The organism is Janibacter sp. YB324, assembly GCF_014217915.1.
Classification (GTDB): domain Bacteria; phylum Actinomycetota; class Actinomycetes; order Actinomycetales; family Dermatophilaceae; genus Janibacter; species Janibacter indicus.
This window is the reverse complement of record NZ_CP060120.1, coordinates 2,488,117-2,543,371: the sequence shown is the minus strand read 5'-3', so window position 1 is coordinate 2,543,371 and position 55,255 is coordinate 2,488,117. Positions and strand designations below refer to the sequence as shown.

General features: G+C 71.6%; 57 protein-coding genes (2 of these 57 running past the window's edge). 34 read left to right on the top strand and 23 right to left on the bottom strand.

The genetic code is table 11. The features are described 5' to 3' along the window. Positions 1-130: the 5' portion of an L-glyceraldehyde 3-phosphate reductase gene (mgrA, locus tag H7A72_RS12405; protein ID WP_185220726.1), read on the bottom strand. 914 nt of this gene lie to the left of the window's left edge; 130 of the gene's 1,044 nt are visible here — the first part of the coding sequence; its start codon is at positions 128-130; its stop codon lies off the left edge, out of view. Positions 131-177: 47 nt separating this feature from the next. Here mgrA and alr point away from each other — a divergent pair, with 47 nt between their 5' ends. The 6 genes from alr to tsaD are packed head-to-tail and all read left to right on the top strand — an operon-like array spanning position 178 to position 5,386. Continuing rightward, positions 178-1,386: an alanine racemase gene (gene alr / locus H7A72_RS12400; protein WP_185220725.1), complete on the top strand. Its 1,209-nt coding sequence runs from the start codon at positions 178-180 to the stop codon at positions 1,384-1,386. Beyond that, positions 1,386-2,552, top strand: a complete 1,167-nt coding sequence (locus H7A72_RS12395) for an alpha/beta fold hydrolase (RefSeq protein ID WP_185220724.1) — start codon at positions 1,386-1,388, stop codon at positions 2,550-2,552. Before alr ends, H7A72_RS12395 begins: the two co-directional genes overlap by 1 nt. Then, on the top strand, positions 2,549-3,067 hold the full coding sequence (gene tsaE, locus H7A72_RS12390; RefSeq protein WP_185220723.1) for a tRNA (adenosine(37)-N6)-threonylcarbamoyltransferase complex ATPase subunit type 1 TsaE: 519 nt from the start codon (positions 2,549-2,551) through the stop codon (positions 3,065-3,067). Before H7A72_RS12395 ends, tsaE begins: the two co-directional genes overlap by 4 nt. Next, positions 3,064-3,834, top strand: coding sequence for a tRNA (adenosine(37)-N6)-threonylcarbamoyltransferase complex dimerization subunit type 1 TsaB (tsaB, locus tag H7A72_RS12385; protein WP_072625323.1), 771 nt, complete (start codon positions 3,064-3,066; stop codon positions 3,832-3,834). Before tsaE ends, tsaB begins: the two co-directional genes overlap by 4 nt. Before the next feature lie 5 nt (positions 3,835-3,839). Continuing rightward, the gene (gene rimI, locus H7A72_RS12380) at positions 3,840-4,310 is read left to right on the top strand and encodes a ribosomal protein S18-alanine N-acetyltransferase (protein WP_223277637.1); all 471 of its coding nucleotides are present in this window, start codon (positions 3,840-3,842) and stop codon (positions 4,308-4,310) included. Then, complete coding sequence (gene tsaD, locus H7A72_RS12375) at positions 4,307-5,386, top strand: tRNA (adenosine(37)-N6)-threonylcarbamoyltransferase complex transferase subunit TsaD (protein ID WP_072625322.1); 1,080 nt, start codon at positions 4,307-4,309, stop codon at positions 5,384-5,386. Before rimI ends, tsaD begins: the two co-directional genes overlap by 4 nt. Before the next feature lie 208 nt (positions 5,387-5,594). Here tsaD and H7A72_RS12370 read toward each other — a convergent pair whose 3' ends face one another. The 3 genes from H7A72_RS12370 to H7A72_RS12360 form a co-directional block, all read right to left on the bottom strand. After that, on the bottom strand, positions 5,595-6,581 hold the full coding sequence (locus H7A72_RS12370) for a CPBP family intramembrane glutamic endopeptidase (RefSeq protein ID WP_185220722.1): 987 nt from the start codon (positions 6,579-6,581) through the stop codon (positions 5,595-5,597). A 127-nt stretch (positions 6,582-6,708) separates the two neighbouring features. Then, positions 6,709-7,992 carry a glycoside hydrolase family 3 N-terminal domain-containing protein gene (locus H7A72_RS12365; protein WP_223277636.1) on the bottom strand — a complete coding sequence of 428 codons (1,284 nt, stop codon included), beginning with the start codon at positions 7,990-7,992 and terminating at the stop codon, positions 6,709-6,711. A gap of 60 nt (positions 7,993-8,052) precedes the next feature. Further along, the gene (locus H7A72_RS12360) at positions 8,053-9,300 is read right to left on the bottom strand and encodes a class I SAM-dependent methyltransferase (protein WP_223277635.1); all 1,248 of its coding nucleotides are present in this window, start codon (positions 9,298-9,300) and stop codon (positions 8,053-8,055) included. A 203-nt stretch (positions 9,301-9,503) separates the two neighbouring features. Between H7A72_RS12360 and groES the strand changes: the two genes are divergently transcribed. Beyond that, a complete protein-coding gene (groES, locus tag H7A72_RS12355; RefSeq protein WP_072625319.1) occupies positions 9,504-9,800 on the top strand; it encodes a co-chaperone GroES in 297 nt (98 codons plus the stop codon). A 98-nt stretch (positions 9,801-9,898) separates the two neighbouring features. Further along, on the top strand, positions 9,899-11,500 hold the full coding sequence (groL, locus tag H7A72_RS12350) for a chaperonin GroEL (protein WP_185220720.1): 1,602 nt from the start codon (positions 9,899-9,901) through the stop codon (positions 11,498-11,500). 162 nt (positions 11,501-11,662) lie between these two features. Here the strand turns inward: groL and H7A72_RS12345 are convergent, their stop codons facing one another. Continuing rightward, positions 11,663-12,205, bottom strand: coding sequence for a PadR family transcriptional regulator (locus H7A72_RS12345; protein ID WP_185222392.1), 543 nt, complete (start codon positions 12,203-12,205; stop codon positions 11,663-11,665). A gap of 77 nt (positions 12,206-12,282) precedes the next feature. Between H7A72_RS12345 and H7A72_RS12340 the strand changes: the two genes are divergently transcribed. The 5 genes from H7A72_RS12340 to H7A72_RS12320 all read left to right on the top strand — a co-directional run bounded on the left by H7A72_RS12340 (position 12,283) and on the right by H7A72_RS12320 (position 19,271). Beyond that, on the top strand, positions 12,283-14,682 hold the full coding sequence (locus H7A72_RS12340; RefSeq protein WP_185220719.1) for a xanthine dehydrogenase family protein molybdopterin-binding subunit: 2,400 nt from the start codon (positions 12,283-12,285) through the stop codon (positions 14,680-14,682). Between the two features lie 64 nt (positions 14,683-14,746). Then, on the top strand, positions 14,747-15,526 hold the full coding sequence (locus H7A72_RS12335; protein WP_084450209.1) for an enoyl-CoA hydratase/isomerase family protein: 780 nt from the start codon (positions 14,747-14,749) through the stop codon (positions 15,524-15,526). Position 15,527: 1 nt separating this feature from the next. Next, a complete protein-coding gene (locus H7A72_RS12330) occupies positions 15,528-16,418 on the top strand; it encodes a xanthine dehydrogenase family protein subunit M (protein ID WP_185220718.1) in 891 nt (296 codons plus the stop codon). Then, entirely contained in the window at positions 16,418-17,671 is a 1,254-nt protein-coding gene (locus H7A72_RS12325) for a 2Fe-2S iron-sulfur cluster-binding protein (RefSeq protein WP_185220717.1), read from the top strand. The genes H7A72_RS12330 and H7A72_RS12325 overlap by 1 nt, the downstream gene beginning before the upstream one ends. 1 nt (position 17,672) lies before the next feature. Continuing rightward, positions 17,673-19,271, top strand: coding sequence for a class I adenylate-forming enzyme family protein (locus H7A72_RS12320; RefSeq protein WP_185220716.1), 1,599 nt, complete (start codon positions 17,673-17,675; stop codon positions 19,269-19,271). Between the two features lie 191 nt (positions 19,272-19,462). On the opposite strand, the gene serA is transcribed toward H7A72_RS12320, so the two are convergent. After that, a complete protein-coding gene (gene serA / locus H7A72_RS12315; protein ID WP_185220715.1) occupies positions 19,463-20,665 on the bottom strand; it encodes a phosphoglycerate dehydrogenase in 1,203 nt (400 codons plus the stop codon). Between the two features lie 109 nt (positions 20,666-20,774). On the opposite strand from serA, the gene H7A72_RS12310 reads away from it, so the two are divergent. After that, the gene (locus H7A72_RS12310; RefSeq protein ID WP_084450404.1) at positions 20,775-21,470 is read left to right on the top strand and encodes an aspartate/glutamate racemase family protein; all 696 of its coding nucleotides are present in this window, start codon (positions 20,775-20,777) and stop codon (positions 21,468-21,470) included. A 42-nt stretch (positions 21,471-21,512) separates the two neighbouring features. Here the strand turns inward: H7A72_RS12310 and H7A72_RS12305 are convergent, their stop codons facing one another. Together H7A72_RS12305 and H7A72_RS12300 are read right to left on the bottom strand one after the other, a co-directional pair. Next, positions 21,513-21,758 carry an RNA-binding S4 domain-containing protein gene (locus tag H7A72_RS12305; RefSeq protein ID WP_084450214.1) on the bottom strand — a complete coding sequence of 82 codons (246 nt, stop codon included), beginning with the start codon at positions 21,756-21,758 and terminating at the stop codon, positions 21,513-21,515. Between the two features lie 57 nt (positions 21,759-21,815). After that, positions 21,816-22,118: a WhiB family transcriptional regulator gene (locus H7A72_RS12300; protein WP_084450215.1), complete on the bottom strand. Its 303-nt coding sequence runs from the start codon at positions 22,116-22,118 to the stop codon at positions 21,816-21,818. A gap of 182 nt (positions 22,119-22,300) precedes the next feature. On the opposite strand from H7A72_RS12300, the gene guaB reads away from it, so the two are divergent. Beyond that, on the top strand, positions 22,301-23,842 hold the full coding sequence (gene guaB, locus H7A72_RS12295; protein ID WP_185220714.1) for an IMP dehydrogenase: 1,542 nt from the start codon (positions 22,301-22,303) through the stop codon (positions 23,840-23,842). A gap of 2 nt (positions 23,843-23,844) precedes the next feature. Then, a complete protein-coding gene (locus H7A72_RS12290) occupies positions 23,845-24,804 on the top strand; it encodes a hypothetical protein (protein WP_185220713.1) in 960 nt (319 codons plus the stop codon). Here H7A72_RS12290 and H7A72_RS12285 read toward each other — a convergent pair. After that, on the bottom strand, positions 24,791-25,822 hold the full coding sequence (locus H7A72_RS12285) for a P1 family peptidase (protein WP_185220712.1): 1,032 nt from the start codon (positions 25,820-25,822) through the stop codon (positions 24,791-24,793). The two genes, H7A72_RS12290 and H7A72_RS12285, sit on opposite strands and share 14 nt — an antisense overlap. 47 nt (positions 25,823-25,869) lie before the next feature. Here H7A72_RS12285 and H7A72_RS12280 point away from each other — a divergent pair, with 47 nt between their 5' ends. Next, positions 25,870-26,889, top strand: a complete 1,020-nt coding sequence (locus tag H7A72_RS12280) for a dipeptidase (RefSeq protein WP_185220711.1) — start codon at positions 25,870-25,872, stop codon at positions 26,887-26,889. 1 nt (position 26,890) lies between these two features. Here the strand turns inward: H7A72_RS12280 and H7A72_RS12275 are convergent, their stop codons facing one another. From H7A72_RS12275 to H7A72_RS12265, 3 genes are all read right to left on the bottom strand, one after another. Continuing rightward, positions 26,891-27,172 (bottom strand): antitoxin, encoded by a 282-nt coding sequence (locus H7A72_RS12275; RefSeq protein ID WP_072625306.1) that lies wholly within the window; start codon positions 27,170-27,172, stop codon positions 26,891-26,893. Between the two features lie 119 nt (positions 27,173-27,291). Next, positions 27,292-27,993 (bottom strand): hypothetical protein, encoded by a 702-nt coding sequence (locus H7A72_RS12270; RefSeq protein ID WP_185220710.1) that lies wholly within the window; start codon positions 27,991-27,993, stop codon positions 27,292-27,294. A gap of 173 nt (positions 27,994-28,166) precedes the next feature. Then, a complete protein-coding gene (locus H7A72_RS12265; protein WP_185220709.1) occupies positions 28,167-29,831 on the bottom strand; it encodes a DHA2 family efflux MFS transporter permease subunit in 1,665 nt (554 codons plus the stop codon). Between the two features lie 137 nt (positions 29,832-29,968). Between H7A72_RS12265 and H7A72_RS12260 the strand changes: the two genes are divergently transcribed. The 6 genes from H7A72_RS12260 (at position 29,969) to guaA (ending at position 37,597) form a co-directional block, all read left to right on the top strand. Then, positions 29,969-31,090 (top strand): GuaB3 family IMP dehydrogenase-related protein, encoded by a 1,122-nt coding sequence (locus H7A72_RS12260; protein WP_072625303.1) that lies wholly within the window; start codon positions 29,969-29,971, stop codon positions 31,088-31,090. Between the two features lie 389 nt (positions 31,091-31,479). Continuing rightward, positions 31,480-33,072, top strand: coding sequence for a succinic semialdehyde dehydrogenase (locus H7A72_RS12255; protein ID WP_185220708.1), 1,593 nt, complete (start codon positions 31,480-31,482; stop codon positions 33,070-33,072). Between the two features lie 8 nt (positions 33,073-33,080). Further along, positions 33,081-34,850: an FAD-dependent oxidoreductase gene (locus H7A72_RS12250; RefSeq protein WP_185220707.1), complete on the top strand. Its 1,770-nt coding sequence runs from the start codon at positions 33,081-33,083 to the stop codon at positions 34,848-34,850. Between the two features lie 33 nt (positions 34,851-34,883). Next, entirely contained in the window at positions 34,884-35,636 is a 753-nt protein-coding gene (locus tag H7A72_RS12245) for an SURF1 family protein (protein ID WP_185220706.1), read from the top strand. Continuing rightward, positions 35,633-35,977, top strand: a complete 345-nt coding sequence (locus H7A72_RS12240; RefSeq protein ID WP_084450227.1) for a DUF3817 domain-containing protein — start codon at positions 35,633-35,635, stop codon at positions 35,975-35,977. Before H7A72_RS12245 ends, H7A72_RS12240 begins: the two co-directional genes overlap by 4 nt. Before the next feature lie 42 nt (positions 35,978-36,019). Further along, positions 36,020-37,597: a glutamine-hydrolyzing GMP synthase gene (gene guaA, locus H7A72_RS12235; protein WP_185220705.1), complete on the top strand. Its 1,578-nt coding sequence runs from the start codon at positions 36,020-36,022 to the stop codon at positions 37,595-37,597. Positions 37,598-37,618: 21 nt separating this feature from the next. Here the strand turns inward: guaA and H7A72_RS12230 are convergent, their stop codons facing one another. Then, positions 37,619-38,029 (bottom strand): hypothetical protein, encoded by a 411-nt coding sequence (locus tag H7A72_RS12230; RefSeq protein ID WP_143445451.1) that lies wholly within the window; start codon positions 38,027-38,029, stop codon positions 37,619-37,621. A 122-nt stretch (positions 38,030-38,151) separates the two neighbouring features. Between H7A72_RS12230 and H7A72_RS12225 the strand changes: the two genes are divergently transcribed. Continuing rightward, on the top strand, positions 38,152-39,201 hold the full coding sequence (locus tag H7A72_RS12225) for a WXG100 family type VII secretion target (RefSeq protein WP_223277918.1): 1,050 nt from the start codon (positions 38,152-38,154) through the stop codon (positions 39,199-39,201). A 55-nt stretch (positions 39,202-39,256) separates the two neighbouring features. Further along, complete coding sequence (locus H7A72_RS12220) at positions 39,257-40,111, top strand: hypothetical protein (protein ID WP_084450231.1); 855 nt, start codon at positions 39,257-39,259, stop codon at positions 40,109-40,111. 9 nt (positions 40,112-40,120) lie between these two features. Here H7A72_RS12220 and H7A72_RS12215 read toward each other — a convergent pair whose 3' ends face one another. Next, positions 40,121-40,624, bottom strand: a complete 504-nt coding sequence (locus H7A72_RS12215; RefSeq protein WP_185220704.1) for a hypothetical protein — start codon at positions 40,622-40,624, stop codon at positions 40,121-40,123. Positions 40,625-40,692: 68 nt separating this feature from the next. Between H7A72_RS12215 and H7A72_RS12210 the strand changes: the two genes are divergently transcribed. Genes H7A72_RS12210 through H7A72_RS12200 form a run of 3 tightly spaced genes read left to right on the top strand, consistent with a single transcriptional unit; the run spans position 40,693 to position 43,539 of the window. Beyond that, entirely contained in the window at positions 40,693-41,403 is a 711-nt protein-coding gene (locus H7A72_RS12210) for a 1-acyl-sn-glycerol-3-phosphate acyltransferase (RefSeq protein ID WP_223277634.1), read from the top strand. A gap of 4 nt (positions 41,404-41,407) precedes the next feature. Continuing rightward, on the top strand, positions 41,408-42,739 hold the full coding sequence (locus tag H7A72_RS12205; RefSeq protein ID WP_185220703.1) for a Mur ligase family protein: 1,332 nt from the start codon (positions 41,408-41,410) through the stop codon (positions 42,737-42,739). Then, the gene (locus tag H7A72_RS12200; protein WP_185220702.1) at positions 42,739-43,539 is read left to right on the top strand and encodes a type 1 glutamine amidotransferase; all 801 of its coding nucleotides are present in this window, start codon (positions 42,739-42,741) and stop codon (positions 43,537-43,539) included. The genes H7A72_RS12205 and H7A72_RS12200 overlap by 1 nt, the downstream gene beginning before the upstream one ends. Before the next feature lie 18 nt (positions 43,540-43,557). Here the strand turns inward: H7A72_RS12200 and H7A72_RS12195 are convergent, their stop codons facing one another. Both H7A72_RS12195 and H7A72_RS12190 read right to left on the bottom strand, forming a co-directional pair. Beyond that, on the bottom strand, positions 43,558-44,637 hold the full coding sequence (locus H7A72_RS12195) for a lysylphosphatidylglycerol synthase transmembrane domain-containing protein (protein WP_223277633.1): 1,080 nt from the start codon (positions 44,635-44,637) through the stop codon (positions 43,558-43,560). Beyond that, on the bottom strand, positions 44,634-45,479 hold the full coding sequence (locus H7A72_RS12190; RefSeq protein ID WP_084450235.1) for a PIG-L deacetylase family protein: 846 nt from the start codon (positions 45,477-45,479) through the stop codon (positions 44,634-44,636). The genes H7A72_RS12195 and H7A72_RS12190 overlap by 4 nt, the downstream gene beginning before the upstream one ends. 42 nt (positions 45,480-45,521) lie before the next feature. Here H7A72_RS12190 and H7A72_RS12185 point away from each other — a divergent pair, with 42 nt between their 5' ends. From H7A72_RS12185 to H7A72_RS12175, 3 genes are read left to right on the top strand one after another with little or no spacing between them, the layout of a single operon-like run. Next, the gene (locus H7A72_RS12185; RefSeq protein WP_185220701.1) at positions 45,522-46,646 is read left to right on the top strand and encodes a glycosyltransferase family 4 protein; all 1,125 of its coding nucleotides are present in this window, start codon (positions 45,522-45,524) and stop codon (positions 46,644-46,646) included. Further along, entirely contained in the window at positions 46,643-47,314 is a 672-nt protein-coding gene (locus H7A72_RS12180; protein ID WP_084450237.1) for an NUDIX hydrolase, read from the top strand. Before H7A72_RS12185 ends, H7A72_RS12180 begins: the two co-directional genes overlap by 4 nt. A gap of 33 nt (positions 47,315-47,347) precedes the next feature. After that, a complete protein-coding gene (locus tag H7A72_RS12175) occupies positions 47,348-47,686 on the top strand; it encodes a hypothetical protein (RefSeq protein ID WP_185220700.1) in 339 nt (112 codons plus the stop codon). A 59-nt stretch (positions 47,687-47,745) separates the two neighbouring features. On the opposite strand, the gene H7A72_RS12170 is transcribed toward H7A72_RS12175, so the two are convergent. From H7A72_RS12170 to H7A72_RS12160, 3 genes are all read right to left on the bottom strand, one after another. Further along, positions 47,746-48,624, bottom strand: coding sequence for a hypothetical protein (locus tag H7A72_RS12170; protein ID WP_185220699.1), 879 nt, complete (start codon positions 48,622-48,624; stop codon positions 47,746-47,748). Between the two features lie 162 nt (positions 48,625-48,786). Next, the gene (locus H7A72_RS12165) at positions 48,787-49,776 is read right to left on the bottom strand and encodes a quinone oxidoreductase (protein ID WP_084450240.1); all 990 of its coding nucleotides are present in this window, start codon (positions 49,774-49,776) and stop codon (positions 48,787-48,789) included. A 4-nt stretch (positions 49,777-49,780) separates the two neighbouring features. After that, positions 49,781-50,614 (bottom strand): uracil-DNA glycosylase, encoded by an 834-nt coding sequence (locus H7A72_RS12160; RefSeq protein ID WP_185220698.1) that lies wholly within the window; start codon positions 50,612-50,614, stop codon positions 49,781-49,783. A gap of 81 nt (positions 50,615-50,695) precedes the next feature. On the opposite strand from H7A72_RS12160, the gene H7A72_RS12155 reads away from it, so the two are divergent. Then, positions 50,696-51,022 (top strand): TfoX/Sxy family protein, encoded by a 327-nt coding sequence (locus H7A72_RS12155; protein WP_072625285.1) that lies wholly within the window; start codon positions 50,696-50,698, stop codon positions 51,020-51,022. Between the two features lie 204 nt (positions 51,023-51,226). Here the strand turns inward: H7A72_RS12155 and H7A72_RS12150 are convergent, their stop codons facing one another. From H7A72_RS12150 to H7A72_RS12140, 3 genes are all read right to left on the bottom strand, one after another. Further along, positions 51,227-51,451 carry a ribbon-helix-helix protein, CopG family gene (locus H7A72_RS12150; RefSeq protein WP_185220697.1) on the bottom strand — a complete coding sequence of 75 codons (225 nt, stop codon included), beginning with the start codon at positions 51,449-51,451 and terminating at the stop codon, positions 51,227-51,229. Continuing rightward, positions 51,438-52,505: a non-homologous end-joining DNA ligase gene (ligD, locus tag H7A72_RS12145; protein WP_185220696.1), complete on the bottom strand. Its 1,068-nt coding sequence runs from the start codon at positions 52,503-52,505 to the stop codon at positions 51,438-51,440. Before ligD ends, H7A72_RS12150 begins: the two co-directional genes overlap by 14 nt. A gap of 74 nt (positions 52,506-52,579) precedes the next feature. Then, complete coding sequence (locus H7A72_RS12140; protein WP_185220695.1) at positions 52,580-53,170, bottom strand: GNAT family N-acetyltransferase; 591 nt, start codon at positions 53,168-53,170, stop codon at positions 52,580-52,582. Positions 53,171-53,391: 221 nt separating this feature from the next. Between H7A72_RS12140 and H7A72_RS12135 the strand changes: the two genes are divergently transcribed. After that, positions 53,392-53,688, top strand: coding sequence for a hypothetical protein (locus tag H7A72_RS12135; RefSeq protein WP_255494239.1), 297 nt, complete (start codon positions 53,392-53,394; stop codon positions 53,686-53,688). 70 nt (positions 53,689-53,758) lie between these two features. Further along, positions 53,759-54,169 carry a rhodanese-like domain-containing protein gene (locus H7A72_RS12130; RefSeq protein WP_185220694.1) on the top strand — a complete coding sequence of 137 codons (411 nt, stop codon included), beginning with the start codon at positions 53,759-53,761 and terminating at the stop codon, positions 54,167-54,169. Positions 54,170-54,178: 9 nt separating this feature from the next. Here the strand turns inward: H7A72_RS12130 and H7A72_RS12125 are convergent, their stop codons facing one another. Next, positions 54,179-55,255, bottom strand: partial view of an MFS transporter gene (locus tag H7A72_RS12125; RefSeq protein WP_185222389.1) — the 3' portion only. It continues 195 nt past the right edge of the window; only the last 1,077 of its 1,272 coding nucleotides appear in the window; its start codon lies off the right edge, out of view; the stop codon is at positions 54,179-54,181.

Here is a 55,255-nt window from a genome sequence, read left to right as displayed (position 1 = left end):
CGTCGCCGAAGTTGTGCCACAGGCCGAGCGAGATCGGGGGCAGGAGCAGGCCCGAACGGCCGCACCGGCGGTAGTCCGTGGCGTCGTATCGGGTGCGGTCGGCTTGGTAGTCGTCGGCGCGGTAGGTCATGCCTGCCAGTCTGCCCCCCTTCGCCGATCTAGACTCGGTCGGTACCCATGGACATCTCGACCCCGCACCCCGCCCTGCCGTCCGTCGCGACTCCCTCGGTCCTGCCGAGCGATGCGCCGACCGACGGCCTGTCCGCGTGGGCGGACATCGACCTCGACGCGATCCGCGGCAACGTCGCCCGCCTCGGCGAGCTCGCCGGTGACGCCGACGTCATGGCGGTCATCAAGGGCGATGCCTACGGCCACGGCCTCGTCCCGGTCGCCGGCGCAGCCCTGGCCGGCGGCGCGACCTATCTGGGCATCGCCCAGCTCGGCGAGGCGTTGGCTGCCCGTGCCGCTGGCATCACCGCGCCGATCCTCACCTGGCTCTTCCCGCCCGGGGCCGACCTCGCCGCTGCCGTGCGCGCCGACCTCACCCTCTCGGCCGGTGCCCCGTGGGCGCTCGCCGAGATCGCCGCGGCGGCCCGGGCCACCGGGCAGACCGCCCGCGTCCACCTCAAGGTCGACACCGGCCTGGGGCGCGGGGGCGCGTGGCGCGACGACCTCGCCGGCATGCTCGTCGACGCGGCCCGGCTCGAGGCCGAGGGCGTGCTCGACGTCGAGGGCATCTTCAGCCACTTCGCCTACGCCGACGCGCCCGACCACCCGACGGTGCGCGCCCAGCAGGAGACCTTCGGCGCGATCCTCGAGGACGCCGAGCGTGCCGGTCTGCGCCCGCGCATCCGCCACCTCGCCAACTCCGCGGCGACCCTGACCAACCCCTCGGCGCGATTCGACATGGTCCGCCCCGGGGTCTCGATCTACGGGCTGTCGCCGGTGCCCGACATCGGTGGGCCCCCCCACTTCGGCCTGCGCGAGGCCATGCGCGTCGTCGCCCGCCTCATCAACGTCAAGGACTGCCCGGCCGGCCAGGGTGTCTCCTACGGCCACCAGTACACGACGAAGGGGGACACCCGCCTCGGCCTCGTGCCGCTCGGCTATGCCGACGGCATCCCCCGGCACGCCTCGGCTGTCGGCCCGATGCAGGTCCACGGCCGCCGCTACACCGTCGCGGGACGGGTGTGCATGGACCAGATGGTGCTCGACCTGGGCGCCGACAGCCCCGCCGTGGCCGGCGACGAGGTCGTCCTCATCGGCCGCGAGGCCGACGGCGAGCCGACCGCCCAGGACTGGGCGGCCGCGATCGACACGATCAACTACGAGATCGTCACCCGGCTCGGGCCCCGCGTCCCGCGCCGCTACCTCGGAGGCCAGTGATGGACGAGCACGAGCACGGCGGCATCGGCAAGGCTGCGGCGACCGGCATCGGCCTCGCGGCCGCAGCCGTCGGCGGTGTGGCGATCGCCGGTGCGGGCTACGCGGGCCGGTCCGCGGTCAAGCGCTCCCGCGCCTATGCGGTGACCCACCACGACGAGGTGCACGTCTTCCCCTTCGTCACGGACAAGGTGCAGGCCGTCCCGGCCAACGACGGGGTCGTGCTGCACGTCGAGGTCGACGAGCCGGAGGGCTGGACCCCGCAGACCGGGCCGACCGTCGTGCTCGTCCACGGCTTCGTGCTCAACCTCAGCTCGTGGGTCTTCCAGCGGCGCGCGCTCGTCGACGCCGGCTACCGCGTCGTCAGCTACGACCAGCGCAACCACGGCGCCTCCCAGGCCGGCGACCTCGAGCGCTGCACCATCGACCAGGTGGGCCAGGACCTGCGGGCCGTCGTCGACGCGACGACCCCCGACGGCGAGATCGTCCTCGTCGGCCACTCGATGGGCGGCATGACGATCATGAGCTTCGCCGGTCGCTATCCCGAGCTCACCCGCGACCGGGTCCGCGGAGTCGCCCTCATCGCGACGAGCGCCGGCGGCGACAGCCTCGTCCACGTTGGCCTGGGCAAGGTGCTCGACGGCGTGATCACCCGCTTCGGTCCGGGGTTCCTCGGTGGGCTCGGCCGTCGCGACGGCGTGTGGGGCGGCATGCGCGCCGCCGGTCGCGCCGTCGAGAACCGGGCGATCCAGCGCTACTCCTTCGGCACCCCGATGCCCAAGGACATGCTGCGCAAGCTCGCGACGATGATCTTCGGCACCCGGCTCGACGCGATCGGCGCCTTCCTGCCCGAGCTCGACGAGCTCGACGTGCGCGACAGCCTGCCCGGTCTCGTCGACACCCCCGTGCTCATCGTCGCGGGGTCCAAGGACGTGCTCACGCCGCCGGCGCACAGCCAGGCGCTCGCCGACGCCCTGCCGGCGGCCGAGCACGTCGTCGTACCCGGCGTGGGCCACCTGCTCCAGCTCGAGCGGCCGGGGCCGGTCACCGACGGCATCCTCGGTCTGCTCGAGCGCAGCCGCGGCGAGGACGCCGAGCGCGACGCCGAGCGGGCCAAGGCGGCCGTCAGCGAAGGGACCGCGGAACCCGCGACGGAGAGCACCGCATGAGTCTGCTGCTGCCCGACGCGGACACGACCGTCGCCGCCGGTCGCCGACTGGCCGACCTGCTGGGGGCCGGCGACCTCGTCGTGCTCACCGGGGGCCTGGGCGCCGGCAAGACGACCCTGACCCGTGGCCTCGGCGAGGGGCTCGGGGTGCGGGGCGCGGTGACCTCCCCGACCTTCGTCATCGCGCGCGTCCACCCCTCGCTCGTGGGGGGGGGCCCTGAGCTCGTCCACGTCGACGCCTACCGCCTCGGTGGCTCCGCCGAGCTCGACGACCTGGACCTCGACTCCGAGCTCGACGAGGCCGTGACCGTCGTCGAGTGGGGTGCCGGCCTCGCCGAGGGACTGGCCGACGAGCGGCTCGAGATCACCCTCGTCGCCGACCCGGCGACCGAGGCACGGACGCTCACCGCCACCGGTGTCGGCGCACGCTGGGCAGGCGTCGACGTCGAGTCCCACCTGCAGGAGGCCGTGGGCGCGACGACCCGCACGTCCGCCGACGAAGGGGGAGTGCCGTGAGGCTGCTCGCGCTGGACACGGCCACCTCGGCGATCTCGGTCGCCGTCCACGACGGCGAGCGGGTGCTCGCCAGCCGCTCCGTCGTCGACGCGCGCCGGCACACCGAGCTGCTCGCGCCGCTGGTCGTCGAGACGCTCGCGAGGGCAGCGACCGCCGTCGACGAGCTGACCCACGTCGCCGTCGGGACGGGCCCCGGGCCCTTCACCGGGCTGCGGGTCGGTCTCGTCACCGCGCAGACCCTCGCCCACGCGCGGGGCATCACCGTGCACGGGGTGTGCTCGCTCGACGCGCTCGCCGCCGCGGCTGCCGCCGGCGGGCATGAGGGCGAGCTGCTCGTGGCGAGCGACGCCCGGCGCAAGGAGGTCTACTGGGCCCGCTACCGCTGCGCTGCGGGTGGGATCACGCCGCTCGACGAGCCTGCCGTGACCCGGCCCGCCGACCTGCCGGACGACGTGCGCGTGCTGCCCACGGTCGGCCGGGGTCCGCTGCTCTACCCCGACCTGCTGGCGCACCCGCTCGACCTGGCGGGTGAGGGGGCCGACGCCGCCCTGCTCGACGTCGACGCCGGGGTGCTCGCCGCCCTCGCCGCCCGGCGCATCGCCGCGGGCGAGGAGATGCCCGTCGAACCGCTCTACCTGCGCCGCCCCGACGCGGTCGCGCCCGCGTCGACGGCGCCGAAGTCCGCGCTGAAGCCCTCACCCCGTCAGCAGCAGCGCGACCTGAGGCAGGGCGAGCGGGCCGGCCGCGGTGCCGAGGCGAGCCAGTGACCGCGGTGACGGCTCCCCCCTTCGTCATGAGGGAGGTGCGCTGGCAGGACCTGGAGCGACTGGCGGACCTGGAGCAGGAGCTCTTCGGCACCGAGGCGTGGAGCCTCGCGTCGTGGTGGGGCGAGCTCGCCGGTCGGCCGCGGCGCGAGTACCTCGTCGCGGAGGACGGCGACGGGATCGCCGGCTACGCCGGGCTGGACCACGCGGGCGACACGAGCGACGTCATGACCATCGCGACCCTGCCGCGGGTGCGCGGGCGCGGGCTCGGGCGCCGTCTGCTCGAGGAGCTCGTGGCGCGCTCGCGGGCCGCGGGCGCCGAGCGACTGCTGCTCGAGGTGCGAGCGGACAACACCGCGGCGCGCGGGCTCTACGACTCGGCCGGCTTCCGGCTGCTGCAGACCCGGCGCGGCTACTACCCGGGTGGGGTCGACGCGCTCGTCCTCGCCCTCGACCTGACGCAGGAGGCGCAGGCATGACGGACGCACCCTTGGTCCTCGGCATCGAGACCTCGTGCGACGAGACCGGTGTCGGCATCGTCCACGGCACCGAGCTGCTCTTCGACGCCATCGCGTCGAGCGTCGACGAGCACGCCCGCTTCGGCGGCGTCGTGCCCGAGGTGGCCTCCCGAGCGCACCTCGAGGCGATGGTCCCGACGATCGAGCGGGCCTGCCGCGAGGCCGGGGTCGCCCTGACCGACCTCGACGGCATCGCCGTGACCTCCGGTCCGGGGCTCGCCGGGCCGCTGATGGTCGGCGTCGCATCGGCCAAGGCGCTGGCGGTGGCGCTGGGCCTGCCGATCTACGGGGTCAACCACCTGGCGAGCCACGTCGCCGTCGACATCGTCGAGCACGGTCCGCTGCCCGAGCCGACGATGGCGATGCTCGTGAGCGGCGGGCACTCCTCGCTGCTGCTCGTCCCCGACGTCACGCACGACATCCGCAGTCTCGGCTCGACGATCGACGACGCTGCGGGGGAGGCCTTCGACAAGGTGGCCCGCGTGCTCGGCCTGCCCTTCCCCGGGGGGCCGCACATCGACCGGGCGGCGAGCGACGGGCAGATCACCATCGACTTCCCGCGTGGGCTCTCCACCCGCAAGGACATGGAGCGTCACCGCTTCGACTTCTCCTTCTCCGGCCTCAAGACGGCGGTGACCCGGTGGGTCCAGGCCGAGCAGGCCGCCGGGCGCGACGTGCCGGTGGCCGACGTCGCTGCGTCCTTCCAGGAAGCCGTCGTCGACATCCTCACCCGCAAGGCGGTCCTCGCCTGCACCGAGCACGACGTCGCTGCGCTCCAGGTCGGTGGCGGGGTGGCCGCCAACTCGCGCTTGCGGGCGATGGCCCAGCAGCGGTGCGACAACGCGGGCATCCAGCTGCGCGTCCCGCGGCCGGGGCTGTGCACCGACAACGGCGCGATGGTCGCCAGCCTCGGCGCCCAGATGATGCTCAAGGGCCGGCCGGCCAGCGACCTGTCGCTGCCGGCCGACAGCTCGCTGCCGGTGACCGACGTGCGCACCGGCCTGCCCGTGCACGTCGACCACGACCACGCGCACTGAGGCTGCGGCCGGCTCGGCCGAGCCGGCCGAGGTCGTCGCTGCTCCGTGCTGTGGGCGGGGCTGGGCGGGGCAGTGGGGCGGCGTAGTCCGGTCCGGTCGGCCGGGGTGTGCTGGATCGGGAGCCGTGACCCGTCGTACGCAGCAGTGGCGTAGGCACCGCCCGGACCGCCGGACCCTCGGCCCCCGGGCCCACGGGCCGGGCGCGAGCTCAGCCGAGCGCCGGCTCGCGCCAGCCCTGCGGGGCGATGCCGTGCCGCCGAGCGAGATGCAGCAGGACCGCGGCGACGAGCGTCGTGGCGGCCACGCTTGCCCCGGCGGCGAGCGGGGTGCTCGTCACGCCGGTGTCGACATAGCTCTGCTCGAGGCCGCCGGCCAGCAGGCCCAGGGTGACGACGAGCAGGTTGTTGACCATGTGGAGGGCGATGATCGCCTCGAGACCGCCGGTGCGCCAGGTGAGCCAGCACCCGACCGCGGCCATCCACCCGAGGTCGATGAGGATCCACACGTCCAGCGATCCGTGCGCCAGGGCGAAGAGTGCCGCCGACAGCAGGGTCGTCACGCCGAGCGCGACGACGGGGGAGCGCACCCAGGCACCCAGGCCCTGAACGAGCCCACCACGCATGAAGATCTCCTCGGCGGCGGCCTGCAGCGGCGTCGTCAGCAGCGACACGACGAGCAGTCCGACCCAGTGCTCCGGACGCCCGAGCACCTCTGCACCGTCGGCGAGCCAGGCGATGGCGAGGTAGGCCGCCCAGATCGGCGCCAGCACGGCACCGCAGCGGGCCAGCCAGGCCCACCGCATGCGTCCGGCCACGGACAGCACCCGCCCCGCGCCCGGACCGAAGCCGACCCGCAGGCCCAGCAGGGTGGCGGGGATGAGCACGGCGATGAGGAGGTTGCCCAGCAGCGACGCCGCGGGGTCGAGCACATCGAGCATCTGCTCCTCGCTCGCGACCAGACCCGTGGCGATGAAGACGCCGGTGATCACGCCCATCCCGACGAGGGCCGCGATCGAGGCGACGAGGAGCGCGAGGAGGGGCCGCCACCAACGGTGGCTGGGCCCGCGCATCTGGTGGACGTAGCTGCGCGCCTGGGTGGGTTGCGGGTCCGCCGGTTCGCTCGGGGCCGGCAGCAGGGTCGTCGGGGGGGCGAAGGGGGTCTCGGGCGTCTGCGGGCCCGTCGTCGAGGTGCTCATGCGGCAAGACTCGCGCCGGCACCGCGTCGCGGGCATCGGCCCGTGGTCTCGGCTGCCGTCAGCCTTTGGTCGCGGCGGGGGTTGCCCTCACCCGAGCCAGAGGTCTACGCGCCGGTCGCCGGTTGGCTCAGCCGCAGCGCAGCAGACCCATGTCCTCCTTGAGGGTGAGTACGCGGGTGACCGAGGCCGTCACCTGCTTGCCGAAGGCGGCATCCCCCTTCGCCTTGGCCTCGATGGCGGACACCATCGTGGGGACCTGGGCCGGCTCTGCGGTCAGGACGATGTCGCCGCCGGCGGAGATGAAGCGCGTCGCGCGCTCGCCGACCGGCGTGGCCGCGACCGCCTTGGCCGCGCCGACGTCGTCCGTGATGACGACCCCGTCGAAGCCCAGGTCGTCCCGGAGCATGCCGTCGACGATCTTGCGGGAGAAGAGGGCCGGGGTCTCGCCGTCGATCTTGGAGTAGTGCGCGGAGCCGACCATGACGATCTTGGTCCCGGCCTCGATGCTGTCGGCGAAGGGGGTCAGGTGCGCGTCGTCGCGGGTCATCGTCGAGTCGGTGATGCCGGTGTCACGCAGGTCGGTGTTGCCGGTGATCCGCCCCAGCCCGGGGAAGTGCTTGACCGTCGGCTCGACGCCCGCGTCCTGCATGCCCTGACCGAAGGCGACCGCGCCCTTGCTCGCGGCCTGCGGGGTCGAGCCGTACTGGCGGCCCCATTTGCCGATGGGTTCGTTGGCCGTACCGATCTCGCTGGGGACGGTGTCGGCGGTCGGGGCGAGGTTGACGTTGACCCCCGCCTGCTTGAGCTCGGCGCCCCAGCCCTTGGCCGAGGCCCGCAGGTCGGGGTCCTGCGCCTGCTCGAGGCCGGAGGGCATCGAGGTGAAGCCGGACCCGGTGAGCTGCTGGACCTCGCCGCCCTCCTGGTCGGCGGCGACGAGCATGCCCACCTTGGTCCCGTCGACGGTGGGGGAGACCTCCTGCAGGTGCTTGCTGGCGGCCGCGACGGTCGCGCTCTCCTGCCAGCCACCGAGGTAGAGCATCGAGCCCAGGCCCTGCGCCCCGATCGGCCCGTCGAGCGTGGTGGCCGGCCCCGGCTGCATGGCCGCCATGAGCAGCTGTCCGGCCTGCTGGGTCGGCGTCATGGCGTCACGCACCTGCTCGACGCAGGCGCTGGCCTCGGGGCCGGAGGCGGTCGTCGTGGTGGACCGCGACGAGGACGAAGGGGAGGACGTCGCCGCCGAGGAGGACGTCGCGGAGGTCGTGTCCTCGGCCGAGGTCGAGGACGGAGTCGAGGACGACGTCGAGGAGGAGCTCGTGCTGCCCGCTCCCGGGTCGTCGGAGGCGCACCCGACGAGGGCGAGGACGGCGAGGCCTGCAGCGGCGCGGGTCAGGTGACTGGCTCGGGTCGGCATGGGGGGCAGGCTACCTGCGCCGCATGGGCGTCGACGGCGCTCGCGCCGGTGATGCCGCGCTCAGGAGGCCTCGACGACGAGCACGGCATGCTCGCCGCCGACGCGGGTGAGCACGACGGTGGCACTGTCGCCGTCGCCGGCCCCGCGGCCGATCTTCAGCTGCTTGCGCAGCTGGTCCTCGTCGAGCCGGATCCCGCGCTTCTTGACCGTGAGGCCGGTGACCCCGCGCTCGCGGAGCCACCCGCGCAGACCCTTGACGGAGAAGGGCATCGCCTCGAGCACCTCGTAGCGTCGGGCGTGGCCGAGGTCGACCGCGTCGTCGCTGGTGACGTAGCCGAGCCCGGCCTCGAGCTCCATGCCGGAGACGGCGCCGGTGACGGTGCCGATGAGGCCTGCCCGGGTGACCGCGCGGTCGGCCTCGTAGAGCCAGCGGCCGGTGTCGGCGAGCGAGAGGGCGGCGGCCGGGTCGTCCTCGCAGCTGCGCTGGTCGACCTCGACCGGCGGCGCGCCCTTGCGCAGGACCCGGGCGCTGCGGCCGGCCTCCTTGACGAGCGGGCCCCACCAGACCGTGCACTCGAGGACGGTGCCCTGCCACGAGGTCCACTGGGCCTCGGTGCCGAGCGGCGGGATGTCGTGGGGGAGCGAAGGGGAGAGCTTGGCCCCGGTCGCGGGGACGTCACGGGCGACGGAGAGCACGAAGTCCCACGACGGGGAGATCTCGTCGAGCCGGAAGACGCGCCGGGTGCGGCCGGAGCGGTCGGTGACTCCGGGGGTGCGGCGGGCGGGGTCGAGCCAGACTCCGGTGCGCGAGTGCAGCGGGTCGAGCGGTGCCTCGAAGTCCTCGGCCACACCGGTGCGGGCCCGGCTGTCGGGCCACGGCCGCAGGTTGACGTCGGCGATGGCCGCCGTGAGCGGGTCGGCATCGACGCCGTGGACGGTGACACCGAGGGCGCTCATCGCCATCGCGTCCGAGCCGATGCCGCAGCCGAGGTCGTGGACGGTCGCCAGGCTGGCCGTCGCGTAGCGGCCGGCGTGCGTCGCCGCCACCTCGAGCCGGCTGGCCTGCTCGAGACCATCGGGGGTGAAGAGCATGCCGTCGGCGAACTCGCCGAACTTCTCCTGCGCGCGCGCCTGCAGGCGCTTCTGCGTCAGGAGGGCGGCGACGCGCTCGGCGGAGTGACCCCCCGCCCGCAGCCGAGAGGCCAGACCGACCGCGTCCGCCTCGCGGTACTCGGGCAGGCCGTGCAGGGACTCGTGCCCCTCGGGGGAGGCCAGCCAGCGCACGGTCGTCGGATCCACGTGCGCCATTGTCACGCATCCCGGGCCGCCCAGCGGCCCGGTCGCGACGGGGATTGGCACTCGGGTTGACCGAGTGCCAATCGGGTGCCTAGATTTGCTCTTGGCACTCACCTCCGGCGAGTGCCAGATGCCACGGTTGGACGACCCCCGCGACGGCGCCCGGCCAGGCTTCGCCCCACGTTCACACACACGTCCCCACAGAAGGAGTCACCGTGTCGGTTTCCATCAAGCCGCTCGAGGACCGGATCGTCGTCCAGGGCATCGAGGCGGAGCAGACCACCGCCTCCGGCCTCGTCATCCCGGACACCGCCAAGGAGAAGCCCCAGGAGGGCGAGGTCGTCGCCGTCGGCCCCGGCCGGTTCAACGAGGACGGTGACGAGCGCATCCCGATGGACATCTCCGTCGGCGACCGCGTCATCTACTCCAAGTACGGCGGCACCGAGGTCAAGCACGGCGGCCAGGAGTACCTCATCCTCTCCGCGCGCGACGTGCTCGCGATCGTCGGCTGACGATCCTTCCCAGTACTGAGCTGACGCCCCGGGTGCGGCCCCTCCCGGGCCCTCCGGGGCGTCACCTCTTCCCCCTTCGTTAGAACCAAAGGACAGACATGGCCAAGGAACTGGAGTTCAACGACTCCGCCCGTGACGCCCTCCAGCGCGGCGTCGACCAGCTCGCCAACGCCGTCAAGGTGACCCTCGGCCCCAAGGGCCGCAATGTCGTCATCGACAAGCAGTGGGGCGCCCCCACGATCACCAACGACGGCGTGACGATCGCCCGCGAGATCGAGCTCGAGGACCCCTACGAGAACCTCGGCGCCCAGCTCGCCAAGGAGGTCGCCACCAAGACCAACGACGTCGCCGGTGACGGCACGACGACCGCGACCGTCCTCGCCCAGGCCATGGTCAAGGAGGGCCTGCGCAATGTCGCCGCGGGAGCCGCCCCGTCCGGCCTCAAGCGCGGCATCGACAAGGCCGTCGAGGCCGTCTCGGCCCGCCTGCTCGAGACCGCCCGTGAGGTCGAGGGCAAGGACGAGATCGCCCAGGTCGCGTCGCTGTCCGCCCAGGACCAGGGCATCGGCGGGATCATCGCCGACGCCTTCGACAAGGTCGGCAAGGACGGCGTCATCACCGTCGAGGAGTCCTCGACCGCCGAGACCGCGCTCGACTTCACCGAGGGCATGCAGTTCGACAAGGGCTACATCAGCCCCTACTTCGTCACCGACCCGGAGCGTATGGAGGGTGTCCTCGAGGACGCCTACGTCCTGATCAACCAGGGCAAGATCTCCAACATCCAGGAGATCCTCCCGGTGCTGGAGAAGGTCGTGCAGTCCGGCAAGCCGCTGCTCGTCATCGCCGAGGACATCGACGGCGAGGCCCTCTCGACGCTCGTCGTCAACAAGCTCAAGGGCGTCTTCAACGTCGCGGCCGTCAAGGCTCCCGGCTTCGGCGACCGCCGCAAGGCGATGCTCCAGGACATGGCGATCCTCACCGGCGGTCAGGTCATCGCCGAGGAGGTCGGCCTCAAGCTCGACCAGGTCACCCTCGAGGACCTTGGGCAGGCCCGTCGCATCGTCGTCACCAAGGACACCACGACGATCATCGACGGCCAGGGTGCTGCCGACGACGTGACTGGTCGGGTCAACCAGATCAAGTCCGAGATCGAGCGCACCGACTCCGACTGGGACCGCGAGAAGCTTCAGGAGCGCCTCGCCAAGCTTGCCGGTGGCGTGTGCGTCATCCAGGTGGGTGCCCACACCGAGGTCGAGCTCAAGGAGAAGAAGCACCGCATCGAGGACGCGATCTCCGCGACCCGCGCGGCCATCGAGGAGGGCATCGTCGCCGGCGGTGGCTCCGCCCTGGCGCACGCGGTCGCCGCGCTCGACTCCGTGCAGCTCGAGGGTGACGAGCAGGTCGGTGCCAACATCGTGCGCACCGCCGGTGTCGAGCCGCTGCGCTGGATCGCCGAGAACGCGGGCCTCGAGGGTTACGTCGCCGTCGCCAAGGTGCAGGAGCTGACCCCGGGTCAGGGCCTCAACGCCGCGACCGGCGAGTACGGCGACCTCATCGGCCAGGGCGTCATCGACCCGGTCAAGGTCACCCGCTCCGCGCTCGTCAACGCCGCCTCGATCGCGTCGATGGTCCTCACCACCGACACGCTCGTCGTGGACAAGAAGGAGGACGAGGACGAGGGTCACGGCCACTCGCACTGACGTCCCGACCTGATCGAATGGGGTGGCGCACCGGTTGGTGCGCCACCCCATTCGTCATGCTCCGTGGTGTAGATGCGACCCAGGAGCCACCGACCGACCCTGATCGCTGTGAAAGACCGCCCCAGCGAGGCTGCCGCGGGCCGCAGCCGGTGGCGCTGAGGGTCAGTCCTCGGGATCGAGCCGCTCGGCCAAGTCCACCCAGAAGGCCAGCGCTGCCTCGGTCATCGCGATTCCCAGCTCGAGCGGGATCATCCGCGAGGCCACATCGGCACGGTCGGCGAACCGCTCCTGGATGGAGTGGTACTCGGCGAGTCGGGCCGTGTGTTGCTTGATTTGGTCGGCGGCCAACCGTCGCTCCGTGTCGGGTCCCATCAACTCGCTGAAGAAGAGTTTCAGCTCCGCGACGTCGCGGATCTGCATCGGATCGGTGATCGGTTGGTCGAGCCACGCCACCAGTGCCTCACGCCCCTCCTCGGTGATCGAGAAGGTCTGGCGACGGCGCCCGTTCGCCTCCTCCTCGACCGTGAGCAGCCCGGCGTCGGCGAGCTTGCGCGGCTCCGAGTAGAGCTGGGCGTGCGGGAACGGCCAGAAGTAGCCGATCGAGTGGCCGGAGGCCCGCTTCAAGTCGTACGAGGTGGAGGGTCCGCGGAGAGCAATCAGCCCGAGCACCAGGAAGGAGGTGACAGTGAGGCGGTCCCTTGACATGCCCACATGGTAAACATATGGTTCAGTCAAGACGGTCCGAAATGGACGGTGCATGTCACACGGTGAAAGGTGTGGGGATGACTTCAACGGCGATGTCCAGGCTCGAGGACGCCAACCTTGTCACCGGCAAGGGCTCCTTCCTCGACGACCTCGACCCCATTCCGGGCACCCTCGTCGCCGCCATCGTCCGGAGCCCGAACGCACACGCCAAGATCACCTCCGTCGACCTGCAACGCGCTCGGAACCATCCCGGCGTGGCCGCGGTGATCGGGCCAGAAGAAGTCCTTGCAGCCTTGAAGCCCTTCCCCCTTTCGCTGCGGGCACCGATGGACTACTACCCGACCGGGACCGACAAGGTCCGCTACGTCGGGGAGCCGGTTGCCGTGGTCGTCGCCACCGATCGATACACCGCCGAGGACGCCGGCGACCTGGTGGACATCAGTTACGAGCTCGAACCCGTCGTCGTGGATGCGATGAAGGCCATCACCCCGAACTCCCCGCTGCTGCACGAGCGCAGCAAGACCAACGTCGCGAGCGATCGCACCTTCAACTTCGGCGAGGTGGACGAGGCCTTCGCCGATGCCGCCCACGTGGTCGAGGGTGAGTACTACTTCCCGCGGTACTCCTCCACCCCGATGGAGTGCTACAACGTGGTGGCCAACTGGGTCGATGGTCCCCAACGCCCCGAGGTGACGGTCTGGTCGAACTTCCACGGGCCCTTCTCGATGGTCCCGGTGCTCTGTGGGGCAATGGGGCTGACCACCTCTCAGCTGCGCCTGCACGTCCCGGCCGACAACGGCGGGTCATTCGGCATCAAGGCGGGCATCTACCCCTACATCGCGTTGATGGCGCTGGCCTCTCGGCACGCGGGTCGACCGGTGCGCTGGTCGGAGGATCGCTCCGAGCACCTGCTCGCCAGCTCAGCCGGGTCGGACCGACACATGAAGGTCCGGACCGCCATCGACGCGGCCGGCATCATCCAGGCCATCGACATCGACTTCGTGGAGAACGTCGGCGCATACCTGCGCCCGCCCGAGCCCGCCACCCTCTACCGCTGCTTCGGCAACATGACCGGGGCGTACGGCATCGAGCACGTCCGACTCCGGTCCCGGGCAGTGGTCACGAACAAGTGCCCGACCGGGCTGAACCGTGGCTTCGGCGGCCAGCAGCTCTACTTCGCCCTGGAACGGATCATGGACAAGGCTGCCAAGGCGGTCGGGCTGGATCGGCTGGAGTTCCGCAAGCGAAACCTGATCGGAGCGGAGTCCTTCCCGTACGCCACCCCGACGGGTGGGATCTACGACTCGGGCAACTACCAGAAGGTGGTGGAACACCTCGAGGACAACTCCGACTACCAAGCCCTGTTGGCCCGCCAGGCCGAAGCCCGGGCGCGCGGCGAACTGGTCGGAACCGGGGTTGCGCTGATCGTCGAACCGTCCGGGACCAACATCGGCTACGTCGGGCTGGCCACCCCAGCGGAGAACCGTCCGCCCGGACGTGGCAAGTCGGGTTCGACGGAACACGTACACCTCAGCGTTGATCCGCAAGGCAACGTCGGCATCACCCTCGGCACCGTCCCGCAGGGCCAGGGGCATGCCACGGTCGCGCGCCAGGTGGTCGCCCGCGAACTCGGTCTACCCGAGGAGCAGGTGGTGCCGACCGTGGTGATGGACACCGCCACCACGGCGTGGACCATCACCTCCGGCAGCTACTCCTCACGATTCTCCCCGCTGCTCACCTCCGCACTGGTGGACGGGGCCCGTGAGATCGGTGAGCGGATCAAGAGGGCCGCTGCCCTGATGCTCGACACCACCGCGGACCTGCTCGAACTCCACCAAGGCACCGTCCGTGTCAAGGGCGACCCGGAGAAGTCAGTGTCGTTCAAGCACGCCGCCGGCCTGATCCACTGGGATCCGGGCCGCCTGCCGGGAGGCGAAGAGGCCACGCTCGAGGTGAACGTCGCCTTCACGCCCCCGCAGGCACAGGCGCCGTCGCGCACCGACCAGGTCAACTCGTCGCTGTGCTACGGCTTCGTCGCCGACCTGGTGAGTGTTCGGATCGACCCGGAGACGCTGGAGATCACCATCGACGACGTGGTCAGCGTTCACGACGCCGGCACCATCCTGAACGAGCAGTTGTTCACAGGTCAGGTGCACGGTGCGATGGTCCAGGCCCTCGGCGGTGCCATGTACGAAGAGATGAGCTACTCCGATTCGGGGCAGCCCGTCTCCACCTTCATGGACTACCTGGTGCCCACCTCGGCGGAGTCGATGTTTCCGTTCCGGATGGATCACATCGAGACCCCCTCCCCGCTCACCCGGCTGGGTGCCAAGGGAGCCGGTGAGGGCGCCAGCATGAGTTTCCCCGTGGCCCTCGCGAATGCTGTCGAGGACGCCATCAGCGAGCACGGGGTGGAGATCAACTCCCTGCCCGTCCACCCCAGCGTGCTGCACGACCTGCTGTACCCGAACGACTGACGACAACACCTGCAGCCCAACCCCCAGCACAAGATCCCCCAGCACACCCATCGAAAGGAATGCCATGCCCACCACCGGAGGCGACATCCGGCTCGAGCGCAGCCATGACGGCCGCGTGGCCAACCTCACCCTCGACCACGGTCGGCTCAACATCGTCACCATGGAGATGCGGGCCTTGATGGCCGAACGGTTCTCCGAGATCGATGCCGACGATGACGTTCGGGTCGTGGTCATCCGTGGTGAGGGTGAGAACTTCACCTCCGGTGGCGACATCGCCGGCTTCATGGAGGTGGCCCCCTTCGACCTGACCGATCTCGGCCACGACGTCACCGCAGCAAGCCGGTCCCCGAAGCCGGTTATCGCGGCGATCGACGGCTACTGCTTCGGCGTCGGCCTGGAGCTCGTGCTGTCCACAGACATTCGGCTGGCCACTCAGCGGTCCTCGTTCGCGCTGCCGGAGATGAAGCTCGGGATGATGCCCGGTTCGGGTGGGACCCAGCGGCTGTCCCGGCTGATCGGGCTGTCTCGCGCGAAGTACCACATCCTCACCGGCGAACGGATCACCGGCCAGCAGGCCCAGGACTGGGGTCTGGTGGCCAGTGCCTCCGCGGACAAGAAGGCAATGGAGGACGAGGTCGAGCGCGTCGTGTCCTCCCTGCTCGGCTTCTCCTCCGTGGCACTGCGGACCGCCAAGGAAGTCCTCGACCGTGGCATCGACGGCCCGCTGGCCACCGGTGTCGAGCTGGAGCGCAAGTCGTACGCGATGCTGCGCGCCACCGAGGACTTCGCCGAGGGTGTCGCTGCTTTCGGGGAAAACCGCAAGCCGCAGTTCCGGAACCGCTGACATGAAGGCCGCTCCCTTCGCGTACGTCCGTCCGACGACTCCGCAGGACGTCGTGGCGGAACTGGCTGCCGCGCAGGCCCATGGCGAGGCGAAGGTCATCGCCGGTGGCCAGTCGTTGGTGCCAGTGCTCGCGATGCGGCTGGGGCGGCCGACCACGCTCGTCGACATCACTCGAGTGGAGCGGTGGCAGCAGATCGAAACTGCTGACCACGTTCGGATCGGGGCCGCGGTGCGGCAGCGCACAGTCGAGCGACACCGCGACCTCGGAGTTCCGCTGCTGTCACGGGCCCTGCCCTGGATCGGCCACCGGGAGATCCGGAGCCGGGGGACCGTGTGCGGATCACTGGCACACGCGGATCCCGCCTCGGAGCTACCGGCGGTGGCACTCACCCTCGGCGCCCGGTTTGGTGTCAACGGGCCCAAGGGGACCAAGGAACTCACCGCCGCGGAGTTCTTCCGCGGAGCGATGACCACGGCCCTGGAACCGGGGGAGGTACTGGAGTACGTCGACTTCCCTCGCGCCCGGCCGGGGCAGGGTTTCGGCTTCGCCGAGACGGCCCGCAGGCACGGCGACTTCGCACTGGTCGGGATCACGGCCATGGTGGAGACGGACGGCGATCGCGTCCGACGGGCCCGGATCGGCGCCTTCGGGGTCGCGGATCGCCCGCAGCTGATCGACGTCACTGATGCAGTGGGCGAACTGCTGTCGGGCGAAGTGCAGCGGGCAGACGCCGGCCGGGTGAGCGACGCACTGGCGGAGGCGGCCGACGCGCTGGTCACCACCGGCGGAGACAAGCACGCCAGCGCTGCTTACCGTCGACGGTTGGTGCGCGTGCTCGGTGGCCGCGAGTTGATCTCCGCCACCCAGCGCAGCATGAGGAGGAACCACTGATGACCGAACTCCGCGAACGGGCACTCGCCCCGCTTCGGCGGCACCGCAGGCGCCGAGGACAGCAGGCGCCGGGGGTGCGTTGTGCCGCCGACGAGTTGATGAGGGTCGATTTCATCATCAACGGTCGACCCGCGACCGTATACGTCGCCCCGCGGGTGACACTGGCGGACGCGCTCCGTGACCATCTCGGCCTGACCGGGACTCACCTGGGCTGCGAGCACGGCGTCTGTGGCCTCTGCACGGTGCTGGTCGACGGCGACGCGGCCCGCGCCTGCTTGACGCTGGCCTGCCAGGTCGACGGCTCCGAGGTGCTGACCGTTGAGGGAATGGGCACTCCCTCCGACCTGCATCCCCTGCAAGAGTCCTTCGGCAGCCACCACGCACTGCAGTGCGGGTTCTGCACCCCGGGGCAGATCATGAGTGCCTACGACCTGCTGAAGACCGACGAGCAGCCGAGCGAGGAAGAACTGCCGGACCAACTGTCCGGCGTGTTGTGCCGGTGCACCGGATACCGCAACATTGTCGACGCCGTCGCCGACGTGGCCCGGAAGTACCCCGACGGGGTGCCAAGACCGCGCAACTGCGCCCAACCCGAACCCCGGCTGCCGCGGGCGACCCTCGGCGGAGCCGGTGAGCCGATGGAGCTCGAACAGGCAAATACCGGGGGACGGGCCGAGATCAGCGTTCCCTCGGGCGAGCCCACCGCCGTCGTCACGGTGGACACCGTGGCCGACGAGCCGATCGACCGGATCTGGTCGATCATCGAAAGTACCTCAACGCTCGCCGCCTGCCTGCCGGGGGCGGAGATCATCGAGGACTTCGGCGACGACCAGTACAAGGGGCGGATGCGGGTCAGCCTCGGCCCGGTACGACTCGCGTTCCTCGGGGACGTGCGGATCGTCGAGCGGGACGAGGGAACGCACCGGGTCAAGGTGATCGGCCAAGCCGCGGACGCGTCCTCCGGCGACGTCGCGGCCGTCGTCGACCTGGTCGCGGAACCGCAGGGGGACGGGCGGACCGCCCTGCGCGCCACGGCCGAACTCCACATGGCGGGCCGGATCGCGCAGTTTGGTCGCGGCCTGGTCAACGACGTCAGCCGGGACATGTTCCAGCAGTTCGCCAGCAACATCGAGGCCGCCGCACGCGGTGAGGCGCCCACCGAGGCCGCCCCGGCCAGCGCACTGTCGATGGTGATGGCCCTCATTCGCTCCCGTGTGGCAGCGCTCGTTCGACTGTTCTCCAGAAGGAATTGACATGGAACTCGGAAGAACCCTTACCTGGGCGGCTGAACGTCACCCCGAGCGGCTCGCGTTCGCAGGCCAGCGCCGACTGACCTACCGCGAGCTCGACGAGCGGACAAATCGGATCGCGAACCTGATGACCTCCCTCGGCGTACGTCGAGGCGACAGGGTCGGGTTGCTCCTGTCCAACAGCGAGGAGATGGCCTCCACCCACCTGGCGCTGCAGAAGATCGGCGTGATGTCCACCCCGTACAACATCCGACTCGGCGAGGTCGAGTTGGTGCACTGCCTGGACGACTCGACCCCGACAGTGGTCGTGGTGGACGACGTCGCCGGCTCGATGGCCGCCGAGGTGCTCAGCGCGTCGAAGGTTTCACCGATCGTGCTGTCAGTCGACACCGATGCGGTGGCCGGGGCTCAGGACTTCGAGCAAGCGGTGGCCGGGGCGGACCCCACTGACCCGGGCGTCGAGGTCGGGCCGGACGACTGGAGCGTGATGCTCTACACCAGTGGCACCACCGGGCGGCCCAAGGGGGTGCCGCGCACCCAGAGCAACGAGCATGCCGCTTCGGTGGGGCACGTCGTGCAGGCCCGTTACGCCCCGGGGGAGATCACCCTCGGCGCGATGCCGCTCTACCACACGATGGGCCTGCGCTCGTTGCTCTCGATGGTGGTGGTGGGCGGCACCTTCGTCGTCCAGCCGGTGTTCAACCCAGGCGAAGCAGTCGACCTGATCGAACAGGAGGGCGTGACGGCGCTCTACCTGGTGCCGACGGCCTTCTGGTCCGTTGTGAACAAGGGTGGCGACATGGAAAGGGTGGCCGGCAGCGTCCGCAAGCTGGCCTTCGCCGGGGCACCAATGACCTCCGCGCTCTGCGAGCAGTTGGTGCAGGCGATCCACCCCGAGGTGTTCGTCAACCACTACGGATCCAGCGAGGTCTACACCTTCTCCATCGCCGCCGACGCCGCCGCCAAGCCGGGCGCAGCCGGACGCCCGGGTGTGTTCGGACGCTGGCGGGTCGTGGACCCCACCTCGGATGAGGCTCATGACTCCCTGCCGGTGGGAACCGAGGGCGAAATCGTGGTCGATCTGCGCTGCCCCGAGGCCTTCGCCGGCTACTGGCAGCGTCCTGACGCCGACGCGAAGTCGATTCGCCACGGGTGGTACCACACCGGGGACGTCGGGCGGGTCGACGAGGACGGCGACCTGTGGGTCGAGGGCCGCGTCGACGACATGATCATCACCGGCGGCGAAAACGTCCACCCGGTCGAGGTGGAAGACGTCCTGTCCCACCACCCGGCGATCGGCGAGGTGGTCGTCGTTGGCCTTCCGGACGAACGCTGGGGGCAGTCCGTGACCTGCTTCGTCGTGCCGGTTGACGGAGTCGACCCGAGTGGGCTCAGCGCGCAGATCCTCGACTGGGCCAAGAACGACTCCGGTCTGTCGCCGTACAAGGTACCCAAGCGTGTCGAGATCGTGCCGGAGATTCCGAAGAGCCCGGTGGGGAAGATCCTCCGCCGAAAGCTGATCGACGCCGAGGCCGCCACGACGGCACGGCCCGTTCCTGATCAACCCACTGAACCACCCACCGAACCACCAACAACTGCCTGACTTCTGTCGGCAGTTCTCCCGGACAACGAGGTCCCCTTCGCTGTCGACTGGTGGCTCGTTGCCGGCGTCGTGGTGCTCATGACCGGGGGGACGGCGGCGGCTGCCTGGGTCGCTTCAGCCCGCATCGTGCGGGCCTCAGACGTGGCTGCGCTGCGCGACGGGGAGTGACCCCCTCCACCCGCGAAGGGGGATCAGGCCGTGACGATGACCCGGACCTCGACGGTCTCGGGCAGGTCGCGCAGACGCTGCTCGGTGTCGGCGGGCAGGCCGCTCGCGAGGTCGGTGACGGCGTAGCCGTACTCGCCCTTGGTGCTCAGCTGCTGGCTGTCGATGTTGACGTCGCCCTCGGACAGGATCGTGTTGACCCGGGCGAGGACGCCGGGGACGTTCTTGTGCAGGTGGAGGATGCGGGTGCTACCCACGGCGACGGGCGCAGCGACGGCCGGGACGTTGACCGACATCGAGGTCGCGCCGGTGTCGGCCCAGTCGCGCAGCTTGCCGGCGACGTAGCGGCCGATGTCGTACTGCGCCTCCTCGGTGGAGCCACCGACGTGCGGGGTGAGGATGACGTTGGGGATGCCCTGCAGGCAGTTCTCGAAGGGGTCGCCCGCCTTCTTGGGCTCGCTCGGGAAGACGTCGACGGCCGCGCCGGCGATGTGCCCCGAGACGAGGTTGTCGCGCAGGGCCTCGAGGTCGACGACGAAGCCGCGCGAGAGGTTGAGGAAGAGGCTGCGCGGGCGCATCTTGGCGAACTGCTCGGCGCCGAAGGTGCCGGCATTGCCCGCGCGGCCGTCGACGTGGAGCGTGATCGTCTCGCAGGTCTCGAGCAGCTCGTCGAGCGAGGTGCACTTCGCGGCATTGCCCAGGGGCAGCTTGTCCTCGAGGTCGTAGAAGGACACGTGCATGCCGAAGGCCTCGGCGACGACCGACAGCTGGGCGCCGATGTTGCCGTAGCCGACGATGCCGAGCGTGCGGCCGCGCACCTCGTGGGCGCCCTTGGCCGACTTGTCCCAGACACCGGCGTGGAGCGCGGCGTTCTTGTCCGTCAGGTGGCGGGCGAGGGCGATGATCTCGCCCAGGGCCAGCTCGACGACGCTGCGCGTGTTGGAGAAGGGGGCATTGAAGACGACGGTGCCGGCCTGGGCGGCCGCGTCGAGGTCGATCTGGTTGGTGCCGATGCAGAAGGCGCCGACGGCCTTGAGCTCGGGCCGGGCCTGGATGACCGCCTGGGTCACCTTGGTCTTGGAGCGGATGCCGAGCAGGTCGACGCCCTCGAGGGCGGAGATCAGCTCGGTCTCGTCGAGGGCCCCGGAGCGGGTCTCGACCTCGAAGCCGGCGGAGGTCAGGGCGTCACGGGCGACGTCGTGGATGTTCTCGAGCAGCAGCACCTTCACGCCTGCAGGGTATGCCCGGGCCGGATGTGGCCGGACAACCGCCCGCGATGCGAACCACAAGGCGGAACGAAGGCCCCACGCGCGCAAGCCTGCTGGCTAGGGTGTGCCCATGCGTCTCCTTGGTGTCCTCGGCGGAATGGGTTGGTCGGCGACGGCGGAGTACTACCGCCGTCTCAACGAAGGGGTCGACGCGCGCCTGGGCGGGTTGCACAGCGCCCGTGTCCTCGTGCACAGCCTCGACTTCCAGCCGGTCGACGACGCCGAAAATGCCGGTGACTGGGACGAGATGGCCCGGCTGCTCGTCGAGGGGGCCCGGAGCCTGCAGGCCGGGGGAGCGGAGGGCATCATCCTCGCCGCCAACACGATGCACGTCGTGGCCGACCAGGTCGCCGAGGCGGTCGACCTGCCCTTCCTGCACATCGCCGAGGCGACCGCTCGCCGGGTCGAGGCCTCGCGGCAGCGCAAGATCGGGCTGATCGCCACGCTGACGACGATGTCGGGGGACTTTTACACCGCTCCCTTCGTCGAGCGCGGCATCGAGGTGCTCCTGCCCGAGGAGGCCGAGCGGCCCGAGGTCGACCGGATCATCTACGAGGAGCTCGTCCACGGGGTCATCAAGGACACCTCACGGCGCGCCCTGCGCTCGGTGATGCAGGGGATGGCCGAGCGGGGCGCCGAGTGCGTCGTGCTCGCGGGCACCGAGCTCGGCCTGCTGCTCGAGGAGGACGACTGCCCCGTGCCGCTGCACGACACCACGGCGATCCACGTCGACCAGGCGCTCGACTGGATGCTCACCGAGGGCTGACCCATCGAGACGGTCGCTGCGCGACCTCCTCAGGGACCGTCGTCACCAGGGGACGTCGATCTCGGCCTCTCCGGTGACGACCTCGACCTGCTGGCCGGCGAAGTCCACGAGGCTGCCCGCCCGGACCTGCGCGCCGCGGCGCGTCTCGGGCTGGCCGTCGACGCTCACCTCGCCGGCGGCGATGACCTCGCGAGCCATCGCGCCGTCCTCCACGAGGCCGGCGAGCTTGAGCAGCTGGCCGAGGCGGATGGACTCGTCACGAATGTGGACCGGTGCGGGAGAGCTCACCCCACCAGCCTAGGACGCGAAGGGGGCGCCTGACGCCCCCCTTCGTCGAGTCGTCGCTCAGCCGGCGATGCCTGCGGCGGCGATGTCGCGCTCGGCGAGGGCGACCTGACGCTCGTCCTCGGTCATGCCGCCCCAGACGCCGAAGGGCTCACGGATGGCGAGGGCGTGCTCGCGGCAGGCGAGCATCACGGGGCAGCCGGTGCAGATCTCCTTGGCGGCCGCGTCGCGGAGGCGGCGGGCCGCGCCGCGCTCGCCGTCGGGGTGGTAGAAGGACTCGCTGCCCGTCTCGCGGCACGCGCCCTCGAACTGCCACTCCCACAGGTCCGCGACCGGACCGGGCGCCTTGTCTGCCTGTGCCATCTGTCTACCTCCGTGCTCAGGGTGCTGTGGAGGTCGAGCACCCCCGTGATTTCTCTGCCAACCTAAGAAGATCGGCGCAAACAGAGGTCGACGAAAAGGTATGGGTTTGCCCTGAAGTTGAGCCTGTTGGTCAGTGATTGGTCAGGTCCGGAGGCGTGCTCGGGGTGGCTTAGGATAGAAAGATGGATTTCGGTGACCCGACCGCCCGTGACCACACCGGGGGCGCGGCCCCCGACCCCTTCGCCAAGGTGGGCCTGACCTACGACGACGTCCTGCTGCTGCCGGGCTACAGCGAGCTGGCGCCCGGCGACCTCGACACCACGAGTCGGCTGACCCGCGAGATCAGCCTCAAGACGCCGCTCATCTCCGCGGCGATGGACACCGTCACCGAGTCGCGGATGGCGATCGCCATGGCTCGCCAGGGCGGCATCGGTGTCCTGCACCGCAACCTGTCCATCGCGGACCAGGCCTACCAGGTCGACCTCGTCAAGCGGACCCAGACGGGCATGATCACCAACCCCGTCGTCATCGGGCCCGACGCGACGCTCGACGACCTCGACCAGCGCTGCGGCGAGTACCGCGTCTCCGGGCTTCCCGTCGTCGACGAGTCCGACGTGCTCATCGGCATCATCACCAACCGCGACCTGCGCTTCACCCCGGTCGCCGAGTGGGCCACGACCCTCGTGCGCGACGTCATGACGCCGATGCCGCTCATCACCGCCCCGGTCGGCATCTCCCAGGAGGACGCCACCCTGCTGCTGCGCCAGCACAAGCGCGAGCGGCTGCCGATCGTCGACGAGCAGGGTCGGCTCGCCGGTCTGATCACCGTCAAGGACTTCGTCAAGAGCGAGCAGTTCCCCGATGCGAGCAAGGACGCGCAGGGCCGCCTGCTCGTCGGTGCCGCCATCGGCTACTTCGGCGACGCGTGGGAGCGGGCGACCACGCTCATCGACGCCGGTGTCGACGTGCTCGTCGCCGACACCGCGCACGGCCACGTCAAGCTGCTCCTCGAGATGGTCCAGCGGCTCAAGTCCGATCCCGCCACCCGGCACGTGCAGGTCATCGGCGGCAACGTCGCCACCCGCGAGGGGGCCCAGGCCTTCATCGACGCCGGCGTCGACGGGATCAAGGTCGGCGTCGGGCCGGGCTCGATCTGCACCACCCGCATCGTCACCGGCGTCGGCGCCCCGCAGATCACCGCGGTCCACGACGCCTCGCTCGCGGCCAAGCCCGCCGGCATCCCCGTCATCGCCGACGGTGGCCTCCAGTACTCCGGTGACATCGCCAAGGCGATCGTCGCCGGGGCCGACACCGTCATGGTCGGCTCGCTCCTCGCCGGCTGCGAGGAGAGCCCGGGCGAGCTGATCTTCGTCAACGGCAAGCAGTTCAAGGCCTACCGCGGCATGGGCAGCCTCGGTGCGATGAGCAGCCGCGGCAAGAAGTCCTTCAGCAAGGACCGCTACTTCCAGGCCGAGGTCACGAGCGACGACCAGCTCGTGCCCGAGGGCATCGAGGGCCGGGTCGCCTACCGCGGCACCCTCGCCCAGGTCGCCCACCAGATGGTCGGTGGCCTGCGGCAGTCGATGTTCTACGTCGGCGCGGGCACCGTCCCCGAGCTGCAGGCGAAGGGGAAGTTCGTCCGGATCACCTCCGCCTCCCTCAAGGAGAGCCACCCCCACGACATCCAGGGCATCGTCGAGGCGCCCAACTACAGCCTGGGCTGACCATGTCTGCGCGGGGGGAGCAGCACGTCGAGCCCAAGGCCCTGGGGCCGATGTGGTGGCTGATGATCGTCGTCGGCCTGCCCGTCGTGCTCCTGCTCATGGCGGTCCTGTCCTTCGCCATGACCATGCTCACCCGCATGCTCGTCGAGGGGCAGACCGAGCCCGACGCGCACGTGCCGACCTTCCTCGCGTGGTTCGTGCTCTTCGGCGGTGCGGCGCTCGTCTTCTACGTCCGCGACACGTGGCGACAGCTCAAGGACGAGCGCGTGCACGTCGACGTCTTCGGCAACGAGCTGCGGATCGACCGGTGGTCACCGCCGCACGAGCGGGAGCGATTCGCCGAGCGGGTCGCGGCCGACGAGGGGGCCCGCACCCGCCAGGCGGGGCGGCGTGACGCCAGCGCACCGGCCCGTCAGCGACCTGAGCCCACCGAAGACGAGCTGCGTGCCGCCGCGCTGCGTCGTCGTGAGGTCGGGCCGGGGATCCCGACGTCGACCCGTGGCAGCGGCCGGGGCCTCGACCTGCTGGGCACGATCGGCGGCATCTGCCTCATCGCCTGGTTGCCCGCCCTCGTCGTGCTCGGCGTCGTCCTGAGCAAGCTGCAGGACACGATCGCCCCCGAGTGGGCCATGCTCTCCCTGGTCCTGCTGCCGATCGGGTGGCTGCTCTCCTGGACTGCCGGGCTGCTGCGGCACCGCTGGTTGCGCACCCGCGAGACCCGCAGCGACCTCGCGGGGTTCCACATGGTCACGGCCTTCGTCGGGATCGTGATCCTGACGGTCACCGGCATCACCGGCCTCGTCATGCGCGACGAGGCGCTCGGTGTCGCCCTGATCAGCTTCCCCCTCGTCGCCCTGTGTGTTTGGGTCATCCGCCACGAGGCGCACCACCACATCTCCGACGGCTCGAGTGGCGACGGCCCCAGCGGCGACGTCGACCTGACCTTCGTCACCTCCGACTGAGCGTCGCCCGGTAACCCGGCAGCACGGCCCCACCGTCCTCGCTGCGGTCGACGGATCCGGCAGCCAGCACCGCCCGGGCGATGGCCCGGCTCACGCAGTCGGCTGCCGCGGTCTGCAGCTCCACCACGTCGAAGGGAGTCGACGTCACCCCGCCCGGTGTCGACAGCGCGAAGACCGTGTCGCCGTCGAAGGCCGTGTGCACGGGGGACAGGGCCCGGGCGAAGCCGTCGTGGGCGACGCCCGCGAGCTTCGAACAGCCGGCCTTGTCGAGCCGGGCATCTGTCGCGACGACCGCGAGCGTCGTGGCGGTCCCCGCGCGCAGAGCCTGCGCCTCGGCCTCCTGGCGCTCCCAGTGAGCTTGCACCGCAACGGGATCCGGCTCGGGCACGTCGACCTCGCCCGGCGCGAGCAGGCGCTCGGCGAGCAGCCGGCCGTCGGGGGAGAGGGGTGAGCCGACGGCGTTGACCGCGACGAGAGCGCCGACCGTCGCGCCCGACGACAGGACGAGGCTCGCCGACCCGATGCCGCCGCGCAGGCCCCCGGCACGGGCTCCGGTGCCGGCGCCGACACTCCCTTCGTCCACCGGGCCGTCGCTCGCCGCCAGGTAGGCCGCGCGCCCCTCGGCCGGTCCGGGATGGTGGCGCCAGGCGCCGGCGCGCCCGAGGTCGAAGAGGATCGCCGCGGGCACGATCGGCACGACCTCGCCGGGCCCGGGGCCGATCGGCCAGCCGCGGCCCTCGTCGGCGAGTGCGGCGACCACACCGTCCGCGGCGGACAGGCCGTAGGCGCTGCCCCCCGAGAGGACGACGGCGTCGACGGCGTCGACGAGGTTGCGAGGGTCGAGCAGGTCGGTCTCGCGGGTGCCCGGACCGCCACCGCGCACGTCGACCCCACCCGTGGTGCCGAGCGGCGGCACGACCACCGTCGTGCCGGTCAGCCAGCCGGGCTCGTCACGGGTGGCGTGGCCGACGCGCACGCCGGGCACGTCGGTGATGGCGTTGTGGACTCCGGGGCGCATGGCACCAGCATGCACCCGGTGGCCCGGGTGACTGGTTGACTGGGGTGATGACGACCAGCGCACCGATCCCGGTCCTCGACGGCCACAACGACCTGCCCTGGCACCACCGCGAGGTGGCCGGCTACGACCTCGACGCGTGCGACATCGCCCGACCGCAGCCGCACCTGCACACGGACCTGCCGCGGATGCGCGAAGGGGGTCTGGCCGCCCAGCTGTGGTCGGTGTGGGTGCCGTGCTCGATGGAGGGTGAGGACGCGGTCGTCGCGACGCACCAGCAGATCGACTTCGTCGAGGCGATGTGCCGCCGCTACGACGAGATGGTGCCGGCCCGCACGGTCGCCGAGGTCCGCGCCGCCTGGGCGGAGGGCAAGCACGCGGCGCTCGTCGGCATGGAGGGTGGGCACAGCATCAACGGCTCGCTCCAGCACCTCGCCAACTTCGCCGACCGCGGTGCGCGCTACATGACGCTCACGCACAACGACAACACGCCGTGGGCGGACTCGGCGACCGACGAGCGGGTGCACGGCGGGCTGACCGACGTCGGGCGCGAGATCGTCGCGGAGATGAACCGCCTGGGGGTCATGGTCGACCTGTCCCACGTGAGCGCCGAGACGATGCACGACGCGCTCGACGCGACCCGCCTGCCGGTGCTCTTCAGCCACTCGGGAGCCCGCGCGATCTGTGACCACCCGCGCAATGTCCCCGACGACGTGCTCGAGCGCATCCCGGGCAACGGCGGCATCGTCATGGCCAATGTCGTGCCGAAGTTCGTCAACCAGGCCCGCGCCGACGAGGTCCTCGGCCGCACCGACGTCGTGCCCGACCCGGTGGCGACCCTCGAGCACGTCGTCGCGCACTTCGAGCACCTGCGGGAGGTCGTCGGCGTCGAGCACGTGGGCATCGGGGCCGACTACGACGGCGTCGACGAGACGCCCGTCGGGCTCGAGGACGTCGCGAGCTATCCGCGCCTGCTCGCTGCGCTGGGGGAGCGGGGCTGGAGCCGCGGCGACCTCGAGGCACTCGCGCACGGCAACGTGCTGCGCGTCCTCGAGGCCACCGAGGTGTAGCTCAGAGTCGGCCGTCGGGGAAGGTGGGCTTCGAGCCCTGCGGCTTCGGCGGCGCCTGGTCGTGGACGGTCGAGCCGCGCACCGTGTCGGTGCCGGTGAGGTTCTTCTTCGCCATGGAGGAGAAGCCGGCGATCCGGGAGGTGTACTTCCCCTTCGTGCGGCTGTCGACGAAGCCGGTGGCCGTGTCGATGAACTTGGCGGCCTGCTCGGGGTTGTTGTGCGCCCACTGACGGGCGGCCTCGGCGGCGGTGATGATGACGGCGGCGTTCTTGAGCTTGCGCATTCGGGGGTTCCTTCCCTCGTGGGTGTCTCCATCGTGCCCAACGACCGGGGCCCAGTGTGGATTCCGGGGCCCCGGTCGTCGTGTGCTCGCCGGCCGTCCCCCGACGACCGCGACGACGGTCAGATGCCGCTCGGCAGGTAGGGGATGTTCCAGCCGCTCCACTCGCCGGCCATGGAGGCGCTGACCGTGCGGGTGAGCAGGCTCAGCCGCTGCCAGTCGCCGTTCTTCCACTGCGCGGAGTAGAGGGTCTGGCGGAAGGCGCCGCCGTTGGCGGGGCGGGCGGCCTCGGACGCGATGACCTTGACCGCGCCGGTGCTCGTCGTCGTCCGCTTGTAGCCCACCGAGGACCACACCGAGCCGTCGGTGACCCAGCGGTACCGGGAGCGCGGGTCCTTGAGCGTGGTCAGCCGTCCGTCGCGATAGGTGAGGACCTGCGAGTAGGCGGTGTGGGCGCCGAGGTCGGTCTTGGTGACGAGCTCGTAGCCGGCCTCGCCGTCGATCTTCGCGGCCCCGAAGAAGGCATCGCGGCCCATCCTGCGCTGGGTGTCGGTGACGACCTGGAGCCGCTCGCCGTCGGCGGTGTGCACGCGGGTGGTGATCTTGTCCCCGCCCTCGGCGGTGGCACCCCAGTGCGTCTGCGCGACGGAGTCGGAGCGCCCGTCGCCGTCGACGTCGGCCCGGCTGACGATGACGCAGCCGCTGCCCTTGCCCTCGCAGGCATTGGGGCCCGCGGACCCGCCCGAGCCGGCGGCCTGCGCCCATCCGGCGAAGCCGGTGGCGGCGAGCGCGAGCGTGATGGCGGTCGTGGTGGTGGTGCGCACGTGCTTCATTGCTGATCTCCCCTGATGATCTGCGGCCCCCTGTGGCCCGCGTCATCTCTCCAGACGTGCCTCGGGTGCGGCCGGTTGCGTGGTCTGCAAAAACTTCCGAGCACGACGAAGGGGGCCGCTCCCGTCACGGGAGCGACCCCCTTCGCCATGGGGTGGGCAGGGCCTCAGTGCACGAGGACCGGAGCGCTCTCGCCCGGCTCCTCGTCGAGCAGGTGGCTCTCCTCCCGCTTGCGCGGGAGGAAGGCCGCCACGACGAGGGTCGCGAGGCACATGAAGGCGGAGACCCAGTAGGTCGCGGCAAAGGCCTCGGCCATGTCGACGCGCACGGCCTGCATCAGCGCCGCGGCACCGGCCTGTGGGTCGGAGGCGTACTGGGCCATGATCTGCGCGACCTCGGGGAACTTCGCGAGCAGCTCCTGCATCGCGCCCGGGTCGGTGGCCTTGGCGCTCTCCTCGCCGAACTGCTGGGCCTGACCGATGAGCGGCCGGTCCTCGAAGCCGCGCGTCAGCACGACCGACGCGATGGCGACGCCGAAGGAGCTGGCGACCTGCTGGGTGATGTTGAGCAGGGTCGAACCACGGGCGACCTGGTGGGCCGTGAGGGCCTTGAGCGAGCTGGTCATGAGCGGCATCATCGTCGCGCCCATGCCCAGGCCCATGACGAAGAGCGCCGGGATGACGAAGCCCCAGTAGCTCGAGTCCGCCGACAGCTGGGTGAAGGCGAACATGCCGCCGGTGATCAGGGCGATGCCGACCGGGACGATCCGGCCGACGGGGTACTTGTCGACGAGCATGCCGGCGATGGGCATGGTGACGAGTGCGCCGAGACCCTGCGGGATCATCAGCACGCCGGCCATCGTCGTGCTCTCGCCGCGCACCTGCTGGAAGTAGGTCGGCATGAGGAGCAGGCCGCCGAAGAAGGCTGCCGCGAAGAGGAACATCGTCAGCGCGGCGACCGAGAACTGCCGGTTGGCGAGCAGGCGCAGGTCGAGCAGCGGGTGCTTGGGCCGCATCGACCACCAGGCGAAGGCGAGGATGAGGACGAGCCCGGCCAGCGCCGTGCCGTAGACCTTGGGCGAGTTGACCGTGCCCTCCTCGGGGATCGAGGAGACGCCGTAGAGGAAGAGGGCCAGGCCGGGCGACATGAGGAGCAGGCCGACGACGTCGAGCGACTCGGTGGGCTCGGTGTGGTCCTTGGGCAGGACGAGCGCGGCGTAGACGAGCGCGACGATGCCGAGCGGCAGGTTGATGAGGAAGATCCAGGTCCAGCTCGGACGGCCCAGCCAGTGGGCGTTGTCGATGAGCCAGCCGCCGAGGATCGGGCCGCCGATCGGGCCGAGGAGCATCGGGATGCCGAGGATCGCCATGAGCCGACCGATGCGGTCGGGGCCGGCCGCGCGGGTCATGATCGTCATGCCGAGCGGCATGAGCATGCCGCCACCCAGGCCCTGGACGACGCGGGCGCCGATGAGCATGCCGATCGACGGGGCCAAGGCGCACAGGACCGAGCCGGCGACGAAGAAGGCGATGGCCGCGAGGTACAGGCGCTTGGTGCCGAAGCGGTCGGCAGCCCAGCCCGTGAGCGGGATGACCGTGGCCAGAGCCAGCGTGTAAGCGGTGACGGTCCACGCGACGGTGGAGTAGTGCAGCGGCTCGGGGCCGGTCGCCAGGTCGGTCTGGAAGTGGGGCAGGGCGACGTTGACGACCGTGATGTCGAGGATCGACATGATCGAGCCGAGGACGACGACGCCGGCGATCTTGAGCACGGCGGCGTCGATCTTGTCCGGGTACTCCGGTGGCAGTGAGGGGTCGTGCGTGGTGACGGACACAGGAGTCTCCTGGGAGAGTGCGAAGGGGGGAGGCGGCGGCCTCGCCGCCACCCTGGCCACACGCGGATAGATGTATGCGTCGGCCAAGTAAGTATGCGCCCTCGTGGGTGAGGGGCCAAGCCAATTAGGGTGTGCGGGTGAACGAGATCGAGATCGGCCGAGGCAAGCGGGGCCGCAGGGCCTACTCCTTCGACGACATCGCGGTGCTGCCGAGTCGGCGTACGCGCGACCCCGAGGAGGTCTCCCTGGACTGGCAGATCGATGCCTACCACTTCGAGATGCCGGTCATCGCCGCGCCGATGGACTCGGTGATGTCGCCGACGACGGCGATCGCCTTCGGCGAGGCCGGGGGGCTGCCGGTGCTCGACCTCGAGGGGCTGTGGACGCGCTACAGCGACCCCGAGCCGCTCCTGGCGGAGATCGCCTCGCTCGACCCCGCCCTGGCGACCGCGCGCATGCAGGAGATCTACGCCGCCCCGATCCAGCCGGAGCTGATCACCGAGCGGCTGCGCCAGCTGCGCGCCGCGGGGGTCGCCGTCGCCGGTGCCCTCAGCCCGCAGAACACCCAGCAGCACTGGAAGACCGTCGTCGACGCCGGGGTCGACCTCTTCGTCATCCGCGGCACGACCGTCTCCGCAGAGCACGTGAGCAGCCGCAGCGAGCCGCTCAACCTCAAGCGGTTCATCTACGAGCTCGACGTGCCGGTGATCGTCGGTGGCGCCGCGAGCTACACCGCAGCCCTGCACCTGATGCGCACCGGTGCCGCGGGCGTCCTCGTCGGCTTCGGCGGGGGAGCGGCGCACACGACCCGGCAGGCGCTCGGCATCCACGCCCCGATGGCCAGTGCGGTCGCCGACGTCGCGGCGGCCCGCCGTGACTACCTCGACGAGTCCGGCGGTCGCTACGTCCACGTCATCGCCGACGGCGGGCTGGGCACGAGCGGCGACATCGTCAAGGCGATCGCCTGCGGTGCCGACGCGGTCATGCTCGGTGCCGCCCTCGCCCGAGCCACCGATGCACCCGGGCGCGGATTCCACTGGGGGGCCGAGGCGCACCACCCCGAGCTGCCTCGTGGCGCGCGGGTCGAGGTCGGCTCGGTCGCCCCGCTCCAGGAGGTCCTCTTCGGCCCCAGCCGGGTCGCCGACGGCACGACCAACCTCATCGGCGCCCTGCGCCGGGCCATGGCCACCACCGGCTACACCGAGGTCAAGGAGCTGCAGCGCATCGAGGTCGTCGTCGCGCCCCACCAGCCGAGCTGACCGGGGTGGTCTGACGCTCCCTGAGGAGCTTGCGCAGCGAGCGTCTCGAAGGGAGTCGCGTGCGGCCTCGGTTCACATGTCCTTGAGGTCGTGCGCCCTTCGAGGCACTGATGGTCGGGAGGCAGGGCCATCCGCGCCGGGCGGCGCCGCGGTGACGCCCCCTTCCGTGTGACGGTCCGCCCGCCCGTGTCACTCCATGCGGTCACACAGGTGCCGCCTGTGTGACACAGATGCGGCCGGGCTCGGCCGCGGCTCACCCGCAGCGCCAAGGCCGGGTTCCCCGTCTTCTCAGGGGCCGGAGCCTCTCCTCAGGGGCCAGAGTCGGCCGCGTCGCGCGCATCACGTCGCGCACTCTGGCAGGCCCCCGGCTGCACGGTTACCTTGGGGTAATGACCTCGGAGATCATCGCTGACCCTGACCTCGACCCCACCGCCACCTATGCGGTCGACCCGGGGCGTGCCCGACGTCTGGCCAGCCGGGTGGTCGCCTCTCCCACGGCAGCGACCTTCACCCGCACCTCCCCGCTGACCGGCGGGCCGATCGCGGCGCTGCCGCAGTCGAGCGCGCAGGACGTCGCCCGCGCGGTGAGCGCGGCCCGGGCGGCCCAGCCGCGGTGGGCGGCCACGTCCTTCGAGGAGCGTCGCCGGGTCCTGCTGCGCTTCCACGACCTCGTCCTGGCCAAGCAGGTCGAGCTGCTCGACCTCGTCCAGATCGAGTCCGGCAAGGTGCGCAAGCAGGCCTTCGAGGAGGTCCTCGACACGGCTCTTGCCGCGCGCTACTACGGCCGGACCGCCGAGGCCCACCTGCGCCCGCGCAAGGTCGCCGGCGCCTTCCCGGTGCTGACCCAGACCCGCGTGCAGCACCACCCCAAGGGTGTCGTCGGCATCGTCTCGCCGTGGAACTACCCGCTGAGCCTGGCGATCACCGACGCGCTGCCCGCCCTCATGGCCGGCAACGCGGTCGTGCTGCGCCCCGACCAGCAGGGCTCGGTGACCGCGCTCGCCGGGATCGAGCTGCTCGGCGACGCCGGGCTGCCCGAGGGTGTCCTGCAGGTCGTCCTCGGCTCGGGGGCCGAGGCAGGGCAGGCCGTCGTCGACACCACCGACTACGTCTGCTACACCGGCTCGACCCCGACCGGCCGCCGGGTCGCGGTGTCCGCGGCCGAGCGTCTCGTCTCCTTCAGCCTCGAGCTCGGTGGCAAGAATTCCGTCTACATCGCCGACGACGCCGATCTGGGTCGCGCGGTCGAGGGGGCGGTGCGCGCCTGCTTCTCCAGCGCGGGCCAGCTGTGCATCTCCACCGAGCGGGTCCTCGTCCACGAGGCGATCGCCGACGAGTTCATCCCGCGCTTCGTGGCCGCCGTCGACGCGATGACCCTCGGCACCGAGCTCGAGTACGGCTACGACATGGGCTCGCTGGTCAACCAGGCCCAGCTCGACACCGTCACCCGCCACGTCGAGGACGCCGTCGCCAAGGGGGCCACGGTCCTCACCGGCGGCAAGCACCGCCCCGACATCGGGCCCTATGTCTACGAGCCGACCGTCATCGAGGGGGTCAGCGCCGCGATGGAGTGCCGCGACGAGGAGACCTTCGGGCCGCTCGTGGCGATCTACCGGGTCGCCGACGACGACGACGCGGTCCGGCTGGCCAACGACACCAGCTACGGGCTCAACTCCTCTGTCTGGACCACGGACGTCGCCCGGGGGCGACGCATCGCCGCGCGCATCAAGACCGGCACGGTCAACATCAACGAGTGCTACGCCGCCGCCTGGGGGTCCATGGGGGCCCCGATGGGCGGCATGAAGGACTCGGGCATGGGCCGCCGCCACGGGGCCGAGGGCATCCTCAAGTACACCGAGGCGCAGACCGTCGCCGCCCAGTACCTCGTGCCGATCGCGCCCGCCTTCGGCCTGAGCGACAAGACCTACTCCAAGGCCCTCACCGCTGGACTGAAGCTGATGAAGATGGCAGGGATGAAGTGACCCCGGACGTGACCACCGACACCGACGTCCTGGTCATCGGCTCCGGCTTCGGAGGCTCGGTCGCCGCCCTTCGCCTGGCGGAGAAGGGCTACCGGGTCACCATCCTCGAGGCCGGGCGCCGCTTCGCCGACGAGGACTTCGCCGAGACCAGTTGGGACCTGAAGAACTTCCTGTGGGCGCCCAAGGCCGGCTGTTACGGCATCCAGCGCATCCACATGCTCAAGGACGTGATGATCCTCGCCGGAGCGGGTGTGGGTGGCGGGTCGCTCAACTACGCCAACACCCTCTACGTCCCGCCGGAGGTCTTCTTCCGCGACCGGCAGTGGGGGCACATCACCGACTGGCAGGCCGAACTCCTGCCGCACTACGACATGGCGAGCACGATGCTCGGCGTCGTCACCAACCCCTGCGAGGGGGTCGTCGAGGACGCCATGCGCGACGCGGCCGCCCAGATGGGCGTGGCCGAGACCTTCCGCAAGACGCCGGTCGGCGTGCTCTTCGGTGACGACGACTCGCGCGAGCAGCAGGGCAAGGACGTCGCCGACCCCTACTTCGGTGGGGCCGGCCCCGCGCGCACGACGTGCACCGAGTGCGGCAACTGCATGGTCGGCTGCCGCGTCGGCGCCAAGAACACCCTGATGAAGAACTACCTGGCGCTCGCCGAGGGGCTCGGTGTGCAGATCGTCCCGATGCGGACCGTCACCCGCGTCGGCGTGGTCCCCGGCACCGAGGGCCCCGACGAGGTCTACCGGGTGCGCCATGAGGCGACCGATGCGTTGGGGGACAAGAGCGCCCGCGTCACGACGGCCAGCAAGGTCGTCGTCGCGGCCGGCACCTGGGGCACGCAGACCCTCCTCCACGAGATGAAGGCCGACGGCGAGCTGCCGGCGATCAGCGACTTCCTCGGGCAGCTGACCCGGACCAACTCCGAGGCGCTCGTCGGGGCGCTCGCCGACAGCCCGCCGGAGGGAGAGCACGACCTGACGAAGGGCGTGGCCATCACCTCCTCCTTCCACCCCGACGCAGACACGCACATCGAAAACGTGCGCTACGGCCACGGCTCCGACGCGATGGGTCTGCTCACGACTCTGCTCGCGCCCCCGCGCACCGGTCACGCCCCGCGCTGGGCCAAGCTGCTAGCCGAGCTGCCGCGCCAGCTGCCGGCGCTCAAGGCATGGTTCCCGCCGGGCACGCACTTCGCCGACAGCACGGTCATCGGCCTGGTCATGCAGTCGCTCGACAACTCGCTGACGACCTCTCTGACGACGGGACCGGGTGGGCGCCGGCGGTTGACCTCGACGCAGGGCCACGGTGAGGAGAACCCGACCTACATCGCGGCCGGGCACGAGGGCATCCGGGTCCTGGCCACCAAGCTGGCCGAGCGGATCGGGCGCCCCTTCTACCCCGGCGGCACGTGGAGCGAGGCCTTCGACATCCCGCTCACCGCGCACTTCCTCGGTGGGGCCCCCATCAGTGACTCGCCGGCCACCGGGGTCATCGATCCCTACCACCGTGTGTGGGGCCACCCGGGCATCAGCGTCGTCGACGGCTCGGCCGTCTCGGCCAACCTCGGGGTCAACCCCTCGCTGACGATCACCGCGCAGGCCGAGCGCGCCTTCTCGCTGTGGCCCAATGCCGGTGACGCCGATGGGCGCCCCTCTCAGGGCGACGCCTACCGGCGCCTCGACCCGGTGCCCGCGCAGACCCCGGCGGTGAGCGAGTACACGCACACCAGCTCCAAGGTGTCGCTGCCGATGCCATCCGTGCGGAGGGCGTGAGGGGCGCCCAGAGCGCTCACGTAGCCTGAGCGGGTGCTCCGGACCGCCCTTCGCCCCCGCTTCCTGGGGCTCCTCGTGGTGGCTCTGGTGCTCGTGGTCCTCGGCATCATCGCGGGCCGCTGGCAGTGGTCCGTGGCGCACGACGTGGCCCGGGCCGACGCGGTCCGCGAGGTGCAGGAGCAGCCGGTGCGGCCGCTGGCCGAGGTCATGGCCCCGCACGAGTCCTTCCCCGACGACGGGTCGGGCCAGCGGGTGACCGCGACCGGTCGCTACGTCGGTGACCCCCTCGTCGTCGTGGACCGGCGCTACGAGGGGCAGCACGTCGAGTGGGTCCTCGACCGCTTCGTCGTGGACGGCACCGGCGCCAACCTCGCCGTCGTTCGTGGCTTCGTCCCCGAAGGGGAGGACCCCCCTTCGGCCCCGCAGGGAACCACCGAGCTCGTCGGGTCGTTGGCTCCTCCGGAGGCGCCGGACGAGACCGGTGGCGTCGAGGACGGTCAGCTGGCCTCGGTCGACATCGCCCAGCTGGTCAACGAGTGGTCGGGCGAGATGTACAACGGCTTCGCCTTCGCCGTCAGCGAGGACGGCGTCGCGCGGGCCGACGGTCTGGAGCGGGTGCCACCACCGCTGCCGGACACCTCGCTGCAGTTCCGCAACGTGATGTACGCCTTCCAGTGGTGGCTCTTCGCGGCCTTCGCGGTGTGGATGTGGTTGAAGATCGTGCGCCAGGCGGCGCGCCAGGACGAGGCGGACGTACCCGCCCGGGAGTTGGAGGAGTCGACGTGAGCAGCCACGAGACCAAGGCAGGTCCCACCGCGGACCCGAGAGCGATCGCGACGGCCCTGACCTTCTTCCGCGGGACGGCGATCGTCGCCGGTCTGGCGATGTTCGTCCTCATCGTCGAGATGGTCCTCAAGTACGGCATGGACAACGACGTGCTCTCGTGGTGGTCGCCGGTGCACGGACTGATCTTCATGGTCTTCGCCGTCGCGACGGCCAACCTCGGCTTCAAGGTCGGCTGGTCCGTGGGCCGGATGATCGTCATCCTGCTGCTCGCGTGCATCCCCTTCCTCGCCTTCGTCGAGGAGCGCCGCGTCGTCCGCGAGGTCACGCCGCTCACCACCTGAGGCGACGAAGGGGGAGCGCCCTCGCCCCGGTAGCCTGTGCGGGTGACGGAATCGCTCAAGACCTCTCCGGTCCTCGTCGTCGACTACGGCGCCCAGTACGCCCAGCTCATCGCACGTCGCGTGCGTGAGGCGAAGATCTACAGCGAGGTCGTGCCGCACACGATGCCCGTGGCCGAGATCCTCGCCAAGGGGCCGGCCGCGGTGATCCTCTCCGGCGGCCCCTCGTCGGTCTACGCCGAGGACGCCCCCTCGCTCGACGTGACGCTGCTCGAGGCCGGGGTCCCGGTCTTCGGCATGTGCTACGGCTTCCAGGCGATGGTCCAGGCGCTCGGGGGCACCGTCGAGCGGACCGGGCTGCGCGAGTACGGCTCGACCCGCGCGCAGGTGAGCGACCGCGAGTCCACGCTCTTCAACGGCCAGCCCGCCGAGCAGTCGGTCTGGATGAGCCACGGCGACTCGGTCACCGAGGCGCCCGAGGGCATGCGGGTCACCGCGAGCACCTCCGGCGCTCCGGTTGCGGCCTTCGAGGACGACGAGCGGCGCCTCTACGGGGTGCAGTGGCACCCCGAGGTGCTGCACTCGACCTTCGGCCAGCCCGTCCTCGAGAACTTCCTCGTCCGTGGCGCCGGGCTGAGCCCCGACTGGACCGCCGACAATGTCATCGACGAGCAGGTCGAGCTCATCCGCGAGACCGTCGGTGAGGACCGCGTGCTCTGCGCCCTCTCCGGCGGGGTCGACTCCTCGGTCGCTGCGGCGCTCGTGCAGCGCGCCGTCGGCGAGCAGCTGACCTGCGTCTTCGTCGACCACGGCCTGCTGCGGCAGGGCGAGGCCGAGCAGGTCGAGGAGGAGTTCGTCGCCGCGACCGGGGTCAAGCTCGTCGTCGTCGACGCCAAGGAGCGCTTCCTCGGTGCGCTCGCCGGGGTCACCGACCCCGAGGACAAGCGCAAGATCATCGGCCGCGAGTTCATCCGCGTCTTCGAGCAGGCCGCCCGCGACGTCGTCGGCGAGGGCGACGAGTCGGGCCACCCGGTCAAGTGGCTCGTCCAGGGCACGCTCTATCCCGACGTCGTCGAGTCCGGCGGCGGCACGGGTGCGGCCAACATCAAGTCGCACCACAACGTGGGCGGTCTGCCCGACGACCTGCAGTTCAAGCTCATCGAGCCGCTGCGCGCCCTCTTCAAGGACGAGGTGCGTCAGGTCGGTCGCGAGCTCGGTGTGCCCGACCCGATCGTCGACCGCCAGCCCTTCCCCGGGCCGGGCCTGGGTATCCGCATCATCGGTGAGGTCACCGAGCACAACCTCGACATCCTGCGCCGCGCCGACGCCATCGCCCGCGAGGAGCTGACCGCCGCCGGCCTCGACAAGGAGATCTGGCAGTGCCCGGTCGTCCTGCTTGCCGACGTCCGCTCGGTGGGTGTCCAGGGCGACGGCCGCACCTACGGCCACCCGATCGTCCTGCGCCCCGTCTCGTCCGAGGACGCGATGACCGCCGACTGGACCCGCGTGCCGGGTGACGTGCTGGCGCAGATCTCCACGCGCATCACCAACGAGGTCGAAGAGGTCAACCGGGTCGTGCTCGACGTGACGAGCAAGCCGCCGGGCACCATCGAGTGGGAGTGAGCGGGACCTCCCTTCGACCCGTCAGCCGAAGACGAGCTTCCACACACCCCCGATGAGACCGCAGAGGCAGATCAGCCCGACACCGCCACCGATCGAGACGGCGACCTGCCGCATGTCGAGGCCCGCGCGCCGAGGCTGCGGCGTCGTCCCGAGCTCACCCTTGGACACCATCGACTTCGGGACGGCGTAGAAGAGGTCGGCCGCCTGACCCGGCGCCACGTCGACGTCTGTGCGGGTCTCCCCGTAGGTCGTGAAGCCGACCGACGACTCCACCTCGAGCCGGTGACGTCCCGGGGCGACCGGGACGACGGTCGTGGGTGCGACGACGTCGACGCCGTGCCCGTCGACCCGGGCACGGACGATCGCACCCGTGGTGCTGCCCGTGATCGTCAGCCTGATCCACCCCTGGGGCGCGTTCGCGTTCGGTGTCATGGCGGCCACCCTAGGGGAGTGCTCCCCATCGTCTCGGTGAGGCATTGCCCGTAGGTTCGTCATCAGCACCTTGCCGCAGACCGAGAGAGACGAGGGGACGAGCAGTGACCGTCACCGATGGGATGGACGTCGAACGCGTGCGTTCGATCGCTCAGCAGCTGCTGAGCCAGAGCACGAAGATCGACGACGTGCGTGCGAGCGGCGAGGGGCAGATCAGTGTGCTCGAGGGGGCGTGGTCCGGACCCGACCTCGAGAAGTTCGAGGACGGGTGGGACCGGGCCATGCCGCAGCTCGACCACGCGGGTCAGGCGCTGCGCGACTTCGGCCGCGAGCTCGTCCGCCAGGCCAACGACCAGGACAAGGCATCCGACGGCGTCGGTGGCCGGACCGGCGGCCCGGTCGTGCCCCCGGGCAAGAGCGGTGAGGGGCAGTCCCTGCTCGATCGGATCATCAAGGGGATCGGCGACGGGCTCTCCAAGGTCTGGGAGGGCGTCAAGGGCGTCGTCGACTGGATCAAGGACAACATCTGGACGCCCCTCGGCATCCCGCTCATCCTCAAGGACATCTGGGACAGCGTCCGAGACATCTCGGCCAAGTTCAAGCAGGTGACCGACGACCTGCTGCGTCAGGCCGGCAAGTGGTTCGACGAGACCTTCCCCAAGCTGCTGAAGTGGGGCGAGAAGCTCGCCCCCGTCGGCAAGTTCGTCGGCAAGCTCGGCAAGATCTTCGGCAAGGCCATCCCGGGCCTCGGTGTGGGCTTCTGGGCCTGGGACATGAAGGATCTCGTCCATGACTGGTGGAGCGGCGAGATCAACCCGGCCGACTTCTGGAACAAGGGAATCCTCGGAACCACGGCGATGGTTGCCGGCTTCTTCCCGCCCTACGGCACCCTGATCGCCGCCGGCATCGGTCTGGAGCAGCTGCGCCACGAGTACATGCCGAAGATGGAGCGCGCGCTCGCCAACAAGCTGGGCCTGCCGGAGAACTCGATCACGACGGTGCGGGCCCTGGCCATGGCGCCGATCTACCCGCTCGGGCTCGCCGACCTCCTGCCCAACAAGGACTTCGACCTGCCCGGGCCCTCTCCCAAGGAGCTGTTCGAGGGCGGTGTCGACGCCGTCAAGGACGCCGGCGACACGCTGGCCGACCTCAACCCACTGCCCTGGCCCTAACAGACGCGCGCACCCCCGCTCGCCACTGCCGACCGTCTGACGCGAGGATGTCCTCATGACCCAACCTGCCGACACCACGATCGACCTGGCCGACGGCGCGGAGGCCGTCCGTCTCGTCGTCGACGACTACCGCACCTCGGGGGACGACGTGCTCAACCTGGGCATGCTCACCGACGAGGAGCTCTTCGCCTACACGCGGGACCTCGAGGAGGCCGCCCCCTTCGGGCTCTGGTTCGGGCGCCTGGAGGAGGTCGAGCAGCAGGCGGCGGCGCTCGGGGCGGTCCGGGCGCGAGCGGTGCGAGGTGAGATCGGCGCCGACCTCGGCCTGGCCGAGGTCCCGGTCGAGATCGCCGAGGACGGGACCGGCACGGTCTCGCTCGAGACGCCGGTCGTCGCCGGGATCACGCTGCGGCGCAACGCGATCCAGCTGTCCCTGCGCGTGATGGGGGCGATCGGTGAGACGTGGTATCTGCTGCGTCACGTCGAGGACGACATCTGGCTGCGGGAGACCGTCACCACGCAGGGCTTCCACCTCCTCGCCCTCGTGCGCCTGGGAGCCGAGGAGCGAGCGGTCTACATGAGCCGCCTCCAGCTGCCGGACGGGGCTCGCGAGCGCACGGCACCCGCGGTGTCCGCATCCTTCACGGAGCAGGAGCTCAGCGACGCTGCGGGCACCGGAGGGTTGAACTTCCTCCAGGACACCTACGTCATCGGCAACCTCACCACGCTCTCCCGCGAGTCGGGTGAGCCCCGGGCGCGAATGATCAACGTCCTGCACGACGGGTCCCTCGTGGCCGGTGACGTCGGTGGCGGCCGGGTGACCTACCGGGGGACCACCGTGGCAGACCTCGAGTCCGACTGGGACGAGTGGGTGGCCACCGTCGCCCAGACGGACGACGACGGGAGCTGACCCCCTTCGTCAGGCGGAGGCCAGCACGCTGCCGAGGCCGCAGAGGCAGATGATCGCCACGGTCGCGACGATGATCGCGATCAGCGCGCCCACGCCCTTGCGTGACTGCCGCTCGTGGCCGATCGACCCGGTCGTGAACTGGTGCCACGGCACCGCGTAGAAGCCCGGCACCGTCTGCCCGGCGTGGACCTCGAGGGGCAGGTCGGCCTGGCCGTACTGCCGCATCCACTGCGCGTGCACGTGGACGTGGTGCCTCCCGGGACGAAGGGGGTAGAAGTTCGGCCCGAAGGCGGCCGGCACCGGGTAGCCGTCGATGTGCACCGTCGGCGTCAGGCCTGTGGTGAAGGCATTGCCCTGCAGGGTGAGCAGCAGCGCTCCGTGCCCCGGCGGGGGCTGCATCGTGCTCGCCTGCGGACCGGACACCGGCATCACCTGCTGACCGTGCGGCGACTGGCCCTGGGGCTGGTGGCCGTGCGGCTGCTGCGGCGGGTGCGGGGGAGGCGGCGTCGTCATGGGCGCATGCTCGCCCATCGGCCGGACGCGCGCCAATCGGGGAAGTGACGCTGGCCTACGCTGGCCGGGTGAGCAGCAACCCGGCGATGCGCGTCCTGGAGTGGCTCCTGCGGCGGGTCGTCGTGGGGCCACCGCTGCGGGCGTGGGTGCGCCTGCGGGTCGAGGGTGCCGAGCACGTCCCGACCACCGGCCCGGTGATCATCGCGAGCAACCACCTGAGCTTCATCGACTCGCTGGTCATCCCGCTCGCCGCTGGCCGCAAGGTCGGCTTCCTCGGCAAGGCCGAGTACGTCACCGGCACGGGGATCACGGGCTGGCTGGGCCGACTGTGGTTCGGCGAGTTCGGCGGGATGATCCCCGTCGACCGCTCCGACGCCCGCGCCGCAGCGCGCTCGCTCGAGCTCGCCGAGGAGCACCTCGCGACCGGCGGGGCCTTCGGCATCTACCCGGAGGGCACCCGCAGCCGCGACGGACTGCTGCACAAGGGCCGCACCGGCGTCGGCCGGCTGGCGCTGGCCTCCGGCGCGCCGGTCGTCCCCTGCGCCCTCATCGGCACCGACCGGGCACAGCCCGTCGACGCGCGGGGGATCCGCCCGCACCGCGTGACGGTGCGCTTCGCCCCGCCGGTCGACGTCGCCGCCCTCGAGGCCCAGCACGTCAAGGGCAAGCTGCTGCGCGCGATCACCGACGAGGTGATGGACGCCATCGCCGAGCGCTCCGGTCAGACGCGCAGCGCCGACTTCGCTGCTCGGCCGGGAGCCTCCGCGCCGTTAGGGTGAGTCGGTGCTCAAGACCGCAGTCGCCGCCTTCGCCGGCAAGACCGCCCGTCGCGCCGCCCGCTTCCGCGGAGGAGGCTCCGGCGGCTCGGCGCTGCCGGGCCTCGTGGCCGAGAAGATCGACCCCGGATTCCTCGCCCACGCCCTCGGCGACGTCCCGGGTGGGATCGTCGTCGTCTCCGGCACCAACGGCAAGACGACGACGACCAAGATGCTCGTCGCGCTGCTGCGGGCCCACGGCCGCACCGTCTTCACCAACCCCACCGGCAGCAACTTCACGCGTGGCGTCATCTCCGCCCTGCTCGCCGAGCGACTCCACCGCGGCCGACTCCAGGCCGACATCGCCGTCCTCGAGCTCGACGAGGCGCACGCCCTGCACTTCGCCCGGGCCGTCGCACCGACCCACGCCCTGCTGCTCAACGTCGCGCGTGACCAGCTCGACCGCTTCGCCGAGATCGACCACACCGCAGGCCTGCTCACGCAGCTGGCCGGCATGACGACGCAGGGCGCCGTGCTCAACCGCGACGACCCCTTCGTCAACCGCATCGCGACGACGGTGAGCGGCCTCGACATCGCGTGGTTCGGCCTCGACGCCTCGATCGCCGACCGGCTCGGCGAGTTGCAGGAGCACGACGCCCGCGGCCACGAGACCTACACCCCGCCGCCGGTCGGCCCGCGAGACGCGCTCCTGCTACCGGTCGACGAGCACGCGCTGACCGTGCTCTTCGGCGAGCAGGGCGAAGGGGGCCGCGTCGGCCCCGTCTCCCTGCGCCAGCGCGGCCTCGCCGCGATGATCAACGCCACGGCCGCGACGGCCACCGCCCGCGCCCTCCTCGGCGACGGCTTCCGCACCGACGCCGCCGAGCAGGCGTTGCGGACGGTCGCGCCCCCCTTCGGCCGGGGTGAGGTCGTCGACGCCGACGGGACCCCGCTCGAGCTGGTTCTGGTCAAGAACCCCGCCGGCTTCACCGTCGCGCTCGGCACCTACGGCTCGACGCCGGTCGCCACGATGGTCGCGATCAACGACGACTACGCCGACGGTCGCGACGTCTCGTGGCTCTACGACGTGAGCTTCGAGTCCTTGCGCGACAAGGGAGTTGCCATCACCAGCGGCGTGCGTGGCTGGGACATGGCCCTGCGGCTGCAGTACGACGACGTGCCCGTCGGCGACACCGAGGTCGACCTCGCGGCCGCCCTCGACCGCTTCCTCGCCGACCACCGCGACGAGCCCAAACGGATCTTCTGCACCTACACGGCGATGCTCGCGCTGCGCCGCATGCTCGGTGAGCGCTACGACCTGCCGGAGATGGGCGTCGACGCGCCCGAGGGAGCCCAGTGATGAGTGACGCCAGCCTCGACATCCCGATCCTCGGTGAGCCGACCGGGTCCGCACTGCCCGCCGACCCCGGCCACGAGGGCAAAGGCGAGATCCACCTCGTGCACCTCTACCCGCGCGAGATGAGCATCTACGGCGACCTGGGCAACACCCGCTGCCTGGCCGCACGCATTCGCCGGCACGGCTACGTGCCCGTGGTGCACCAGCACCACCCCGGCCAGCCTTTCCCCGAGCAGGCCCACCTCGTCGTGGGCGGCGGTGGGCAGGACTCCGGCCAAGCCAAGGTCGAGGAGGACCTCGAGCGGATCGCCGAGCGGCTGCGCTCGCTGGCCGCCGACGGGACCCCGATGCTCATGATCTGCGGCATGTACCAGCTCTTCGGCAATGCCTTCGTCACCGTCGAGGGGCAGCGCCTGCCGGGCCTGGGGATCCTCGACGTGACCACTCAGGGCAACGAGAAGAGAATGATCGGGCCGGTCGTCCTCACCACCGACCACGGTGACGTCGTGGGGTACGAAAACCACTCGGGCTCGACGACGCTCGGGGCGGGCCAGGCCCCCTTCGGTCGGGTGCGGCACGGCATGGGCAACAACGGCGCCGACGGCACCGAGGGCGCCGTCACCGGCCACGTCATCGGCTCCTACCTGCACGGCCCGGTCCTCCCGGCCAACCCGCGCCTCGCCGACACCCTCATCGGGTGGGCGGCCGAGCTGGCGACCGGGCGGGACTTCGCGCCGGAGCAGCTCGACGACGAGGTAGCGCGGCAGGCCCAGAGCCGGCAGGTGCGGCGACTCGTCGGCTGAGCCCGGCGAGCGGGGCGATCAGGCCTCCGTCGCGGCCCGCTCCCGGGCGCTGGCCCGGGGCATGAGGCTCCAGGCGATCCAGCCGAGCGCGCCCAGCGGGATCTCCATGAAGTGCGTGAAGATCGAGAAGAGCACCACCCCAGCCATCGCCGACGCCGGGTCGGCACCCCAGGCGACGAGCGCCGCGGCCGTGCCCGTCTCGGTGACGCCCAGTCCGCCGGGGGTGACGCCGACGGCGGTGAGCAGCCGGCCGATCGCATAGGCCGCGAAGAGCTGGCCGAAGGGCAGCTCGATGCCGGTGGTCTGCGTGCACAGCAGGAAGAGCACGTAGTAGAGACCGAAGAAGCCGACCATCCCCAGGGTCATCGACAGCCAGCCGGTGCGCACGGTCTCGGCGGTGCGGGACCGCAGCCCGGTCAGGCCCGCCTCGACGGTGTCGCCGTGGCCGCGTCGGACGAGCCGGACCAGCCGGTCGATGGCCCGGCCGAGCTGGCGGGCTCCCGCATCGGTCCCGACGGCCAGCGCGAAGACCACGATGATCGCCGTGCCGGACAGGACCGCGGCCCAGGCGGCCTCGCGCATCGCCGTCGGCAAGTCCGTGGCACCCCAGGCGAGCCCGAGCACGGCGATGATGGGGAGGGCGACCCGGGCGAGGACATTCCACACGCCGGTCACCACGGCCATCGTCGTGACGGAGGCGGCGGAGAAGCCCCAGGACTTGGCGATCGAGTAGGTCGCCGCGAGCCCCACGGCGCCGCCGCCGGGCAGCAGGTTGGACACGGACGACCCGCAGACGTTGAGGATGAGGGCGCGCAGATGGCTCAGCCCCTGCATCGCGCCCGTCATCACGAAGGTGTAGCAGTACAGCCCGGCGACGACGAGGGCCATGTAGAGCGCGGCCTTCCACGCCGGCACCGTGCGCAGGACGTGCCACACCTCGGCCCACGACGTCTTGGCGAAGTGCGGCAGGCCCCACCACAGCATGGCGACGGCAAGCCCCAGACCGAGTGTCACCTGCAGCACCCGGACGAAGGGGGAGGTCCGTCGCGTCGGTGGGGTGGAGCCGGAGGTGTCCGGCTCGGTGAGCGCGTCCGTCATGCCAGCCCCTCGAAGACGTCGGTGGCGGTCGTGCCGGGCGGGGCGTCGGGGTCGACGAACCACTCCCGGCCGAAGACGAGGTCGTAGAGCGGGCGGGGGATGCGCACGAGCATCCCGAGCGTGCGGTCGTCGCCCCCCGCGGCCGACGCCTGGCTGGCGTGCGCGCGCATCGACGCGCGCTTGGCCGCGGCGAAGCGCCGCACCGGGACGCGGTGGGTGATCTCGGCCGAGGCGCTGAAGGCCCGGTCGAAGCTGCTGCGGTCGAACTCCGGCGGGAAGCGGTAGACCCTGGCCACGAGGTCGAGGGCCCGGCAGATGAGATCGCGGGGGACCGTCGCCCACAGCACCCGCACGTCGACACCGCGCTCGCGGGCCAGCTCGGCGGCCCGGGCCCCGACCTCGTGGACGTGCACGTGGTCACGGTGACCGTAGCCGCCGTGGGGGTCGTAGGTGGTCAGCACGTCGGCCTGCTCCTCGACGAGGATCTGGCTCACCGCCTCGGCTGCCTCGTCCACCGGCACGCGGACGAAGCGGCGCCCGCCCGGCGGGTCGGGCCACACGTCGGGGCCGCTGCCGCTGTCGGCGTGGCCCAGCTCGACGGTGCGGGCGACGCCCAGCGCGCGTGCGCTCGCGGCCAGCTCCCGGCTGCGGGTGGCGGCGAGGGCGTCCCCCTTCGTCCCGAAGGTGGACTCGTCGGCCTGGCCGAGCGCGCCGTCGGTGGCGACGACGAGGACGACCCGGTGTCCCGCGGCGGCGGCCCGCGCCATCGTGCCGGCGGTGAGCAGCGCCTCGTCGTCGGGGTGCGCGTGGAAGACGACGAGGGTGCGGGCTGGCTGGTCCATCGGTGAAACCCTCCCACACCGCGCCGTGGCACCCTTGGACGCGTGAAGGTGGCCCTGCTCTCCGACTGCTACCCGCCGCGCACGGGCGGGATCGAGTCGCAGGTGGGGGACCTCGCGGTGCAGTTGGTGCAGGCCGGCCACGAGGTCGAGGTGCTCACCGCGACCTCCGCTGGTCGAGGTGCGAGTTTGCGCAGCAAGGGAGCCTCGAGACCCAGCATCCTCGTGCACCGACTCGACACCCCGCTCGCGCTGGGCCTGCCGGTCAACCCGCTCGCGGTGCCGGAGGCGCGACGTCTGCTGGCCGAAGGGGGCTTCGACGTGGCGCACGTGCACCTGGGCGTCGTCTCTCCCTTCGCGTGGGACATGGCCGGGCTGGCGACCGATCTCGGCCTGCCGACGGCCATCACGTGGCACTGCGTCCTCGACCGCGCCGCTCGCCCCCTCGGACCGGCGGTGCGCCGGTGGGTGGAGCGGGGGGCGGTGCTGTCGGCCGTCTCCGGTGTCGCTGCCGAGGGTGTGCGAGAGGCGGCGAAGGGGGAGCCCGTCGCCGTGGTGCCCAATGGCATCGACCCGACCTTCTGGCGTCCCTCGACCCCATCCCCGCTGGAAGCCATCACCCCCACCCGCCCCGTCCGCCTCGTCACGGCCACCCGCCTGGCCCCCCGCAAGCGGGTCGGCGCGCTGCTCTCCGTGGTGGCCGCCGCTCGTCGCCGGCTCGGCCCGGGTGCCATGGTCCTCGACGTCTACGGCGAAGGACCGCTGCGGCCGTGGCTCGAGGCCCGGGTCGCCGCGCTCGGGCTGCATGACGTCGTCCGGCTGCGCGGGCGGGTGAGCAGGCCCGAGCTCGCGGCGGCCTGGTCCCGGGCCGACGCCTATCTCTCTCCGACCCGCCTGGAGGCCTTCGGCATCGCCGCGCTCGAAGCTCGCACCGCCGGCCTGCCGGTGATCGCCCGCGCCGACTCCGGGGTCCGCGAGGTCGTCACCGACGGGGTCTCGGGGCTGCTCGCCCCGGACGACTCCGGGCTCGCCGACGCGCTCGTGCGGCTCGTCGCCGACGACACCCTGCGCACCCGGATCGCCGCGCACAACCGACGCGTGCCGCCGACCCAGACCTGGGACCGCGTCGTCGCGCTCGCCGTCGACGAGTACCGACGGGCCGGCGCATGAGCGTCGTCGTCGTGGCCGACGGCCCAGACGGCGAGGTCGGGCGCTGGCCGCTCGCGCACGGGCAGGACCCGGCCGACCTGCTCGCCGCGCACGGCTGGTCGGGTGCACCGACGGGCAGCGATCTCGCGGGTGGTGACGTCGAGGTCCGCTGGCAGGTCAGCCCGCTGCCCGGGCCGGTGCCACCCGTGACGCCGCAGACTGCCCCGCCCGGCGCGACGGTCCTGCAGCGGCTCGCCGCCTATGCGCTCGTCGTCGACGAGGGGCGGCTGCTCATGTCGCAGCTCTCCGACTGGGTGGGCGGCGCGGGTGGCCTGTGGACCCTGCCCGGCGGTGGCGTCGACCCGGGCGAGTCCCCGGCCGACGGCGTCGTCCGCGAGGTGCACGAGGAGACCGGGCAGGAGGTCGTCGTCGACGAGCTCGTGCAGGTGCAGTCACGTCACTGGGTCGGCGACGTGGCAGCCGGGGAGCGGCACGAGGACTTCCACGCGGTGCGGCTGATCCACCGGGCGACCTGCCCACGACCGACGCCGGCGCACGTCGTGGAGGTCGACGGCTCGACCGGTGCTGCCGCGTGGGTCCCGCTCGCCGAGGTCGGGGACCTGCCGCTCGCCGAGATGGTGCGCCTGGCCTGGCCGTGGGTGCCGGGCAGCGACTCCTACCCGCTGTAGGAGACTGGGCGCAGGTCACCTAGGCTTGGGCCCATGGACGCCCTGCACCTCATCCTCTACATCCTCCACATGATCGCCATGCTCGCGATCGTCGTCGGCCCCGCCGTCGCCGGGCGCGGTCACCTGATCCAGGTGTGGGGCGCGCGCATCCAGCTCCTGCTCGGTCTGGGCCTCACCGGCCTCGCCGAGGCGGGCGACGACCCGGTCAACTACGCCAAGATCGGCACCAAGCTCGTCATCATGATCGCCGTCCTCGCCTGCGCCGAGATCGGCAACGCCAAGGCCAAGCGTGGCGAGGCCGCCGCGACCAAGCTCGCCTGGGCCGCCGCCGGCCTGGCGGTCGTCAACGCCGCCATCGCCTTCCTCTGGTAGTCAGCTGCGGCGTGTCCCGCGGCTGACGCGGCACGCCCGGCACCGGGCCCGGATCCACGTCAGGCCGACCGCGAACTGCCGCGCGACACGCCCCCTCGTTGCTGCACGACCCACGCGATGACCTCGCGCACCCAGTCGGGGTTGAACATCACGTGCTCCCAGGCAAAGCGGAGCACGACCCAGCCGGCGAGGGTCATCTCGTTGCCACGCCAGCAGTCCGTGCGCACGTCCTCGCGCTTCTTGTGGAACTCGTGGCTGTCTGCCTCGAGCGCGATCCGGGTCACCGGGTCACCCACGTCGGCGTGCAGGGTCCTCCCGTCCCGCAGGGTGATCGGCACCTGGGCGACCCAGCCGCGGTCGTCCGCCTCGACCGCCAGAGCGCGTAGGCCCGACTCGAAGGGGTTGACGGCCTCGGCAGACGCGAGGTCCAGCACCCGGCGAGCCGCCGCGCGACCGGTGCGCGGCAGGGTCGCACGCGTCAGCTCCCGTGGGGTGACCAGACCTGACCGCAGCGCCGAGTCGGCGACCGCAAGTGCCTCGGGCAGGGGGAGGTCACGGGCGCAGTCGACGACGGTCCGCAGGGGTGTGGTCGCCGGGCCCTCGACATCTCCGGGCCCGAGGGTGCGGAAGCGCAGCCGCAGCTCGTCGGGGACGGTGATGCTGCGAGCGCGGGAGACGACGGCCTCCGGCGGCTCGGGCGCGTGCAGGACGGGCAGTCCGTGGTGGAGAGCGGCGCTGCGATGGCTGAGCACCGCTCCGGTGCGGACGGCGATGGCCCCCTGCTCGTCGAGTGGGAGCCCGTAGACACCGCGCCGGTGCCGCATGACCTCTCCCGCCGCGAGGGCGTCGCGCAGACCCATGGGCGTGGTGATCTCAAGGATCTGGGCGCGCGATGCGGTGCCGCCGTGCTGAGCGATGAGGAGCGGGAGGACGGACATCACCCAAGAGTGGCCCGGATCGCTCCAGTCGCCGCGGGGGTTTCCACAGCGGCAACCCGGCGGCATGTCACGCGGCAGTTCGCACGGCGCGCCGGGTGACAGGCCCGGATCCTCGTCGGACGCAGCCCGAACTGCCGCGCGACACGCGGGCGCAGCGCCGGGTCAGGGCACGAGGATGACCTTGCCCGTCGTCTGCCGCCCCTCGAGCGCGCGATAGGCCTCAGCCGCCTCGGCGAAGGAGTGCCGCCCACCGATGGCGATGTCGAGCCGTCCGGCCGCGATGTCCTCGAAGACCTCGCGCCCGCGCATGAGCAGCTCCTCGCGGTCCTCGATGTAGTGGGCCAGCGTCGGCCGGGTGACGAAGAGCGAGCCGCCGGAGTTCAGCCGCTGCAGGTCGAAGGGGGGTACCTGCCCGGACGCCGCGCCGAAGAGCACGAGGGTCCCGCGCCGGCGCAGCGACGCGAGCGACGCGTCGAAGGTCGCCTTGCCCACCCCGTCGTAGACGACGTCGACACCCGCGTCGGCCCCCAGCCGGCGTGCGGCGGCGGCGATGTCGGCGGCGAGGTCCTCGCTCTGGCCGTAGTCGATGACCTCGGAGGCACCTCGGGAGCGAGCGATCTCGAGCTTGGTGTCCGACCCCGCCGTCGCGATGACGGTGCCGCCGCGGTTCGTGATCATCTGCGTCAGCAGCTGCCCGACGCCACCGGCCGCGGCGTGCACGACGGCGACGGTGCCCTCCTCGACGCGCACGCAGTCGGTGACGAGCGCGTGGGCGGTCATGCCCTGCAGCGTCGCGGCGCACGCGGTCTCGAGGTCGACGTCGTCGGGGACGGGCAGCAGCCGCGTCGAGTCGGCGAGGACGAGCTCGGCGTGCAGGCCCGAGGTCATCGACCAGGCGACCCGGTCTCCCACGGCGACGGCCGCGCCCTCACCCACGGCGCGGACGGTGCCGGCCGCCTCGAAGCCCGCGACGTAGGGCGGCTCGGTCGGGTAGATCCCCTCCCGCTGGTAGACGTCGATGAAGTTGACGCCTCCGGCCGCCACCTCGACGAGCGCCTCCCCGGGGCCCGGCTCCGCCACCTCCCTCTCCTCGACGGCGAGGACCTCGGGTCCTCCGTGGCGGGTGACGACGAGTGCGCGCGTGGTGGCCATGCCCTCACCCTAGGGACTGCAGCGAGCCGATGACCTCGTCGAGCATGGCCTCGGTGAGCCGACCGGTCTGGGTGTTGTGCTGGCTCACGTGGTAGCAGCCGACGAGCTCCACCTCGCGTCCCTCGGGCGTGCGCAGGCCTGCGCGGGCGCCGTGGCCGAACCTCGGCTTCGGTCGCGGCACCTCCCACCCCGCGTGCCGCAGACCGGCGATCGTCGCGTCCCAGCCGATCGCCCCGAGGCACATGATCGAGCGGACGAAGGGAGCGCTCCTCGCCAGGTCAGTGTCGAGCCACGGTGCGCAGGTGTGCTGCTCGTCGGTCGTGGGCTTGTTCTGCGGGGGCGCGCACCGCACCGGGGCCATGATCCGTACGCGGTCGAGGGTCAGTCCGTCCCCGGCCGCCCAGGACTCGGGTTGGCTCGCGTACCCCGCCCGGTGCAGTGCGGCGAAGAGCCAGTCGCCCGACCGGTCGCCGGTGAAGTTGCGCCCGGTCCGGTTGGCTCCGTGCGCCGCTGGCGCGAGCCCCACGATCACGACCGGGGCATCGGACGGGCCGAGCGCCGGCACCGGTCGCCCCCAGTAGGGCTGGTCCGCGAAGGCCGCGCGCTTGGTGGCCGCGACCTCCTCGCGCCAGGCGACGAGTCGCGGGCAGGCCCGGCACACGGAGATCCGGGCGTCGAGCTCCTCGCCCGTCGCTCCCTTCGCCAGTCGTCGCACCTGAGCAGCCGTGCGGGCCACGGGCGTCTCCGCGCTCGCGAGGTCGTCCGGCCAGCCGGTCCCCGGCGCCACCGGTGAGGCGAAGGGAGCGCCCGTCACCGGGTGCGGCAGCAGCTCGCTCATGGACCCAACATAGGTCGCGGGGTCTCGAGGGCCTCGCTGGCGCTCGGCCACCTCGACCGGCGGGTGGGGCAGACTCGACCCATGGCCATCGACGAGCACCTCGCCGCCCGCGTCCGGTCGGACCTCACCGAGCGCGGCATCGAGTGGCAGGAGAAGCGCATGTTCGGCTCCCTGATCTTCATGGTCGGCGGGTCGATCCTCGTCGGGGTGCGCGGCGGGGGAGGACTGCTCGCGCGGGTCGACCCGGCCGAGAGCGCCGACCTGCTCGCCGACGCAGACCCGCTCTACGTGCAGGTCGCCGACATGGGTGGCAAGGACATGGGTCCGAGCTGGCTCGACGTCCACCCGGACGCGGTCGCCGACGAGGCGGGCCTGACCCACTGGGTCGACGCGGCCCTACGCCGTTGACGCCGTAGGGGAACTGGCGCATCCGGGCGCGCCGGAGACCGGGGAATCCTTCCACCGGCGCGGCGCCATGAGGGAAGGTCTGCAGTCGTTCCATCACCAGGTCAAGATCCGCGACGAAGCGACGACCCAGATCAGGGTCGCCACTGTCGTAGTGGGCATGCGCGGTCTCCAGGTCCTCTGCCGCCAAGCGGGTGAGACGGACGGTCACGCGCGAGAGCAGAGTTGCCGGCGCACGTCACCCCAGTCGAGTGTGGAGGCGGGGTCAGTGGCATCGAGGCCCTCGACCAGTTGCCGGCGTTCCAGCTCGGTGGGGTGGTAGACGGGTTCACCGACGTGGGTCCGCAATGCCTCCTGGACCGCTTCCGAACGGCTCCGGTGCTCGACCGCGCGCGCTCGTTCGATCAGGTCGTAGAGCTCATCCGGCAACATCACTGCAACTTTGCGCACCATGCCCAACCTTCCGGTATGAGGAAATCGTACCGATGCGGCGCGAGGAGTAGGGGCCCGCCGAGATCAGTCGCCGGGCTCGGCCGGCCCCCTCGTGCCCGGCCGCCTCGTCACGCTGGGCCCACTCGAGGAGCAGCGTGAGGTCGTGCGCGACGTCGTCGATGCTCGCGTGCAGGTCGCCGACCTCGGCGAAGCGCTCCGGTACGGTCGCGATCGTGCAGTCCTGCGGCTCGACGTCGGCGATCTCGTCCCAGGTGACCGGCGTCGACACCGTCCCGCGCGCATTGCCTCGCACCGAGTAGGCGGCCGCGATGGTGTGGTCGCGGGCATTCTGGTTGTAGTCGACGAAGACCGCCGCCGGGTCGCGGTCCTTGCGCCACCACGTCGTCGTCACGTCCTGCGGGGCGCGTCTCTCGACCTCACGGGCGAAGGCGAGCGCCGCCCTTCGTACCTCGCCGAACTCCCACCGCGGCTCGACCCGGACGTAGACGTGCAGGCCGGACCCGCCGCTCGTCTTGGGGTAGCCGACGACCCCGAGCTCGTCGAGCACCTCGTGGACGACGCCGGCCACCCGCCGCACCCGGTCGAAGGGAGCATCCGGCATGGGGTCGAGGTCGATCCGCCACTCGTCGGGTCGGTCGACGTCGGCGCGGCGGACATTCCACGGGTGCAGCTCGACCGTGCTCATCTGCACCGCCCAGATGATCTGCGCGAGCTCGGTCGGGCACAGCTCGTCGGCGTGCAGGTCGAAGCGGGGGAAGTGCAGCCGCACCGTCTCGACCCAGTCGGGCGCCCCCTTGGGCAGGCGCTTCTGGTGGACCTTGGCGCCGCTCACCCCCTTGGGGAAGCGGTGCAGCATCGTCGGCCGCTCGCGCAGCGCGCGCAGGATCCCGTCGCCGACGGCCAGGTAGTAGTGCGCGAGGTCGAGCTTGGTCTCCCCGCGCTCGGGGAAGTAGATCCGGTCGGGGGAGGAGATGCGCACATCGCGCCCCCCGACGTCGAGGTGGACGTCCTCGCCGTGCTCGCCGCGGGCCATGGGGCCGACAGTACCCACCCCCGCTGGTCGAGGTGGCCGAGCGCCAGCGAGGCCCTCGAGACCCCCGCTCCCACCTACCCGATGAGCGCGCCCGCGGGGCGGTCCGTGACCAGGGTGGGCACCCAGTAGCGCCGCTTGCCGACCCGCGAGTCCTCGTAGGCCCCACCGGCGCCCTCGATCGTCGCGCGGGAGGCGGCGTTGTCCTCGTCGCACGTGACGAGCACCCGGTCGTGCCCCATCTCGGCGGCGAGCTCGAGCACCTGGCGAAGGGCGGCGCTCGCGTGCCCCTGCCGCCTCGCCGAGGGCCGGATCGAGTAGCCGATGTGCCCGCCCTGCTCGAGGAGGAAGTCGGTCAGCTCGTGCCGGAAGGCGATCGAGCCGAGATAGGTGTCGCCCTCGGCGATCCACAGATAGGTGCACGGGACGAAGTGCGCCGGGCGGGGCGTCTCCGGCAGCTCGTCGGCGCGACGTGCCTGGACGAGTCGGCGGAACTCCTCGGGGTCCTCGAGTCCCTCACGGGTGAAGTCGTGGCCGGCGAAGCCGGTCGTCGGGTCGGCGGCCAGCTCGAGCACGCCGTCGCCGTCACGGTGCGCCCCGTCGAACTCGTCGAGCGCCTCGAGGTAGGAGCGCTGGTAGCGGGCGTCGGGTCGCACGATCTGGGTCATGACGGACACCCTAGGGCGACCCAATCTCCCACCATGTGAATAGGAGTTTGACGCGAGGGGTGCGCACGTGGTGGGCTCTCGGCATGGACCTCTCGACGCGCACCTGGACCCCCTTCGCCGGGGTGCGTCGCCTGCACCTGGACCTCGCGCTCCACCTCGGTGCCCTCTGTCGCTGCTGCGCCTGACCGCAGCCCGCAGACCACCGCACAGAGAGCCGACCCATGTACACGACCCAGTCCACCCCTGTCCGCCCGACGCCCGGCGTCGAGGCCTTCACCCCCGTCCAGCTGCTGCGCCTGACGCAGCTCTTCGCCTCCGACCCGGCCCTGCCCGACACCCTCGGTCCCGACCCCGACCGCCCCGGCGAGCGCACCTGGCGGCTGCTCGCCGACAGCCCGCGCCTGCAGGTCTGGCTCATCCGCAAGCCTTCGGCGGCAGCCACCTCCACGACGTCACCAACCTCGGTCGTGAGGTGGCTGTCTCCGTCCACGCCTACAGCCCGACGCTCGCGCAGATGACCCACTACGACCTCGTCGACGGCGTGCTGCGGCCCTCCGGCGTCGAGCAGCGTCAGGCGTGGTGAGCGCGATGGCGGCCCAGCACGACGGCATCGACGCCCTCCTCGCCGACGCCCGCTCCCGGCTGACCCGGGTCTCGCCGGTGCAGGCCTGGCGGGAGGTGCGTGACGGCACCGCCCGCCTCGTCGACATCCGTCCGGCGGCGCAGCGGCAGGTCGAAGGGGAGGTCGCCGGCGTCCTCGACCCGTGGGTCATCGAGCGCAATGTCCTCGAGTGGCGGCTCGACCCGCGGCAGGAGGCGTCCCTGCCCGGCGTCGCCCTCGGCGACCGGGTCATCGTCATTTGCCAGGAGGGCTACACCTCGTCGCTGGCGGCGGACTCCCTGCGCTCCATCGGGATCGGGCGGGCGACCGACGTCGTCGGGGGCTTCGCCGCGTGGCGTGACCTCGGGTTGCCGGTGGCCCGTCTCCGCGCGGCCTGACGAAGGGGGTCAGGGCGCGGCCGGGTCGACCGGCGCCGCGAAGCTGCCCTCGGGCACCGGGGTGGCCACCTCCGGTGCCCGCAGTGTGCGCACCTCACGGGAGAGCAGCGCGAGCATGGCCGAGGCGATGATCAGCCCGGCGCACACGAGCAGCGCGGTGTGCGCGCCGAGGTGCGCCGCGGCGGGACCGGCGAGCAGCACCCCCACCGGACCGAAGACCATCGAGCCGAAGGCGTCGTAGGAGGCCACCCGGGAGAGGGCCTCCGGCGGTACCTCCCGCTGCATCGTCGTCTGCCAGAGCACGGTGAAGGCGTCCATGCCCAGCCCCATGACGAAGCCGCCGAGCACGATGACCGGCAGGGGAGCGCCGAGCCCGAGGAGCAGGTAGGGCAGGGCCGTGGCGGAGGTGAGCAGGACACCGACGAGGATCGGCCGGCGGGGGCGGATGCGCATCGCGACGAGGACCCCGACGAGCATGCCGACGGCCTCACCGGTGAGGATCGCCGACCACGCGCCGGCCCCGCCCAGCTCGGCCTTGGCGACGACCGGGCCCAGCACGGTGTGCGCGCCCTGCCAGGCGAGGACGAGCAGGGCGAACTGCGCGACCACCACCCACAGCCACTCCCGGGAGGAGAACTCGACCCACCCCTCCCGCAGCTCGGCGAGGACGGAGGTCCCCCCTTCGCGTCCGGGGCGGGGGGTGGTGCCGATGCGCCACGCGAAGCCGGCCGCGCAGGCGTAGATCGCGGCGGCCGTGATGAGTGCCCAGCCGGGACCGATGGCGACGACCACCGCGCCCGCGGCGATGAGGCCGCCGACGCGAGCGGCGTTGGCGCCCACGGCGAGCAGGGCGTTGGCCGGCTGGAGCCGGTCGCGCGGCGCGACCTCGGGGATGATCCCCGACAGGACCGGCCAGACGACCGCGCCCGCCAGGCCGGTGAGGACGGCGAAGGCGCACACGAGCGGGATCGGCGCCCAGCCGACGAGGAGCATGGTGCCGATGCCCAGCCACGCGACGAGCGAGAGGCACTCCCCGGTGAACATCACCAGCCGGCGCGGGTAGCGGTCGGCGACCACGCCACCGAG

Coding starts and splice junctions, on each gene's coding strand:
- H7A72_RS12225 (WP_223277918.1), top strand. CDS start 38,152: ATGGACGTCGAACGCGTGCGTTCGATCGCTCAGCAGCTGCTGAGCCAG.
- H7A72_RS12190 (WP_084450235.1), bottom strand. CDS start 45,479: ATGGACCAGCCAGCCCGCACCCTCGTCGTCTTCCACGCGCACCCCGAC.
- H7A72_RS12200 (WP_185220702.1), top strand. CDS start 42,739: ATGAGTGACGCCAGCCTCGACATCCCGATCCTCGGTGAGCCGACCGGG.
- H7A72_RS12340 (WP_185220719.1), top strand. CDS start 12,283: ATGACTTCAACGGCGATGTCCAGGCTCGAGGACGCCAACCTTGTCACC.
- H7A72_RS12310 (WP_084450404.1), top strand. CDS start 20,775: ATGCGTCTCCTTGGTGTCCTCGGCGGAATGGGTTGGTCGGCGACGGCG.
- H7A72_RS12155 (WP_072625285.1), top strand. CDS start 50,696: ATGGCCATCGACGAGCACCTCGCCGCCCGCGTCCGGTCGGACCTCACC.
- H7A72_RS12395 (WP_185220724.1), top strand. CDS start 1,386: ATGGACGAGCACGAGCACGGCGGCATCGGCAAGGCTGCGGCGACCGGC.
- H7A72_RS12195 (WP_223277633.1), bottom strand. CDS start 44,637: ATGACGGACGCGCTCACCGAGCCGGACACCTCCGGCTCCACCCCACCG.
- H7A72_RS12135 (WP_255494239.1), top strand. CDS start 53,392: ATGTACACGACCCAGTCCACCCCTGTCCGCCCGACGCCCGGCGTCGAG.
- H7A72_RS12255 (WP_185220708.1), top strand. CDS start 31,480: ATGACCTCGGAGATCATCGCTGACCCTGACCTCGACCCCACCGCCACC.
- H7A72_RS12140 (WP_185220695.1), bottom strand. CDS start 53,170: ATGACCCAGATCGTGCGACCCGACGCCCGCTACCAGCGCTCCTACCTC.
- H7A72_RS12215 (WP_185220704.1), bottom strand. CDS start 40,624: ATGACGACGCCGCCTCCCCCGCACCCGCCGCAGCAGCCGCACGGCCAC.
- H7A72_RS12220 (WP_084450231.1), top strand. CDS start 39,257: ATGACCCAACCTGCCGACACCACGATCGACCTGGCCGACGGCGCGGAG.
- H7A72_RS12360 (WP_223277635.1), bottom strand. CDS start 9,300: ATGGCGCACGTGGATCCGACGACCGTGCGCTGGCTGGCCTCCCCCGAG.
- alr (WP_185220725.1), top strand. CDS start 178: ATGGACATCTCGACCCCGCACCCCGCCCTGCCGTCCGTCGCGACTCCC.
- H7A72_RS12130 (WP_185220694.1), top strand. CDS start 53,759: ATGGCGGCCCAGCACGACGGCATCGACGCCCTCCTCGCCGACGCCCGC.
- H7A72_RS12150 (WP_185220697.1), bottom strand. CDS start 51,451: ATGTTGCCGGATGAGCTCTACGACCTGATCGAACGAGCGCGCGCGGTC.
- H7A72_RS12175 (WP_185220700.1), top strand. CDS start 47,348: ATGGACGCCCTGCACCTCATCCTCTACATCCTCCACATGATCGCCATG.
- H7A72_RS12275 (WP_072625306.1), bottom strand. CDS start 27,172: ATGCGCAAGCTCAAGAACGCCGCCGTCATCATCACCGCCGCCGAGGCC.
- H7A72_RS12170 (WP_185220699.1), bottom strand. CDS start 48,624: ATGTCCGTCCTCCCGCTCCTCATCGCTCAGCACGGCGGCACCGCATCG.
- H7A72_RS12370 (WP_185220722.1), bottom strand. CDS start 6,581: ATGAGCACCTCGACGACGGGCCCGCAGACGCCCGAGACCCCCTTCGCC.
- groL (WP_185220720.1), top strand. CDS start 9,899: ATGGCCAAGGAACTGGAGTTCAACGACTCCGCCCGTGACGCCCTCCAG.
- H7A72_RS12365 (WP_223277636.1), bottom strand. CDS start 7,992: ATGCCGACCCGAGCCAGTCACCTGACCCGCGCCGCTGCAGGCCTCGCC.
- H7A72_RS12280 (WP_185220711.1), top strand. CDS start 25,870: ATGACGACCAGCGCACCGATCCCGGTCCTCGACGGCCACAACGACCTG.
- H7A72_RS12325 (WP_185220717.1), top strand. CDS start 16,418: ATGACCGAACTCCGCGAACGGGCACTCGCCCCGCTTCGGCGGCACCGC.
- tsaE (WP_185220723.1), top strand. CDS start 2,549: ATGAGTCTGCTGCTGCCCGACGCGGACACGACCGTCGCCGCCGGTCGC.
- H7A72_RS12330 (WP_185220718.1), top strand. CDS start 15,528: ATGAAGGCCGCTCCCTTCGCGTACGTCCGTCCGACGACTCCGCAGGAC.
- H7A72_RS12335 (WP_084450209.1), top strand. CDS start 14,747: ATGCCCACCACCGGAGGCGACATCCGGCTCGAGCGCAGCCATGACGGC.
- H7A72_RS12165 (WP_084450240.1), bottom strand. CDS start 49,776: ATGGCCACCACGCGCGCACTCGTCGTCACCCGCCACGGAGGACCCGAG.
- H7A72_RS12290 (WP_185220713.1), top strand. CDS start 23,845: ATGTCTGCGCGGGGGGAGCAGCACGTCGAGCCCAAGGCCCTGGGGCCG.
- H7A72_RS12285 (WP_185220712.1), bottom strand. CDS start 25,822: ATGCGCCCCGGAGTCCACAACGCCATCACCGACGTGCCCGGCGTGCGC.
- ligD (WP_185220696.1), bottom strand. CDS start 52,505: ATGGCCCGCGGCGAGCACGGCGAGGACGTCCACCTCGACGTCGGGGGG.
- H7A72_RS12320 (WP_185220716.1), top strand. CDS start 17,673: ATGGAACTCGGAAGAACCCTTACCTGGGCGGCTGAACGTCACCCCGAG.
- H7A72_RS12180 (WP_084450237.1), top strand. CDS start 46,643: ATGAGCGTCGTCGTCGTGGCCGACGGCCCAGACGGCGAGGTCGGGCGC.
- tsaD (WP_072625322.1), top strand. CDS start 4,307: ATGACGGACGCACCCTTGGTCCTCGGCATCGAGACCTCGTGCGACGAG.
- H7A72_RS12300 (WP_084450215.1), bottom strand. CDS start 22,118: ATGGCACAGGCAGACAAGGCGCCCGGTCCGGTCGCGGACCTGTGGGAG.
- H7A72_RS12345 (WP_185222392.1), bottom strand. CDS start 12,205: ATGTCAAGGGACCGCCTCACTGTCACCTCCTTCCTGGTGCTCGGGCTG.
- H7A72_RS12160 (WP_185220698.1), bottom strand. CDS start 50,614: ATGAGCGAGCTGCTGCCGCACCCGGTGACGGGCGCTCCCTTCGCCTCA.
- H7A72_RS12230 (WP_143445451.1), bottom strand. CDS start 38,029: ATGACACCGAACGCGAACGCGCCCCAGGGGTGGATCAGGCTGACGATC.
- guaB (WP_185220714.1), top strand. CDS start 22,301: ATGGATTTCGGTGACCCGACCGCCCGTGACCACACCGGGGGCGCGGCC.